This window comes from Spongorhabdus nitratireducens (genome assembly GCA_947387575.1).
GTDB lineage: Bacteria > Pseudomonadota > Gammaproteobacteria > Pseudomonadales > Endozoicomonadaceae > CANDOC01.
The window spans coordinates 115,344-173,014 of the sequence record CANDOC010000011.1 but is presented as its reverse complement, the minus strand read 5'-3'; the positions used below and the strand labels follow the sequence as shown (position 1 = coordinate 173,014).

At 49.6% G+C, this 57,671-nt stretch carries 53 protein-coding genes (2 of these 53 cut by a window edge); 28 read left to right on the top strand and 25 right to left on the bottom strand.

The features are described 5' to 3' along the window. The 6 genes from ACYZZ0_RS19185 to ykgO all read left to right on the top strand — a co-directional run. Positions 1-768, top strand: the 3' portion of a protein-coding gene (locus ACYZZ0_RS19185) for a sterol desaturase family protein (RefSeq protein WP_461538271.1). The gene continues 96 nt to the left of window position 1, outside the view; the window shows 768 of its 864 coding nt (coding positions 97-864); its start codon lies off the left edge, out of view; it ends in the stop codon at positions 766-768. A gap of 89 nt (positions 769-857) precedes the next feature. Continuing rightward, positions 858-1,286 carry a DUF2141 domain-containing protein gene (locus ACYZZ0_RS19180; RefSeq protein ID WP_461538270.1) on the top strand — a complete coding sequence of 143 codons (429 nt, stop codon included), beginning with the start codon at positions 858-860 and terminating at the stop codon, positions 1,284-1,286. Between the two features lie 50 nt (positions 1,287-1,336). After that, complete coding sequence (locus tag ACYZZ0_RS19175) at positions 1,337-2,581, top strand: B12-binding domain-containing radical SAM protein (protein ID WP_461538269.1); 1,245 nt, start codon at positions 1,337-1,339, stop codon at positions 2,579-2,581. 64 nt (positions 2,582-2,645) lie between these two features. Beyond that, the gene (locus ACYZZ0_RS19170; protein WP_461538268.1) at positions 2,646-2,879 is read left to right on the top strand and encodes a hypothetical protein; all 234 of its coding nucleotides are present in this window, start codon (positions 2,646-2,648) and stop codon (positions 2,877-2,879) included. Between the two features lie 285 nt (positions 2,880-3,164). Beyond that, the gene (locus tag ACYZZ0_RS19165; protein WP_461538267.1) at positions 3,165-3,416 is read left to right on the top strand and encodes a type B 50S ribosomal protein L31; all 252 of its coding nucleotides are present in this window, start codon (positions 3,165-3,167) and stop codon (positions 3,414-3,416) included. Beyond that, positions 3,416-3,559 (top strand): type B 50S ribosomal protein L36, encoded by a 144-nt coding sequence (gene ykgO, locus ACYZZ0_RS19160; RefSeq protein ID WP_461538266.1) that lies wholly within the window; start codon positions 3,416-3,418, stop codon positions 3,557-3,559. Before ACYZZ0_RS19165 ends, ykgO begins: the two co-directional genes overlap by 1 nt. A 198-nt stretch (positions 3,560-3,757) precedes the next feature. Here ykgO and ACYZZ0_RS19155 read toward each other — a convergent pair whose 3' ends face one another. From ACYZZ0_RS19155 to ACYZZ0_RS19145, 3 genes are all read right to left on the bottom strand, one after another. After that, complete coding sequence (locus tag ACYZZ0_RS19155) at positions 3,758-4,204, bottom strand: DUF411 domain-containing protein (RefSeq protein WP_461538265.1); 447 nt, start codon at positions 4,202-4,204, stop codon at positions 3,758-3,760. Between the two features lie 92 nt (positions 4,205-4,296). Next, positions 4,297-4,761: a hypothetical protein gene (locus ACYZZ0_RS19150; RefSeq protein ID WP_461538264.1), complete on the bottom strand. Its 465-nt coding sequence runs from the start codon at positions 4,759-4,761 to the stop codon at positions 4,297-4,299. 637 nt (positions 4,762-5,398) lie between these two features. After that, positions 5,399-7,132, bottom strand: a complete 1,734-nt coding sequence (locus ACYZZ0_RS19145) for an amidohydrolase (RefSeq protein ID WP_461538263.1) — start codon at positions 7,130-7,132, stop codon at positions 5,399-5,401. Positions 7,133-7,475: 343 nt separating this feature from the next. On the opposite strand from ACYZZ0_RS19145, the gene ACYZZ0_RS19140 reads away from it, so the two are divergent. From ACYZZ0_RS19140 to ACYZZ0_RS19115, 6 genes are read left to right on the top strand one after another with little or no spacing between them, the layout of a single operon-like run. After that, positions 7,476-8,915, top strand: a complete 1,440-nt coding sequence (locus ACYZZ0_RS19140) for a UbiD family decarboxylase (protein WP_461538262.1) — start codon at positions 7,476-7,478, stop codon at positions 8,913-8,915. Between the two features lie 10 nt (positions 8,916-8,925). Beyond that, a complete protein-coding gene (locus tag ACYZZ0_RS19135) occupies positions 8,926-9,156 on the top strand; it encodes a non-oxidative hydroxyarylic acid decarboxylases subunit D (RefSeq protein WP_461538261.1) in 231 nt (76 codons plus the stop codon). 26 nt (positions 9,157-9,182) lie between these two features. After that, positions 9,183-9,833: a UbiX family flavin prenyltransferase gene (locus ACYZZ0_RS19130; protein WP_461538260.1), complete on the top strand. Its 651-nt coding sequence runs from the start codon at positions 9,183-9,185 to the stop codon at positions 9,831-9,833. A gap of 12 nt (positions 9,834-9,845) precedes the next feature. Further along, a complete protein-coding gene (locus tag ACYZZ0_RS19125; protein ID WP_461538259.1) occupies positions 9,846-10,745 on the top strand; it encodes a SphA family protein in 900 nt (299 codons plus the stop codon). A gap of 33 nt (positions 10,746-10,778) precedes the next feature. Continuing rightward, complete coding sequence (gene lpdD / locus ACYZZ0_RS19120; protein WP_461538258.1) at positions 10,779-11,171, top strand: prenylated flavin chaperone LpdD; 393 nt, start codon at positions 10,779-10,781, stop codon at positions 11,169-11,171. Beyond that, positions 11,171-12,091, top strand: coding sequence for a LysR substrate-binding domain-containing protein (locus tag ACYZZ0_RS19115; protein WP_461538257.1), 921 nt, complete (start codon positions 11,171-11,173; stop codon positions 12,089-12,091). Before lpdD ends, ACYZZ0_RS19115 begins: the two co-directional genes overlap by 1 nt. Before the next feature lie 9 nt (positions 12,092-12,100). On the opposite strand, the gene ACYZZ0_RS19110 is transcribed toward ACYZZ0_RS19115, so the two are convergent. Beyond that, entirely contained in the window at positions 12,101-13,039 is a 939-nt protein-coding gene (locus ACYZZ0_RS19110) for a LysR family transcriptional regulator (RefSeq protein WP_461538256.1), read from the bottom strand. Positions 13,040-13,141: 102 nt separating this feature from the next. Here ACYZZ0_RS19110 and ACYZZ0_RS19105 point away from each other — a divergent pair, with 102 nt between their 5' ends. Genes ACYZZ0_RS19105 through ACYZZ0_RS19095 form a run of 3 tightly spaced genes read left to right on the top strand, consistent with a single transcriptional unit; the run spans position 13,142 to position 15,321 of the window. After that, on the top strand, positions 13,142-14,167 hold the full coding sequence (locus ACYZZ0_RS19105) for a zinc-binding alcohol dehydrogenase family protein (protein WP_461538255.1): 1,026 nt from the start codon (positions 13,142-13,144) through the stop codon (positions 14,165-14,167). Between the two features lie 32 nt (positions 14,168-14,199). Next, positions 14,200-14,490: a putative quinol monooxygenase gene (locus ACYZZ0_RS19100; protein ID WP_461538254.1), complete on the top strand. Its 291-nt coding sequence runs from the start codon at positions 14,200-14,202 to the stop codon at positions 14,488-14,490. A 3-nt stretch (positions 14,491-14,493) separates the two neighbouring features. Beyond that, positions 14,494-15,321, top strand: coding sequence for an SDR family NAD(P)-dependent oxidoreductase (locus tag ACYZZ0_RS19095; RefSeq protein WP_461538253.1), 828 nt, complete (start codon positions 14,494-14,496; stop codon positions 15,319-15,321). A gap of 86 nt (positions 15,322-15,407) precedes the next feature. Here the strand turns inward: ACYZZ0_RS19095 and ACYZZ0_RS19090 are convergent, their stop codons facing one another. From ACYZZ0_RS19090 to ACYZZ0_RS19070, 5 genes are all read right to left on the bottom strand, one after another. Beyond that, positions 15,408-16,064, bottom strand: a complete 657-nt coding sequence (locus ACYZZ0_RS19090) for a hypothetical protein (RefSeq protein ID WP_461538252.1) — start codon at positions 16,062-16,064, stop codon at positions 15,408-15,410. A 102-nt stretch (positions 16,065-16,166) separates the two neighbouring features. After that, a complete protein-coding gene (locus ACYZZ0_RS19085) occupies positions 16,167-17,366 on the bottom strand; it encodes a quaternary amine ABC transporter ATP-binding protein (RefSeq protein WP_461538251.1) in 1,200 nt (399 codons plus the stop codon). Continuing rightward, a complete protein-coding gene (locus ACYZZ0_RS19080; RefSeq protein WP_461538250.1) occupies positions 17,359-18,258 on the bottom strand; it encodes an ABC transporter permease in 900 nt (299 codons plus the stop codon). Before ACYZZ0_RS19080 ends, ACYZZ0_RS19085 begins: the two co-directional genes overlap by 8 nt. A gap of 67 nt (positions 18,259-18,325) precedes the next feature. Further along, positions 18,326-19,339 (bottom strand): ABC transporter substrate-binding protein, encoded by a 1,014-nt coding sequence (locus ACYZZ0_RS19075; protein WP_461538322.1) that lies wholly within the window; start codon positions 19,337-19,339, stop codon positions 18,326-18,328. A gap of 298 nt (positions 19,340-19,637) precedes the next feature. Then, positions 19,638-20,117, bottom strand: coding sequence for a MarR family winged helix-turn-helix transcriptional regulator (locus tag ACYZZ0_RS19070; RefSeq protein ID WP_461538249.1), 480 nt, complete (start codon positions 20,115-20,117; stop codon positions 19,638-19,640). 171 nt (positions 20,118-20,288) lie between these two features. Here ACYZZ0_RS19070 and ACYZZ0_RS19065 point away from each other — a divergent pair, with 171 nt between their 5' ends. Then, positions 20,289-22,262 (top strand): BCCT family transporter, encoded by a 1,974-nt coding sequence (locus tag ACYZZ0_RS19065; RefSeq protein ID WP_461538248.1) that lies wholly within the window; start codon positions 20,289-20,291, stop codon positions 22,260-22,262. 85 nt (positions 22,263-22,347) lie between these two features. Here the strand turns inward: ACYZZ0_RS19065 and ACYZZ0_RS19060 are convergent, their stop codons facing one another. Continuing rightward, the gene (locus tag ACYZZ0_RS19060; RefSeq protein WP_461538247.1) at positions 22,348-23,949 is read right to left on the bottom strand and encodes a BCCT family transporter; all 1,602 of its coding nucleotides are present in this window, start codon (positions 23,947-23,949) and stop codon (positions 22,348-22,350) included. A gap of 455 nt (positions 23,950-24,404) precedes the next feature. On the opposite strand from ACYZZ0_RS19060, the gene ACYZZ0_RS19055 reads away from it, so the two are divergent. From ACYZZ0_RS19055 to ACYZZ0_RS19030, 6 genes are all read left to right on the top strand, one after another. Next, the gene (locus ACYZZ0_RS19055; protein WP_461538246.1) at positions 24,405-25,574 is read left to right on the top strand and encodes an aromatic ring-hydroxylating oxygenase subunit alpha; all 1,170 of its coding nucleotides are present in this window, start codon (positions 24,405-24,407) and stop codon (positions 25,572-25,574) included. 80 nt (positions 25,575-25,654) lie between these two features. Then, the gene (gene gloA, locus ACYZZ0_RS19050) at positions 25,655-26,089 is read left to right on the top strand and encodes a lactoylglutathione lyase (protein WP_461538245.1); all 435 of its coding nucleotides are present in this window, start codon (positions 25,655-25,657) and stop codon (positions 26,087-26,089) included. Between the two features lie 44 nt (positions 26,090-26,133). Next, positions 26,134-26,520: a cupin domain-containing protein gene (locus ACYZZ0_RS19045; protein WP_461538244.1), complete on the top strand. Its 387-nt coding sequence runs from the start codon at positions 26,134-26,136 to the stop codon at positions 26,518-26,520. A 131-nt stretch (positions 26,521-26,651) separates the two neighbouring features. Continuing rightward, positions 26,652-27,611, top strand: coding sequence for a PDR/VanB family oxidoreductase (locus ACYZZ0_RS19040; protein ID WP_461538243.1), 960 nt, complete (start codon positions 26,652-26,654; stop codon positions 27,609-27,611). 51 nt (positions 27,612-27,662) lie between these two features. After that, positions 27,663-28,466 carry a hydroxyacylglutathione hydrolase gene (gloB, locus tag ACYZZ0_RS19035; protein WP_461538242.1) on the top strand — a complete coding sequence of 268 codons (804 nt, stop codon included), beginning with the start codon at positions 27,663-27,665 and terminating at the stop codon, positions 28,464-28,466. A 110-nt stretch (positions 28,467-28,576) separates the two neighbouring features. Further along, entirely contained in the window at positions 28,577-29,470 is an 894-nt protein-coding gene (locus ACYZZ0_RS19030) for a LysR family transcriptional regulator (protein WP_461538241.1), read from the top strand. Positions 29,471-29,501: 31 nt separating this feature from the next. Here ACYZZ0_RS19030 and ACYZZ0_RS19025 read toward each other — a convergent pair whose 3' ends face one another. Together ACYZZ0_RS19025 and sigZ are read right to left on the bottom strand one after the other, a co-directional pair. Then, entirely contained in the window at positions 29,502-30,215 is a 714-nt protein-coding gene (locus ACYZZ0_RS19025; RefSeq protein WP_461538240.1) for a glutathione S-transferase family protein, read from the bottom strand. Between the two features lie 101 nt (positions 30,216-30,316). Then, positions 30,317-30,853, bottom strand: coding sequence for an RNA polymerase sigma factor SigZ (gene sigZ, locus ACYZZ0_RS19020; protein ID WP_461538239.1), 537 nt, complete (start codon positions 30,851-30,853; stop codon positions 30,317-30,319). 438 nt (positions 30,854-31,291) lie between these two features. Between sigZ and ACYZZ0_RS19015 the strand changes: the two genes are divergently transcribed. Then, positions 31,292-31,498, top strand: a complete 207-nt coding sequence (locus ACYZZ0_RS19015; protein WP_461538321.1) for a cold-shock protein — start codon at positions 31,292-31,294, stop codon at positions 31,496-31,498. Positions 31,499-31,882: 384 nt separating this feature from the next. On the opposite strand, the gene mmsA is transcribed toward ACYZZ0_RS19015, so the two are convergent. The 5 genes from mmsA to pdxR form a co-directional block, all read right to left on the bottom strand. Further along, a complete protein-coding gene (gene mmsA, locus ACYZZ0_RS19010; RefSeq protein WP_461538238.1) occupies positions 31,883-33,415 on the bottom strand; it encodes a CoA-acylating methylmalonate-semialdehyde dehydrogenase in 1,533 nt (510 codons plus the stop codon). A 235-nt stretch (positions 33,416-33,650) separates the two neighbouring features. After that, a complete protein-coding gene (locus tag ACYZZ0_RS19005) occupies positions 33,651-34,961 on the bottom strand; it encodes a TRAP transporter large permease (RefSeq protein ID WP_461538237.1) in 1,311 nt (436 codons plus the stop codon). A gap of 3 nt (positions 34,962-34,964) precedes the next feature. After that, the gene (locus ACYZZ0_RS19000; RefSeq protein ID WP_461538236.1) at positions 34,965-35,675 is read right to left on the bottom strand and encodes a TRAP transporter small permease; all 711 of its coding nucleotides are present in this window, start codon (positions 35,673-35,675) and stop codon (positions 34,965-34,967) included. 128 nt (positions 35,676-35,803) lie between these two features. After that, complete coding sequence (dctP, locus tag ACYZZ0_RS18995; RefSeq protein WP_461538235.1) at positions 35,804-36,823, bottom strand: TRAP transporter substrate-binding protein DctP; 1,020 nt, start codon at positions 36,821-36,823, stop codon at positions 35,804-35,806. Positions 36,824-37,055: 232 nt separating this feature from the next. Next, positions 37,056-38,519 (bottom strand): MocR-like pyridoxine biosynthesis transcription factor PdxR, encoded by a 1,464-nt coding sequence (gene pdxR, locus ACYZZ0_RS18990; protein ID WP_461538234.1) that lies wholly within the window; start codon positions 38,517-38,519, stop codon positions 37,056-37,058. Between the two features lie 393 nt (positions 38,520-38,912). On the opposite strand from pdxR, the gene ACYZZ0_RS18985 reads away from it, so the two are divergent. After that, positions 38,913-39,941 carry a YeiH family protein gene (locus tag ACYZZ0_RS18985; RefSeq protein WP_461538233.1) on the top strand — a complete coding sequence of 343 codons (1,029 nt, stop codon included), beginning with the start codon at positions 38,913-38,915 and terminating at the stop codon, positions 39,939-39,941. A gap of 243 nt (positions 39,942-40,184) precedes the next feature. After that, entirely contained in the window at positions 40,185-41,567 is a 1,383-nt protein-coding gene (locus ACYZZ0_RS18980; protein WP_461538232.1) for an aminotransferase family protein, read from the top strand. 70 nt (positions 41,568-41,637) lie between these two features. On the opposite strand, the gene ACYZZ0_RS18975 is transcribed toward ACYZZ0_RS18980, so the two are convergent. The 8 genes from ACYZZ0_RS18975 to ACYZZ0_RS18940 form a co-directional block, all read right to left on the bottom strand. Next, positions 41,638-42,084 carry a DUF411 domain-containing protein gene (locus ACYZZ0_RS18975; protein WP_461538231.1) on the bottom strand — a complete coding sequence of 149 codons (447 nt, stop codon included), beginning with the start codon at positions 42,082-42,084 and terminating at the stop codon, positions 41,638-41,640. 36 nt (positions 42,085-42,120) lie between these two features. Further along, positions 42,121-45,243, bottom strand: coding sequence for an efflux RND transporter permease subunit (locus ACYZZ0_RS18970; RefSeq protein ID WP_461538230.1), 3,123 nt, complete (start codon positions 45,241-45,243; stop codon positions 42,121-42,123). A gap of 12 nt (positions 45,244-45,255) precedes the next feature. Further along, complete coding sequence (locus ACYZZ0_RS18965; RefSeq protein WP_461538229.1) at positions 45,256-46,890, bottom strand: efflux RND transporter periplasmic adaptor subunit; 1,635 nt, start codon at positions 46,888-46,890, stop codon at positions 45,256-45,258. Next, positions 46,890-48,206 (bottom strand): TolC family protein, encoded by a 1,317-nt coding sequence (locus tag ACYZZ0_RS18960; protein WP_461538228.1) that lies wholly within the window; start codon positions 48,204-48,206, stop codon positions 46,890-46,892. The genes ACYZZ0_RS18965 and ACYZZ0_RS18960 overlap by 1 nt, the downstream gene beginning before the upstream one ends. A gap of 120 nt (positions 48,207-48,326) precedes the next feature. After that, the gene (locus ACYZZ0_RS18955) at positions 48,327-48,695 is read right to left on the bottom strand and encodes a hypothetical protein (protein ID WP_461538227.1); all 369 of its coding nucleotides are present in this window, start codon (positions 48,693-48,695) and stop codon (positions 48,327-48,329) included. 275 nt (positions 48,696-48,970) lie between these two features. Beyond that, entirely contained in the window at positions 48,971-50,803 is a 1,833-nt protein-coding gene (gene glmS, locus ACYZZ0_RS18950) for a glutamine--fructose-6-phosphate transaminase (isomerizing) (RefSeq protein ID WP_461538226.1), read from the bottom strand. A gap of 140 nt (positions 50,804-50,943) precedes the next feature. Beyond that, a complete protein-coding gene (gene glmU / locus ACYZZ0_RS18945; protein WP_461538225.1) occupies positions 50,944-52,320 on the bottom strand; it encodes a bifunctional UDP-N-acetylglucosamine diphosphorylase/glucosamine-1-phosphate N-acetyltransferase GlmU in 1,377 nt (458 codons plus the stop codon). A gap of 202 nt (positions 52,321-52,522) precedes the next feature. Next, positions 52,523-53,434, bottom strand: a complete 912-nt coding sequence (locus ACYZZ0_RS18940; RefSeq protein ID WP_461538224.1) for a nucleoside-specific channel-forming Tsx family protein — start codon at positions 53,432-53,434, stop codon at positions 52,523-52,525. 429 nt (positions 53,435-53,863) lie between these two features. Between ACYZZ0_RS18940 and cfa the strand changes: the two genes are divergently transcribed. From cfa to ACYZZ0_RS18925, 3 genes are all read left to right on the top strand, one after another. Further along, positions 53,864-55,027, top strand: coding sequence for a cyclopropane fatty acyl phospholipid synthase (cfa, locus tag ACYZZ0_RS18935; protein ID WP_461538223.1), 1,164 nt, complete (start codon positions 53,864-53,866; stop codon positions 55,025-55,027). A gap of 113 nt (positions 55,028-55,140) precedes the next feature. Beyond that, positions 55,141-56,217, top strand: a complete 1,077-nt coding sequence (locus ACYZZ0_RS18930) for a phospholipase A (protein WP_461538222.1) — start codon at positions 55,141-55,143, stop codon at positions 56,215-56,217. Positions 56,218-56,352: 135 nt separating this feature from the next. Next, a protein-coding gene (locus ACYZZ0_RS18925; RefSeq protein WP_461538221.1) for a rhodanese-like domain-containing protein crosses the window boundary here: on the top strand, positions 56,353-57,671 show its 5' portion. 70 nt of this gene lie beyond the right edge of the window; only the first 1,319 of its 1,389 coding nucleotides appear in the window; it begins with the start codon at positions 56,353-56,355; the stop codon falls past the right edge of the window.

Sequence of the window (57,671 nt, the reverse complement as noted above, 5' to 3'; positions counted from 1 at the left end):
GTGCTGGACGAGATGGTTACCCGGCGTCTGAACAAAGAGCGTTTTCTGGAAACCCTTTCCAGCCTGTTTACCCAGGTGCCGTTCTATCTGGCAGAAACTGCCGTATTTGCCGGCGCAGTTTACCTGTATTTCTCCATCTACGAGTACATTCCCTGGAAGCAACCGGTCAATGGCTATACTGCTGTTCTGGTGCTGTTCCTTGCCGACTTTACCTACTATGTAGAGCACTATGCGCTGCACAAGGTGAGACTGTTGTGGATGGCTCATGCGGTGCATCACAGCTCCACCGTTATGAATACGGCAACAGCCTTCCGCTTCAGCCTGTTCGATCCGGTCGCTTCTGTCATTTTCCATCTGCCGCTGGTGCTGATGGGCTTTAACCCGATTCTGATTTTTGCTGCCGAAGTGCTGGTTCAGGCTTATCAGTTCTGGCTTCACAACGAAATGGTCGGAAAGCTGGGGCCGCTGGAATGGATATTCAATACGCCTTCACACCACCGGGTACACCACGGCTCTGATCGTAAGTACCTGGATAAAAACTTCGGCGGCATCCTGATTGTCTGGGATCGTTTGTTTGGAACCTTCAAGAAAGAAGAGGAGATTCCCAGCTATGGCCTGACTATTCCCATGACCAGTAAAAATCCGCTGGTTGTCCAATTCTCCGAGTTTCCGGCTCTTTTCAAAGATCTTCGCCGGGCACGAAATATCTCTGAATTCACCGGCTATCTGTTCCGGGGACCCGGCTGGAAGCCGCGCACAGATCCGTAACTGTTAGCTTGAGAAAAATGACTTTAGATGAGTCGTTTCAGGTAGATCGTTTTAGGTAAGTCGTTTTAGGTAAGAAGTCCGAGGCAATTATGCTGCGTTATTTGTTTATTACTCTGCTGGCCAGTCTGCCCTTTGGTTTGCAGGCTGCAGAGCTGGATGTTGAGCTGACCGGTATTCGCAACAGCCAGGGGAATATTCTGATCTCCGTGTTTAACAATGCTGCTGCGTTTAATGCCCAGGCTCAGAATAATGCCGAAATTTCGCTTTCCCAGAAAGCGCAGCAGGGAACGATGAAATTTCGGTTCACCAATCTGAATCCCGGGGACTATGCCCTGATGGTTCATCATGATGAAAACGGCGATGGTGTGGTGAATATGAGCGGCAGAATACCGACTGAGGGCTATGCGTTCAGTGGCGGTAAGGGGCGATCTTCTGTTCCAACATTTGACCAGGCGCGCCTGCATGTTGGTAATGGTGAAAACAGGGAAGTGATCAGCGTTATTTATCTGAAAAAGTAATCAGTGGGTGGTCACAGATGTTTCTGTGACCACCATAAGGGGGAAGTGAGATGAAGGTTTACATTATCAAGGCCTCCCGCAATAACAGCCTGTTCAAGGAATACAAAGGCTTTATGGCGGCTCCACCACAGAGCATTTATGCCCTGTCTGCGGTGACCCCGGACTGGGTGGATGTTGATATGGTTGATGAAACCTCGCAGGGCCCGGCTGATCCCGATATCAATGTTGATTTAGTAGCGATCTTCATGTCGACACCGGATGCCTTACGGGGTTATGAGCTGGGCGACCATTATCGCCGCCGGGGCATTAAGGTGGTTTTCGGTGGACTGCATGCGACGTTTGTTTCGGAAGAAACCCTGCAACATGCCGATGCCGTTATGCGCGGTGAAGCCGAACAGCTCTGGCCGCAGTTACTAAACGACTTTTATCAGGGAAAAATGGCCCAGCGTTATGAAAGTGCAGAGCCACCTTCCATGGTTAAGATGGCACCTTATCCGCACGATTACATCGATCTGAAACCCTACGATGAAATGGGCTCTGTCATGGTTTCCAGAGGGTGCCGGTTCAAGTGTGATTACTGCACTGTACATAAGTTTTTCCCGACGTTCCGCACCCGCCCGGTGGCAGAAGTTGTGGATGAAATCAAAGCATCAGGTCTCGAATATCTGGAACTGCATGCGGATAACCTGATTGCTGACCGTAACTATGCTCTGGAATTATTTGAAGCGCTTAAACCGTTGAATATCAAATGGATGGCAGAAGCGACCCTGAATATTGCCCAGCATGATGACATCCTGCAGGCAGCCGCAGAGAGCGGACTGTTCTATTTGCTGGTAGGCGTTGAAACCCCAAGTCAGGAAGCTCTGAAAGCCAGTGGCAAAGGCTTTATCAAGATTGACCGGGTGAAAGAAAATATTGCCAAACTGCACGAATATCAGATTGCTGTCGATTCAGCCATGATTTTTGGTTTTGACGCTCACAAACCGGATATCTTCGAGCAGTCGCTGGAATTTGCCGATGAGGTGGAATTCGATACCTGTTCAGCTGCAATCCTGACACCGTTCCCGGGAACTGAACTGTATCAGCGACTGGACCAGGAAGGGCGGCTGCTCACCAAAGACTGGTCACGCTATGACTGCAGTCATGCGGTATTTGAACCAAAACATATGACACCGGATGAATTGGAAGAAGGTGCTGACTGGTTCCACCGTAAATACAACAGTTTTGGTCGTTCAACCAAACGAAAAATGACTCGGGTAAAGAATTTAGGCGTCGCCAACGCCATGTACTTTTAACGGATATTCCTTTATATCCGGTGGTTTTGTCCGGTTAGACATATCCGGCTGCAGGAGACCATCGTTGAACAATATTAAATGGCGGGCGCTGTCAGGCACGGCAGCAGTACTGGTTGCCTGCTGGTTTCAGATTATGTGGCTGTGGGGGCTGATTATCCTGTTACTGGTTATACCGGATATTCGCAGTGGTCATACCCATTTTTTTGAGCCTGTCAGCCGCAGGGACAACCCGAAAACTTTCTGGTTTATCAATATCACTTGGCTGGTGTTGGCTGTCGGTCTGTTACTTCTCTGGTAACAGGCCGACAGCATCTTTTTGAACATTATTTAAACACTGGCAGCCGATCGTCAAAGGGGATAAACAAGCCTCTTTGACGACCCAGTGCCTATCAGTAAAAAGCAAATACCCTCTTGGCCCTGCCCCGAATAGCAACCAAAAGCTGCTGACTATCCATTTTGCCAGACTCTTTCCCCTGTCCTTATCTCACAAATGAGAAACGTTATCATCCATATTGAAATGTTATATTATAACAATTACACTAAGCGTCCTTTTCCAGAAAGGCATCTTTAGGGGAGCAGCTCAATGAAGCCAGGTATTCATCCGGAATATCGTGAAGTAGTGTTTCACGACACCTCATCAGACACATACTTTGTCATTGGCTCCACAGCCCAGACTGCACGCACGATTGAGTACAAAGGCCAGACGTATCCGTATATGACCATTGATGTATCCAGTGCATCACATCCGTTTTATACCGGTAAACAGCGCACTACCCAAAATGATGGGCGTATAGCGAGGTTTAACAAGCGCTATAAGACAGGTGGTACCAAGTAATGCAAGTGCTGAGTTCTTTGAAAAGTGCAAAATCCCGCCATCCGGACTGTCAGGTCGTAAAGCGCCGGGGGAGAATTTACGTCATTTGCAAATCCAACCCGCGCTTCAAGGCGGTGCAAGGTAAGTCGAGGAAAAAGTTCTAGTTGTTGCTGGCTGCTTAAGCGGCCGCTGCAGGGACGACCCGAAGACCTTCTGGTTTATTTCTGTCACTTGGCTAGTGTTGGCTGTCTGCTTGTTATTGATCTTGTATCAGGTCGGCAGCTTCTTTTTGTGACACAAAAAGCTCTTCGTCAAAGAGGTTTATCTGACCTCTTTGACGACCAGATAGCAATCAGCTCAAATCAGTGAGAAGCGAATACCTGTGTTTGCCCGTCTTCAGTGTAACTGTAGGTTTTATAGGCATCCTTCTGCGGGCCGAAATCCATACCGGGAGAACCCATCGGCATACCCGGTACAGTCAAACCCCGGATCGCCGGCTTTTCGCTTAGCATCCGCTTGATATCAGCGGCCGGAACATGACCTTCAACAGCATAATCACCGACAAAAGCGGTATGGCATGAACCCATACCGTAAGGCAGATCTGCTTCCTTCTTGTAGACGGTAACATCATCAACATTGAAGCTTTTTACCTTAAAGCGGTTTTCTTCAAGATGTTTGACCCAGCCGGTGCAGCAGCCACAGGTTGGTGACTTGAACACGGTAATGGTTGGCAGCGACTGTGCAGCAAAGCCCTGCAGGGAAACCAGCATCAGGGTCGTAGCAGCAAAAAAGGCTTTCAGCGTTTTCATAACAATATGCTCTCTTTCTTTTCGGGCTGTTCAGATAAAAGTCAGCCCGGCAGTTAAACCGTAAAAATCAACAAAACAGGATTTGTTGTGGCCTACTCAAGAAAGGAGACATTGGCCAGATAGATATCTGGTCTGGAAGCAAGAATTATTGGCTCACTGTCAGTCTGCCAGTGACGAATGGTGTGAACAGGATCTAACGTCTGCTGCGCAGTTATATACAGCAGGGCAAATAAAGGTTCCGGGTGATCGGGTAGAAAGGTCTGGGGCAATCCATCTGCACTTTCACATTCCGGGCAGAGTGTTTCAGCTTCTGCGGTAACCTGTGCCAGCTTGTCGGGCAGACAGCAGTCGTGAGCTGATACAGATTCTTCAGAGGTTACGGAGACAGGAAGCTCTGGCTGAAGGTCAGACGGTTGAGCATTGACGATCGGCACCAGACAGAACTGCAACACAGACAACAGCATCAACACCAGCAGAGTGGTGCCGAGAGGGCGACTGTAATGTTGTTGCAGATGGGTAAACATCGTACCGGGCTTTTCGCTTGCTTTGGATAGCACTGCCTGACTATAAACCTTACTGTGGCTGGAAGGTCAATGATCGGTATGGTTTCAGTATTTGCTCGCAGCATTCTATCTGTGATGGTGTTGATGTGATGAAGAATGCTGATAATAAGTAGGTAGAAAGAGTCGCTTCACAGAACCTGAACCGTAAATCAAACGAAGTTTATGCAGGCCATTTGATACTAAAATGGATACCTCGTTTTTGTGGTCGAAGCTAAGATTGTCTTTTAATACAGTACAGAAATATTCAGTGCTACTCACATCTCTTAGTGCTGTTAGATGCTCTAGAGCTTGAGGACCAACACGAAAGGAGATAGAAGTCGATTCTCTGTTTAACCATTGGCAAATTTTAGAGGCTTCACTGGAAGCGTATCTCTGTGGACTCAGCTTGAACGTATAGAAAGCTATTAACGCTAAGGCAAAACCCCAAAAAATAAACTTTGATTTCATGCTCTAGTGGACTTCTTTAAAAGTATACATGGAATCCGCTCTGACTTTTTCTGTCTGTATAAGGTTAATAAGAATGCAGCAGATTGAATAACAGGCTGCTGCGAGGTGGGGTTGTTAATTACCGGCCCCAAGAATGGGAGTTGCTCCCCAAAACCGTTATTCAAGCTGTCCTGTTGATTTTTAACTATTTGAGCAGTTCTTCATACACCGTTTCACCGCCGACGACAGTTTCAATAACAGTTGTCGTATGAATCATGCGAGCCGGCGTTTCAAACAGGTTCTGGCTTAACACGATGTAGTCTGCCTGCTTGCCAACTTCGAGTGATCCGATCTGGTCATCAAGCCCCAACTGATAGGCGCTGTTGATTGTATAGCCCTGAATCAGCTCTTCTAGTGACAGCCTTTCGTCCTTGCCCGGCAATACCATACTTGTTTCAACACCTGGACGCTGACGAGTCATGCCAACTTCAATGCCATAGAGCGGAGAGCTTTCCAGAAAACCTACCCCTGATGCCGGAAAATCACTGCCCATACTGACCATCAAACCACGCTCAAACATGGTATCGAATCGCATCTGTTGCTGCGCCCGGTCCTCTCCCAGCATGGTTTCCCAGCTGCTGAAAGACTGGTTAACGTTCTGGGCCCATGGCGGTGAAACCTGAGCAACCAGCCGGGCATCGGCCAGGCGTTGAATATCCTCATCGTTAATAAACTGCAAATGAGTGACTACATGACGTGCGGCACCATAACGGTTTTCCTTGCGCAGGTTCTCAAGCGCATTGATGGTTTCGTGCGCAGTACGGTTACCAATGGCATGAACCATAACCTGAATATTCTTTTTGTCGATCGGACGAATCAGTGCTTCCAACTCTTTTTCACTGAACAGGGTACTGCCACTGTGCCCGAGTCCGGAGTAGGGTCGGTAAACAGCTGCGGTGCCAGCCTCAAGCGTTCCGTCATTACTAATCTTGATTGCCTGCATCTGGAACCGGGGACTGAAATAACGAGACTTCAGTCGTTCAAATTCTGATAAGGCGTTTTCTGCACTTTGCTTGTCGAGAATAAAATGACTGGCCTGATAGTGGAGTGGAAGTTCTCCTTCAGCATCCATTTCTACCAGTGCCTGAAATGCACCTTCTCCGACCACAGGAATACCGGCGTCAAACAGAGCGGTAATACCGACCTGTGACAGCATCGGCAGCATGGTTTCATAGGCTTCAATAAAGTTGTCTTTATCCCCCAATCCCAGTTTTTTAAGGGCTGGCCAAAATGCTCCTGCTTCAACCAGCCAGCCGGTTGGGTTGCCATCCTTGTCCCGCTGGTAGTAATGCACACCGGGTACCGGGTCTGGTGTAGAGCTTGTGATTTCAAGTAGCTCCAGCCCTTTAGTGTTGACCCAGGCACTGTGAGCATCGCCGGCAATCAGAATAACAGGGCGGTCACTGACCGCTTTATCCAGTTGCTTTGCTGTTGGGCCATCAGGGCCGAAAATAGCAGGAAACCAGCCGAAGCCGAGAATGGCTTTTCGCTGCGGGTTGGCTGCAGCAAATTCTTTAACCTCCAGAACAACAGCATCGGGAGATTTAGCATCGATCAGTTGCGCTCCGGTGTTCATCAGTGCTGCAACGCCGGGGTGGATATGGGATGACACAAATCCGGGCATGATGAATTTGTTGTCACCATTGATGACTGTCGTATTTCCCCCTTTCAGACTTTTTACGTCTTCGCTCGAACCGATAGCGACAATTCGACCGTTACTGTACGCCATGGCAGATGCCCATGGCTGATCAGGGTTAGAGGTATAAATCCGGGCATTTTCAACAATGGTTTCCGCGGGTTCGCTGGCAGTCGAAAGTGTGCAGCCAAGGCTTAGCATCAAACTGGTAGCCAATAACAGGGCGGGCCTCAGACAAATCATGGAAGCTCCTTCGGAGATAGCTCAGGCAAGAGGGTTATCGAGGGATGGATATAAATTAGCGCAAAAGCTAACAGTGTTATAAATTGATATCAACAATCCTGAATCGAGGCTGTTCAGTTTTAACTGTGTCCTTGTTATCTACCTGAAGAATCTTCGGACTATCAGCTTATATCGTGCTGTTTTTTAGAATGATCCATGCTTTTTAAAGCGATTTTTTAACTGTGACGTATTTCCTAAAGTAGCGGCTGACAACCTTCTGACCCTGTGCGGCAGGCCTCCCGTTATTCAGCTACAGACATTTAACCGAGATGCCCGCTGCTTCTGAAGAACATTCGAGGCTCTCATGTCTGAATCTCCGAAAAGTCTGCGTGAACTGCTTGAACTGTTGCAGCAAGAAAAACAACTTTTGTCTTTTAATCGGGAACATGCGCTGGAACCGGACCTGAGCGCCGCCGCTCAGGCCGGACAGAATATAGGGGAAACCTCCCCGGCGCTGATGTTCAATAACCTGCAGGGCTATCCGGGCAAACGTATTGTCCTGAATACGGTGTCTTCCTGGCCTAACTATGCCCTGTCCATGGGGCTGCCGAAAGAATCCTCCCAACAGCAGATCTATCAGGAAGTGCTGCGACGCTGGTCAGACAGTCCGTGGGAACTGCAAGAAAAAACAGAACAACCGCCTTTTATGGACAACATTATTGAAGGCGATGACATCAACCTGTTTGAACTGATTCCCCTGTTCCGCGGCAATGAACGTGATGGTGCGCCGTATATTACCAAGGGAGCCTTTATCAGCCGGGATATTAGTGAACCGAATAATGACGACAAGGAAAATGTTTCCATCTACCGGGTACAGGCCAAGGGCAAGAATCTGCTGTCTGCCCAGTTTGTGCCGGGGCATGACTGCGCCAGACATCTGAGTATCGCTGAAGAGCGCGGAGAAAATCTCAAGGTCGCCATAGCTATCGGGGTACCACCGGCCTTGTCCGTAGCAGCCTGCTCTCCGCTGCCTTATGAAGAAAGTGAGTTCAAGCTGGCTGCAGCGCTGCAGGATTCCCCCTTTGAAGTTTACAAGTCAGAACATACCGGTCTGAACCTGCCCTGGTCTGCTGAATACATCATTGAAGGCGAAATTATTGCCGGCGAACGAGAGCATGAAGGACCGTTTGGTGAGTTTACCGGTTTCTATTGCGGTAACCGCAAGATGCCACTGTTCAAGGTGACCCGGGTTATGCACCGTGATCAGCCGGTATTTGAAAATCTGCATCTGGCCCGCCCCATGAGTGAAAGCGATTACATCATGGCATTTAACAATGGCGTGGCCATGCACCAGGAGCTGAAAACCAACTTCCCGGGTATTAAGGCAGTGAACGCACTCAATTGCTATGGGCTGGTAACCATTATCTCTATTGACCAAAACATGGGTGGCATTGCCAAGTCGGCGGCCCTGCGTGCAATGACTACTGCACCGGGTCTGATCTCTGCCAAAACCGTAATTATGGTGGATGACGATGTTGATCCGTTCGACATGTATCAGGTGATGTGGGCTATGTCCTGCAATATGAATCCCCAGTTTGATGTTTCCCTGATTAATGGTTTGCCATCAGTCGGACTGGATCCGGCTTCTGTCCCGACAGGAATCACTGCCAAGATGGTAATTGATGCCTGCCGTCCCACAGCGCCTGACCTGCGCGGCAACAGCAAGCCCAAAGAGGACATTGTTCATCCAACCGGAACTGGTGAGTGGGAACAGAAACTGACTGCCATGATTAAGGCGCTTTAAGGAGGTTGTCATGACTCAATGTGTTCGTTGCGGCAAACAGAATGCTGAAGTAATGACCGAGGCCAGTGACAAGTCCTGGATCCTGTACAGCTGCCCTGATTGCCGTTATGCCTGGCGTACGACGGAAGTGGTTGAGAATCGTACCCGGGAACAGTTCCCAAAGGCTTTTCAGTGGACTGATGAAACGATGAAGTCGTTTACTGACTTTCCCCGCATCACAACCCGAAAGAACAAGCAATAACTCTTCGATAGCAGCGGTCTTCTGTGATGCCTGAAGGCCGCTTTCACTTGTTCGGGCGACTGAGTAACAAGGCGGTGTCCATGCAGAAAAAACGACTGACGATTGGTATGAGTGGTGCCAGTGGCGCCGAACTCTGTGTCTATCTGTTAAAAGCGCTGCAACAACAGGAAGGCTGGGAAAGCCATCTGGTTATTACCGACAGCGCATTACTGACACTGGAGCACGAAGTTGGCATGAATGAGCAGCAGCTGTATGAGCTGGCTGATCATGTATATGGCCGTAATGAAGTGGGCGCCAGTATTGCCAGCGGTACCTTCAAGACCGAAGGAATGGTGATTATCCCCTGCAGTATGAAAACCCTCGCCGGTGTTCGTACCGGCTATTCCGACAGCCTCCTGCTGCGTGCTGCAGACGTCACTTTGAAGGAACGGAAGAAGCTGGTGTTGGTGGCACGGGAAACGCCGTTGAACAGCATTCATCTGGACAACATGCTGACCCTTTCCAATATGGGCGTGGTGATGATGCCGGCCATGATGACGTTCTATAACCAGCCCGAAACAGTAAGGGATATGAGTCTGCATCTGGTTGGCAAGGTGTTGAACGAGTTTGGCCTTGAAATGCCGGGTTTTCGCCGCTGGGGCAGTGAGCTTTGCAAGCCTTTACCTGAAAGCAAATAACAGGGCACAGGGATGATCAGAATCTTATTACGCCTGACTGCTGTTGCCAGTTTGGCCACCTTATCTGCTACGGCTTTTGCCAGTGCCAATAATCATTACATCAGTGGTATTGAAGGCGTTAATGCTGCCAGTATTGCTCCTCCGGGTTTTTACTACCGTATGTACAATGTCTTTTATCATGCGGGCAAGTCGATGGATCGTCATAGTAAAAGACAGCAAGTTGGTTTCGACAGCAAAGTGCTGGCAATCGCTAACCGGTTTCTGTGGGTAACAGATCAAAAACTGCTGGGCGCCGATGTTTTCATGGATGCCACCCTTCCGCTGGTTAACACCAATCTGGCGATCAAGGCAGCCGGTGTTGATGATGACAGAAGTGGTTTGGGAGATATCAATATCGAGCCGTTTGGTCTGACATGGCGCGGAGACGGCTATCAGGCTGCATTTGGCTTGTCGGTTTATTTGCCGACGGGATCATATGATCGCAATAAACCCGCTTCTCCCGGTAAAGGCTACTCAACCTTTATGACGACGCTGGGCGGAACGCTGATGCTGGATGAGGATAAAACCTGGTCTGCATCGATCCTGACCCGTTATGAAGTCCACTCCCGCAAGAAGCACAGTCACTTTACTCCGGGAGATGACTTCCATTTTGAGTGGGGTGTTGGCAAGACTTTCCAGAATGGCTGGAATGCCGGTATTGCCGGATACAGCCAGTGGCAGGTTACGGATGACAAGGGCCGGGATGCTGTAAACCGGCACGTCCATGACCGGGTTCATGCTGCCGGGCCGGAACTCACGATAGCTCTGCCAGCCAGCAGAAGTTCTGTTAACCTCCGGGCTCTGAAAGAGTTTGGTGCCAGAGACCGTGCTGAAGGCACGGTGGCTACCCTGACTTTTACCCATATGTTTTGAGCCGAAAACAGGTTGTTAGCAGGAGGCTGATTGATGATAGCGCTTGAACGACACTATAAATCCCAGCCCCTGCGTCTGGATGCCTGCCGTATGGGAAATGATCTTAACGTCAGTGTTTATGGCGGCAAGGTACCTCATATTGGTGGTGTTGTTATGGGATTTATGAGCCCGGCGTTGCATGAAGCGGATCGCCTGACCTATACCGAACAGGTCGTCTCTCTTCAGGGACACAAAGATGTTGAACTGGCGCGCCCAGTGGCTAAAAAGCTGGCTAAAGCGTTGGAATGTACCGTCGTTGCAGCCTGTGGTGTTCATTATCCGAATATTCTGATGGAGGATATTCTGGAGATTGAGCAACGGGTAATGGATATGGTGGCAGAGTTGATAACAAAGCTGTCTACCTCAAGCACAGAGCCCTGCGAGTAATGAAAGGTCTGGTTGAAAGTGGTCGGGTGAGCCTGAAAATGCTGCGGTATTTTTATGTGCTTTCTCAAACCGAGCATTTTGGGAAAGCTGCCAGGCTGCTGAATATCACCGCCTCCCCCCTGAGCTTCAAAATCCGTCAGCTGGAAGAGCTACTGGGTGTTGAGCTGGTGTACCGCAATTCGCGCCATGTTGAACTGACGGAGGCTGGCGCGCAGCTGGCCTGTGAATGCAGGCTGATTTTTGACCATATGGATAATGCCCTGAACAAGGTCATTCGAATCGGCCGGGAACAGAATAATATCGTCAATATTGGCCTTAACAGCTCGGTTTTCCAGGCCGGCTTTGACCAGGTTATGACCCGGTTCAGGAAGCTCTGTCCTGACAGTAAGGTAACTTTTCACGAGATCAGTCCTATCGAGCAAAAACGACGACTGATTGATAACTCCATAGACCTGGGATTGGTCCGTTACTCTGATACCGAAAATATCGAACCACTGTCACGCATGAAATGTTACGAAGAAAACATGTTTGTTGTGGTTTCACACCGGCATTCATTCAGCAGTCTGAAGCAGGTTTCATTATGGGATATCAGACAGGAAGAGATCATCCTGCTGAACCGGAACCTCTCGGCAACGGCCCAAATGGTAGTTAACAGCTGTCTGGCTTTGGGCTTTAACCCCTCAATCCGGCAGGAAGTTAATGAGGTTCAGACCCTGATGGAGGTTATTCGGGTCTGTGATGATGTTGTTGCTGTCGTACCTGAAAGTACTGCCAGAGCCAGCAATCAGTTCCATATCCTTGAACTCAGGGAAAAGCTGCCGGCAGATCTTTACGCTATTTATCTTGATGATCAGCTGACCCGGGTGGGCCAACAGTTTTTAAAGGCACTGCAGTCGGCTTCAAACCCTGAAGAGGTGTGACTTTTCCTTTCAGCAGTTGTTAGCCGGATTCTTGATAATGCCTTGTTGTGTGAGCTGCTGCAGAATATCACTGCACTTCGCCTTGAAATGTTCTCTCAGTAGTCTGACTGCCGGTGTAATCGACTGTCTGCCGGGGCAAATAAGCCAGAGTTCTGTCTGAGGGGGCTGAAAGTCAGGCATGACATTAACGACCCTGCCTGCCAGTAAATCTGCGGCCATATCCAGGCTGGATTTGATCGCCAGTCCCTTGCCGGATACACACCAGCGTCTTACAAGGTCACCGTCATTGGAAGCACGATTGCCGGTCATCTTGACCTTATACTCGGTGCTGCCATCCGAAAACTTCCATACATCATGCAGAATATCGTGCAGCTGATAAAAGAGCCCGTTGTGTGATGCCAGATCATGCGGATGTTGTGGGGTACCGTTCTGGGCCAGATAGTCCTCTGTCGCACACAGTACGATAGGCACGTTACATATCTTGAAGCCGTAAAGACTGGCATCACCGGGTGAACCGTAGCGCAGAGCCATATCAACCGAGTCCCGGTAGAAATCGATATTACTGTCACTGATATGCGAGCGCAGGCTAACGGATGGATATGTTTCCATAAATTCATCAAGCCAGGGCATCGCCAGATTGCGCCCAAGGTCTGACGATAAGGCAATGCGCAGCTCTCCGTCTACGTTATCCAGATCATCCCGGACATTCTGGCGCGCCCTTTCGAGCATCATCAACGCCTGTTCGCAGCTTGGAAGATATTTTTCACCGGCACCGGAAAGTTTCAGGTGTCGTGTGGTTCGAATAAACAGATCAACGCCCAGAGCCTTTTCCACCCGTTTGATGGCTGCACTGGCTGTTGCTGTGCGCATATCAAGGCTGGCTGCAGCAGCAGTAATACTTCGAAACTCTGCGACTCTGAGCACTACCTGAAGATCTTCCAGTAACATATTTTCAAAAATATTTTGATAATGATTCGGTTGTTGTGCTGTTTAATGGCTGCTAATCAAGCTCTACTCTTGTATCCAGTGACTACTTAACTGGAGGCTGCAATGAAAGCAGTAGGTTATCTCAAATCCTTACCCATCGATGATGTTGATTCACTGGTCGATATTGAACTGCCACAGCCAATTGCCAGCGGGCGTGATCTGCTTGTCAGGGTGAAGGCCATCGCCGTAAATCCTGTGGATTATAAAATCCGTCAGAATGTGGCACCTGAAGATGGTAATTATAAAGTGCTGGGCTGGGATGCCGTTGGCGAAGTTGTTGCGGCAGGTGAAAATGTCTCTCAGTTCAAACCCGGGGATACCGTTTTCTATGCCGGTGACCTGACCCGTCAGGGCAGTAATGCCGAGTATCAGCTGGTCGATGAACGCATCGTTGGTCGCAAGCCTAAAAGCCTGTCTGATGCTGAAGCCGCAGCGCTCCCTCTAACAGCTATTACGGCATGGGAACTGCTGTTTGAACGTCTGGAAATTCAGCAGCAGGAAGCAGGACATCAGCAGAAATCAAACGAAGTTATTCTGGTCGTTGGTGCTGCGGGTGGAGTCGGTTCTATTTTAATCCAGCTGGCCAAAGTCCTGAGCGGCGCCACCATTATTGCGACAGCGTCGCGAAGCAGTTCCAGAGAGTGGGTTCAAAAGCTGGGAGCTGACTTTGTTGTTGATCACACCAAATCCCTGCAACCCCAGATTGAAGCGCTGGGTATTGGGCCAGTGACTCATGTTGCCAGTCTCAATAGTACTGATTCCTATATCGACAGTTATGTAGAGCTGTTGGCTCCTTTCGGAAAAATTGCGCTGATTGATGACCCTGAAACCCTGGATATCAAGAAGCTGAAGCCCAAGAGTTTGTCGCTGCACTGGGAGTTTATGTACACACGCTCGATGTATCAGACAGCCGACATGAATGAGCAGAATCGTTTGCTTGACCGGGTATCCGAACTGGTTGATGAAGGTTATATCCAGACAACGGTGGGTAAGAATCTGGGCATTATCAGTGCAGATAATCTGAAGGCCGCACATCAGGAACTGGAATCTGGTCGTTCAATCGGAAAGATTGTGCTGCAGGGATTTTAATCAAACCTCATTTGCATCATCGGGAGTTAAAAATGTCTCAACTTACAATCGTTGCAAATATCACAGCCAAAGCAGACAAGATTGAGCTGGTAAAAGCAGAGTTAAACAAGCTGATTGCTCCAACACTTGCTGAAGAAGGCTGCATCAATTACGACCTGCATCAGGATAATGAAAACCCGGCCCATTTTATGTTTTATGAAAACTGGGCATCCCGTGAACTCTGGCAGGCGCATATGGGTGCTCAGCATTTGAAAGATTATCTGGCTGCCACAGAGGGCGCAGTTGAAGCTTTCACCGTCAATGAAATGACCAGGGTTGGCTGATTAATGCAAAAAATTATACTGATCACCGGTGCCACGGATGGTATCGGGTTTGAAACCGCCAGAATGCTGGTATCACAGGGGCATCATGTGCTGCTGCACGGGCGTAATCCGGACAAGCTGAAAAATGTTCAGCAAAAATTATCCGGTTTGTCAGACAGTGGACGTATTGAAAGCTTTGTTGCTGACCTGTCCCGCTTGTCTGAAGTTAAAACACTGGCTGAAACGATTGCTCAGCAGCATGCAAAGCTGGATGTGATTATCAATAATGCAGGTGTCTATCGTACCGAGAATACACGCACTCAGGATGGTTTGGATGTACGTTTTGCCGTCAACACTGTTGCGCCATACCTGCTGACAAAACGGTTACTGCCCTTGCTGGATGAGGCAGGCAGAGTCATTAATCTGTCTTCTGCAGCACAGGCCCGGGTTTCCCCTGAAGCACTGGCTGGCAAAGGCCTGTTATCCGATAGTGAAGCCTACGCCCAGAGCAAGCTAGCACTGACGATGTGGTCCCGGCATATGGGATTATCTCTCAAGGACAGTGGACCTGTGATTGTTGCCGTAAACCCGAAATCATTGCTTGGCAGCAAGATGGTAAAGGACGCCTACGGCATCGCAGGCGGTGACTTGAGTATCGGTGCAGATATTCTTTGTCGTGCGGCGCTGTCTGATGAATTTGCTACGGCTCATGGGCAGTATTTTGATAATGACTCAGAACAGTTCAGTGCTCCTCACCCTGATGCGCTGGACACCAGAAAAGTCGAACAAGTGCTGACTGCTATCGAAGATGTTCTGATGCAGGTTTCTGGTGTGGCCTGGTTCTTTGGTTGAGAGCGGCCGGTTGCTGTTTGGTGTTTGAGCACCTATCCGGCCCCGGTATTTTGTTCTCCCATTAACACTGGCTTTTCAGGTGTACTCTACAGGTCATCAGAAAACTGCTCACGCCACTCTTCGCGTTCTTCAGGGCTGGCATTGATATAGTCCAGCCACTCCTCAAGGTCATAACGTGGATGGGGTACATAAATATCTCCATCGCAGCTGCATGGAGAAAATACGGCGGAACTGGATAGAAGTGAGTCGTAATTTAAAGGAAGGGGTTTTTGAGCAATATCACAATTGAGCAGATCATGCGCCTCCGCGGCACCACCGCTATAAAGGGTTGATCCCATATCTGTCAGCTGTTCACCGACGAGTCCTACGGATAGTAATTCGTTGTCATCAACATTGCCTCCACTCCGGTCTGTAAACCAGAAAAACGGCATCTGACTTTCAGTTTCACGGCAAATAGCCTCCAGCTGCAAGTAGTAGCCCGTCAGTACCAACTGCTGGTCTTTGTACTTGAGCGTAAACTTGACCTCATCACTATAAAGGCCATCTTCTATCAAGGTCAGATGCTTCCCGTCAGCTGTTGTCAGCTCATACTGGCGGTGTTTGTATTGGTATTCCGGATTGCTGAATAGCTGGTGTTTAACTTGGTAGTAACCCGCAGGTATCTTTTCCGACGGAGTGCAGCCGGAGATTAGAATCAGAGTGCTGAAGCAAAGAAGAAAGGGACGACAGGTAAATAAGGACATGGAGTGGTTGCATGTATTCAGGAATTAACTTCAGCATTCCATTTTAATAAATACGACGCAACCACCGGCACTTTTGATCAGAGTAATGCGTTGCCTCAGGAATCATGCAGCCTGACGGGAAGAATCGCCTAGTACCTCTGCCAGATTGCTTCGGGATAACTCACCTTGCAGGCTGCCCTCTTCATCAACGACTGGCAGGTGATATTCTGTATCCAGCGTTTCCGGGATCACGGATTCGAGTATGGCGTCCGGAGATACAGCCTCGAGCTCTTCTATCAGCGTTTCATTCAGAGCTGCTTCAGCATTATCTTCTGCGGCCTGTTCCAGTGTCTCCTGCAGCAATATACCTTGATAGCCATCTTCATTGACGTAATAGCCGTAATCCTCGGGCAGCTTTTTCATTTGCTCCAGTGCTTCGCCAATAGTGTTGGCGGTAATCCGGCTGATTGGCGGGTTCATAACCGTTTCGACAGTCAGGGCTCTGGCGCGGTTCACGTCCTTAACAAACGCTTCCACATATTCTGTCGCAGGGTTTAGCAGGATCTCTTCCGGTTTGCCTTGCTGTACCAGCTCGCCGTCTTTCAGAATGGCAATCTTGTCACCCAGACGAAGAGCCTCATCTAGGTCATGAGTAATAAAGACAATAGTCTTGTGCAGTTTGTCCTGTAGTTCGATCAACTGATCCTGCATTTCACTGCGAATCAGAGGATCAAGAGCTGAAAATGCTTCGTCCATCAGCAGGATTTCAGCATCTGTGCAGAGGGCTCTGGCCAGACCAACACGTTGCTGCTGACCACCGGAGAGCTGGGATGGGTATTGTTGCTCGTAACCTTTAAGACCGACTGTTTCCAGCCATTCAGTTGCTTTCTGGTGGCGAACCGGTTTCTTGACGCCCTGAACGGCCAGACCGTAGCTGACATTTTCCAGTACGGTTTTATGAGGCAGCAGGCCGAAGCGCTGAAATACCATAGACATCTTGTGACGTCTGAACTGTTCCAGCTCCTTTTTGTTCAGTTCCATCACATCAACACCGTCGACTAATATTTTGCCTTCGGTAGGGTCAATCAGGCGGTTAAAGTGACGAATCAGGGTTGATTTTCCGGAACCGGACAAGCCCATGATCACGAAGATCTCACCCCGGTTAATCTTCAAGTTGATATCTCTGAGGCCGAGGGTGTGTCCGGTTTCAGCCAGCAGTTCATCCTTGCCGGCTCCCTCATGCACCTGTGACATCACCGATGCCGGGTATTTACCAAATACCTTGTAGAGCTCACAGATTTCGATCAGCGCCTGTTCAGCCATGACTGAGTTCTCCAAGGTGTTTTTGACTGCGTTTGGCCCAGGCCTGAGACACCCGGTCAAAGATAATTGCCAGCACCACTATCGCCAGACCGTTCAGCAGGCCAAGGGTGAAATACTGGTTAGTGATGGACTTCAGCACCGGCTGCCCCAGCCCTTTAACGCCGATCATGGAAGCAATAACGACCATTGCCAGAGCCATCATGATGGTCTGGTTAATACCCGCCATAATAGTCGGCATCGCCAGTGGCAACTGGACTCCGAACAGTCGCTGGAAGGGGTTGGCACCGTAGGCGGTAGCCGCTTCCAGTACCTCCCGATCGACCAGTCTTATCCCGAGGTTAGTAAGCCGGATAACCGGGGGAATAGCGTAAATAATGACTGCGATCAGACCCGGGATTTTGCCAATGCCCAGCAGCATTACAACCGGAATCAGGTAGACAAAGGCGGGCATAGTCTGCATCACATCGAGCATCGGCGTGACAATATTCTGAACCCGGTCAGAGCGCGCCATTGCAATACCGATAGGAACCCCGAGCGCAATGGCCAGCAGGGTACAGACCGTGATCATGCTAAGGGTCCGCATGGTATTGTCCCACATGCCGAAGTAACCGATGGCGAGCAGGGCAACTACGACACTGCCGGACAACTTCCAACTGCGGCTGGCGAGATAAACCAGTCCGGTAATAGCACCCAGTACCAGCCACCAGGGTGATTGCAGCAACAGCCGCTCAAACCAGATCAGAAAATTCAGCAGGGGGTCAAAAACGGCTTCAATAACATCGCCGTATTCCCTCGAGAAGTCCCGATATGCGCCATCCAATGTTTTACGAATAGCTATCAGGTCGCCCCGTTCCATCTGGGGAAAGTCTGTTAACCAGGATTTTTCTGCCATAAGCTGAGCCTGCCTTTGCCTTACTGCCCGGAAAGTTGATTGGCTAAGTTTTAACCAGAGTCGTTAATCAGAGTTCAGCCAGTGCCTTGTTGACTTTTTCTGCAGCTTCCTGAGGCAACCACTTTTTCCACTGGTCAGGGTTATTTTTCATGAAATGCTCCATGGCGATTTCACCGTCGGCCTGCTCATCTTCCATCCAGGCCAGTAAACGGTTCATATCCGCATTAGTGAAGGAGCGTTGCTGTAAGTACTGATAGGCAGAAGGTGCTTTGGCAGCAAAAGATTCGGTTGTGACTGTATGCACCGGTGAAGGGGGATACATGGTTGCTTTTGGTTTCAGACAGTCGCTTTGGGAGATGCAGGTGATGTACTCGTTTTTATCGACACCGGTACCGAAATCAACCTTTACCATCTCATATTTGCCCAATACGGCTGTTGGAGCCCAGTAATAACCAAACCAGGGTTCTTTGCGTTCGTAGGCTTTGGCCAGTGATCCGGCCAGTCCGGCACCGGAACCCGGATCGAGCAGCTCAAAGCCGGATTCTTCCAGCTTCAGGGCATTAAATAAATTACCTGCTGTTGTCTGGCAGTTCCAGCCGGCGGGGCATCCATAAAAGGCACCTAGTTCAGGATCTTCCGGGTGCTCAAATATCGTCGCATGCTTCTTGATACCTTCAATCGTAGCCAGTGAAGGATTGTCGTCTACAAGGTACTTGGGTACCCAGAAACCCTCTTCACCACCATCTATCAGGGCCTGACCGGCATAGCGCAATCGTTTTTCTTCAACCCCCTTGTCCAGCGCAGCTTTCATTGCGTTGCTCCAAAGCTCCGGTGCAATATCCGGTTCGCCTTTTTCAACCATGGAAGTTCCGGTAGGCATAGTGTCGCCTGGTACCAGCTCGGCTTCACACCCAAAGCCATGCTCCAGAACAAACCGGTCGATATTTGCAATCAGGGTGGCGGAGTTCCAGTTCATGTCAGCAATAGTGACTTTGCCGCAGGAGTCGCCGGCAAAAGCCGGGGTGGCAAACAGGGCGCTGATAGCGAGGACTGCAGAACCTGCAGTCTTAATACGTTGCATCATAGTTCCGCTCTTATGTGCTGCTTTTATTATTCTATCGGGTAAGGTGCGCTTGGCATTTTTATTGACCATAAAAATCTTTTATCCCGTATGAGTGACAAAAAGATCCTGCTTTCGCTCATGGCTTTTTATTTCGCTCATGGCTGTTTTATGGCATACCCACTTTCTGCCGTATAGGTTACAGAACTAATAATTAGACATCAAATCAATAAGTGGAATAAAAACCGGAGGAAGGTGGGTATCGGGCTTTATTCAGCCCGATTTCCAGAGAAATTATCAGAAATGTGTGAAGGGGTTTTTAGGGTGCGATCGCTTCGATGGCAAGTACTGGAGCAGCATCAATTGTCTCGGCATCCATCATGGTGGCAACGCGCTGCAGGGCTGATAGCAGCTGGGTTTTCTCCCAGTCCTGCAGTGATTCAAAGCGGTTGATAAACTTCTCATGCAACAGTGGTGGAGCTTCTGCCAATACTTTACGGCCTTCGTCGGTCAGACGGGCATTGACTATCCTTTTATCACCGGAGCAACGAACCCGGGCAATTAACTGGCGATCTTCCAGTCGGTTCAGAATCGTTGTAACAGTGGCCTGGCTCAATGAAACATGTTGCGCCACCCTGCGTACGGTCACATCGCCCAGTGACTCGATAGCTCTTAACACCATTACCTGCGGAATAGACAGACCACAGACTTTGAGCATGCGTTTTGAGTGAAGATCAGTCGCACGGATGATTTGTCTCAGGGACACCAGTACATCGTTCCAGTAACAGGGTTCTGTCATTTCATTTTCACTGCTAGAGGGGTTATTGAATCGTGGTTCTTATTTGCCATAAAGACAGCATAAACTCAAATTTGTTTTGATCTCAAATGTTTATAGATATAACCTTTCGCCCTCAAATTTAGCTGGAGATGATCATGAATTGTTTTCTGATCACAGGAGTTCTAGTTCCTAATGTCTGATCAGACACCCCAAAGGCTGCCCCGCTACAGCCTGAATCCCCCGGTTTTCTGGGGCGCCTCACTGCTTATTCTGTGTCTTGTTGGCTACACAATCGCTTTCCCGAAAAGTGCCGGCACCCAGTTTGGCCTGTTGCAGGCCAGTATCATGACCAATGCCAGCTGGTTCTATGTCGCCGCTGTTGCCCTGATCCTGCTCTGCGTAGCCTATCTGGGCTTATCTCGTTACGGTGATATCAAGCTGGGCCCTGACCACTCGGAGCCGGATTACAGCTTTGGTTCCTGGTTTGCCATGCTGTTTTCTGCCGGTATGGGTATTGGCCTGATGTTTTTCGGTGTGGGTGAGCCGGTTATGCACTTCCTGTCACCACCGGTTGGAGAAGCCGGAACTATTGGTGCTGCGAAAGAAGCCCTGAACATCACCTTCTTTCACTGGGGACTGCATGCATGGGCCATTTACGCCATTGTGGCGCTGATTCTGGCCTTCTTTGGCTATCGTCATGGACTGCCGCTGACACTGCGTTCTGCTCTTTACCCGCTTATAGGTGACCGGATTCACGGCTGGGCAGGCCATGCAATCGATATCTTTGCGATTCTGGGTACTGTATTCGGTGTTGCTACTGCGCTTGGCTATGGTGTTTTGCAGGTCAATTCCGGTCTGAACTACCTGTTTGATGTTGAAGTCTCCACCCAGGTTCAGGTTGTGCTGATTATTGTGATCACCGCCCTGGCCACTCTCTCGGTTGCTTCCGGACTGGATAAAGGTATCCGGATTCTCTCCGAAGCCAATCTTGGGTTGGGACTGCTGCTGATGGCGCTGATTATTATTCTGGGACCGACAGTGCTGTTGCTGCAGATGTTTATCCAGAATACCGGTAGCTACCTGTCCGATATCGTTAATAAAACATTTAATCTCTATGCTTATGAGCCTAACGACTGGCTGGGCGGCTGGACTTTGTTCTACTGGGCATGGTGGCTGTCCTGGTCACCGTTTGTGGGTATGTTTATCGCCCGTATTTCCCGTGGCCGGACTATTCGGGAGTTTGTGCTGGGTGTGCTGTTTGTGCCGACTGCGCTGACGTTCCTCTGGATGACTGTGTTTGGTAACACTTCCATCGATATGATCATGCATGGTGGCGCAACCGAGCTGGCAGAAGTGGTTCAGAGTGATGTGTCGCTCGCTCTGTTCAAGTTCCTGGAACACTTCCCTCTTTCTTCTGTCCTGTCATTCCTCGCGATCATTATGGTGGTGATCTTTTTTGTAACTTCATCCGACTCCAGCGCTATGGTCATTGATATGCTGGCTTCCGGCGGGGACAGCAAGACGCCGGTTTGGCAGCGGGTATTCTGGTCCAGCATGATTGGTGTGGTCGCCATGGTATTGATGCTGGCTGGCGGCCTGAAAGCATTGCAGACGGCGACTATCGCAACAGCACTGCCTTTCTCCATGATTCTACTGGTTTCAGCTTACGGGTTGATGCGGGCGCTGGCTGTAGATGCTGCCAAGAAGGAAAGTCTGGCGCAGACTACACTGACTCCGAAGGTTGGCCACAAGCCAATCCCATGGCAGGCCCGACTCAACAATCTGGTGCATTTCCCCCGTCGTAAGGATGTAAAGAAATTCCTGGAGGAGATTGTTATTCCGGCGATGGAGTCTGTTGCAGGTGAACTGGAAAAACAGGGTGTTGAAAGCACTATCAGTGTTGATGAAAAAAGAGGTGTTCCGACGCTTAATGTCCTGCATGGTGACGAACATGACTTCCGCTACAAGGTATCACTACGTTCGTTTATTCAACCCAGCTTTATGGTTGAAGAAGACGAGGATGAGCGTAAATACTTCCGTGCTGAAGTATTCCTGCAGGAGGGTGGTCAGGATTACGACATCATGGGTTACACCCGTGAGCAGGTAATCGGCGATATTATCGACCAGTATGAGAAGCATATGCACTTCCTGCATATGGTGCGCTAGCGCCTCATAAGTCCGTGTATGTTTAATGACATACCAGAATGCCCGGCATCTGCCGGGCATTTTTTTATATCTTCAGAAGAAACATTCAGGGCCGTGAGGGCTGTGGTTTTAACTCCATTCGTGCCATTTTTTCCGGTTTTTTCTGGAATCCGGAGTCGGCTACCAGAGAGTGGATCAATCCGACCAGCATCAGCACCATAACAACCGAGAAGGGCAGTGCTGCTGCAATTGATGCAGCCTGCAATGCTTTCAAGCCGCCGGCCAGCAGCAGTACCGCAGCTACAGCACCTACACCAAGTCCCCAGATAATACGGAATTTAACCGGTGGGTTTTCATCACCCAGTGACAGCAGGGTACAAATCACCAAAGTGCCGGAGTCGGCAGAGGTGACAAACCAGCTCAGGATCATCAGAGTTGCCAGAGCCGAGATCGCCCAAGTCGCCCAGTCGATATTCAGGGCTTCAATAGTCACATAGAGTGAAGTCGTCAGGTCACTGTTAACGGCCTCAACAATTCCACCGGCTCCATAGAGCTCCATATGTAACGCAGTGCCGCCAAACAGTGCAATCCACAGGAAACTCAGCAGGCAGGGAATCAGAATCACACCCAGCAGGAACTCCTTGATTGTACGACCCCGGGAGATACGGGCGATAAACATGCCGACAAACGGAGTCCAGGAGATATACCAGCCCCAGTAGAAGACAGTCCACCAACCCTGCCACTGACTTTCAGGATTCGGATCGGTCCAGAACCCCATCGGAATCATATTCCAGAAGTAATCCCCCAGACTGGTGACATAAAAGCCCAGCAGGAAAACCGTTGGCCCGGCAAATAGGAAAAACGCAAACAGGATAACAATGAACTTGAGGTTCAGTTCACTGAGGATACGAATTCCTTTGGCAACACCGGATACAACTGAAAATGTCGCAATAACGGAGATAACGCCGATCAGAATCACCTGATTGGTGATGGATATTTCCATCCCGAACAGTGAATTCAGCCCCGCATTCATCTGGGAAACACCAAGTCCCAGTGAAGTGGCAACCCCAAAAATGGTGGCAAACACACCCAGCAAATCAACTGCATGGCCTGTCGGGCCGTAGATTTTCTCACCCAGTATCGGGTACAGAGCTGAACGAATAGTCAGGGGCAGGCCTTTGCGGAAGGCAAAGTAGGCCATCGCCAGACCGGCTACGGCATAGATCGCCCAGCCATGAAAGCCCCAGTGAAAGAAAGTGATACGGGTCGCAATCTGGGCAGCTTCCATGGTGCCGGCCTGAGCTCCGGCCATTTCCATAAACGGGTTGCCCTGAAAGTGCTTGAGCGGTTCGGCAATGCTCCAGAAGAACATGGCAATGCCCATGCCTGCACCAAACAACATGGCAAACCAGGAAAAGAAACTGAATTCAGGCTTTTCGTCATCGGCACCCAGGCGGATATTGCCCACTTTGCTACTAACCAGCCAGATACAAAGGAAGAAAAAGGCACAAACCAGACTGATGTAATACCAGTTCAATGTGGTCTGGATCCAGTTCTTGATGTTGTTGTAGATATCGCTGGCAAAGTCGACATTCAGGATCGTAAAGACCAGAAATACCATGACCATCGATTTGGCGAGGATTCCCATCGAGGGATTAATACCGGTGAACCAGCCGCTGTCGGCTATCTGGTTCTCTCTGTTACTCATACTGCCTCCTGTGGAAGCACAAACTTTCTGAAACTCTAGTTGTTGCTGACGGGTTTAGCCGTGGCAAGAGATCGCCGTAGCAAGAAACAGTACAGAAAGCCGGAACCACCATCATTTTTTATTATTATTGTCAGTGGTAAACACTGATCGGGGTGAAAGTGATGCACTTTCAGGAGCCAGACACCCCCGATAGCCATAAAGGCTAACAAACCCCCTGCTACTCCCCATAATTAGTATTTCACATGAGGCATGAATATTTTTCATAGCACCAGCCTGAGCCTGTCCGGCCGGGAGGTATGAAAAAAACTCATGACCGGCCAAAAAAACGAATTAGACCTGAAAATCACAAGGTTGTTAGGGTGTTTCCACAAGCCAGACATACCTGATGATGTGCAGCTGAGCTATTTCCAGCTGTCAAAAAATAATAATAAAAATCAAAAAGATGGAGATGTAAGGTGACCATCATACCAACCACTCAGGTGGATCAGGATTCATTTTCCCGATTTCATCAATCCGGCCCGGTCAAGCGTGGACTTCCGCCTGAAGCTTATACTGATTCTGCTTTCTGGCAGTCAGAGAAAGAAAATCTGTTTCCCAATAACTGGATGCTGGTCGGCTTTGCCCATGAAATGTCCCGACCCGGTGATGCCTTGCCGGTGACTGTTGGTGATACACCTGTGGTACTGGTGCGTAACAAGGACAATTCCATCAAGGCATTTCACAACGTCTGTCGTCATCGTTGCCTGAAGCTGGTGGATAAACCGATAAATGTCGGTCGGATTCTGAAGTGCCCCTATCATGCCTGGGCCTATGGTCTGGATGGCCAGCTGAGAACAACCCCCTACTTTGCCGGCAAGGATCCAAAAGCTGCACCTGCAGGCTTTAACCCGGAAGAGCATGGTCTGAAAGAAGTGAGTTGTGAGGTCTATCACGACTGGATCTTCGTCAATGTGAATGACAACGCCCAGCCTTTTGCAGAGTTTATGGCCCCGCTAGTAAAGCATATTCAGGGTATGGACTTTGACAAGGTAAAGCTGGTGGGTGTCGTTGATTTGGGGATTGTGAACTGCAACTGGAAGTTCCTGATGGAGAACTTTATCGAGCCTTACCATGTGCAGTTTGTTCACTCCAGCACTACGGACCAGCCTCTGACAGATCATTACACCATTGTGGACGGCCATTGTCAGGGCAGTGCCATTGATCTAGATGAAAGTGCAGAAGGTGGTGATGGCAGTGGCGATACCCTGGCTGTCAGTTCACGCTACCTGACACTTTTCCCCACCTTTGTTTTTGGACGTTACATCCCTGACCAGATGGGCGTGCATCTGAATATACCTCTGGGGCCGGATAAAACCCTGCAGCGTCGTGCAATTTATATGACCGATGGTACCGAACTGGATAGCGAATCCGCTGAAAAGCTGAAACAGCTATGGATTGATGTTCACAAGGAAGACCATGAAATGTGTGAACGACTGCAGGAAGGGAGGAAGTCTTCCGTCGCGTCTGACGGCGGCCTGTTATCTCCCCACTGGGAAAACAGTGTACGCAACTTCCAGGAGCTGGTCGTGAGTTCTCTGACTGAATTTTCCGGTAGCAAAGAAAAACAAGAAGCCTCGGTAGCCTGAGTCAGCGGAGTGCGGATGGGTTGAGGAAATTCAGCATCCGACCGGGCTACTTACCTGAGTCAATATCTGAGTAAAAGAGCATGACAGATAAAACTCCAATCCAGTTCCGTCTGGATCACACCATGATCCGGGTACGTAATCTGGATAAATCGCTGGATTTTTATACCCGGATTCTGGGTATGCAGATACTCCGGAATACAGATTACCCCGGTGGCCGGTTCACCAATGTGTTTGTCGGGTTTGGTCCCGAGAATATCACCACAACGCTGGAGCTGACCTACAATTGGGATCAGGAAGAGCCTTATGAAACCGGCCGGGCTTACGGTCATATCGCCTTTAATGTGGATAACGTGGTGGAAGCCATGGCTTATCTGGAAAGTGAAGGTGTCACCATTCGCAGTCCGGCTAAAAAAATGAACCACGGCACCCGAATGCTGGGTTTTATTGAAGACCCGGATGGCTATGTCATTGAACTAAATGAACCCATTAATCAGCAGGCTTTAGCTGCTGTCTGAATTGCGATCTACAAAACCAAGAATAAAAACAAAAGAGAAATAAAATGCCGAAGCCAACACTGTTTAAATTTTCCGATATTGAACACCGTTACCATGAACTGCAGCCGGGCGGCACCTATATCAAACCGTGGGTAAACGTCAAAGTCAGTGAAACCATGGCGGGTGGTGTGAACTTCCTTAACAACCATTCTGTTCCCTGGAATCTGGAAGTTGATGAAATTGTTTTCGTCAAAGAAGGCAACTTCCGTCTGATTGCCGACGGTGAAACTTACCAGTGTGCAGAGGGTGATGTGCTCTACATGCCCAAAGGCATGGATGTGAAGTACGAGTGCGATGAGAAGTGCATTATTTTCTACGCCGTATATCCGGTGGACTGGAAACAGAAACTGGGTATTACCGAAGTGCCCGGTATTGATCCTGAAGATATGTAACTGATGGATGTCCTGTTTTAATCGCTTCCATTGGAACAGGACACTTTACTCAGGCTGTCCGTCAGACTTGGCTGCCAGCCTGAGCATATGGATTTAAATGAATAAAAAGTGCTCAATCCATGGAGGTTCTGATGACAAGTAACGTTATTCAGGTATCAGTATCTGATGTTGAGCAACTGACCGACAGTATCAAAAGCTATATCCTCACACCTGTTGCCGAGGAAAAATTACCCGCTTTCACTGCCGGAGCACATATCGATCTGTTGTTGGAAAACGGGCTCAGCAGACAGTATTCACTCTGCAGTGATCCGGCTGATACCGGTTCTTATCAAATTGCGGTACTGCGGGAAAAAAATAGCCGGGGTGGCTCGGAATATATTCATCAGCATCTGAAACCTGGTAGCCAGCTCACAATCCATCCTCCACGCAACCATTTTCAGCTGGAAGAATCAGCGCCTCACTATTTGTTGATTGCCGGCGGTATTGGCATAACACCCATTATGTTGATGGCCCGCCGCCTGAAAGCGCTTGGAAAAAGCTTCAAACTTCATTATCTGGCCAGAACAGAACAACAGGCTGCGTTTGCGGATCTGCTGAAACAAGAGCTGGGAGATCAGTGCCAGTGCCACTTTACGCTGGGTCAGCCGGAAAACCGGATAAACCTTGAGCTGCTGGTTGCTGATCAGCCTCCGGAAACCCATTTATACACCTGCGGTTCAGAGCCATTACTTCAAAGCATTCTGGCTGCGGCATCACTACGACAGGATATCCGGGTTCACTTTGAGCGTTTTGCCGCGGCAGAAACCACGGAAGTCGTTGAAAATAAAGCGTTTGAAGTGGAGCTGGCCAGTAGTGGAGAAGTACTCGAGGTCACTCCGGAACAAAGTATTCTGGAAGTGCTCAGAAGCCGGGGGCATGAAGTAGAAACCATGTGTGAAGAGGGGCTCTGTGGCTCCTGTGAAGTCGGGCTGCTGGCGGGTGAAGCCGATCATCGTGACTCGGTACTGACAGAAGATGAACAGCAGGAACAGAGTGTCCTGATGGTCTGCTGCTCAAGGGCTAAAAGCTCAAGGCTCAAGCTGGATATTTGAGTGGCTGTGCTGCTTTGTTCTGAAAATAAAAATAATAAAAGAAGTTAATTTATGCCTTCAGTTAACCCTGAAAATAGCGGTACTGAGTCCGGTATCGAAATAGTTCAGCTGCCCTGTCTTTCCGATAATTATTGCAGTCTTGTTCATCATCATGACAGTGATACGACACTGGTTATTGATACGCCGGATGCGGAAGAAATTACCAGGCAACTGGAGTATAGAGGCTGGTCACTGGACTATGTTCTGACCACCCACCATCACTGGGACCACATTGACGGTCATGAGCAGCTTAAAGAAAAGTTTGGCTGCAAGATTATCGGCTCACTGGCTGATCATGAGCGGATTCCCGGGATTGATCTCACCGTAAACGATGATCAGCAACTCCAGCTGGGTGATATCAATATTCAGGTTATTGCCACTCCGGGGCATACGCTGGGTCATGTGTGTTACTGGCTGCCGGAAGCTGAAGCTGTATTTACCGGCGACACCCTGTTTTCGCTTGGTTGTGGTCGCCTGTTTGAAGGAACTGCAGAGCAGATGTGGCATAGCATCCAGAAGATACGGTCACTGCCTCAGCAAACCATGATCTATTGTGGTCATGAATATACGGCTTCCAATGCAAAGTTTGCGGCGCATATCGACCCTGAAAATACTCGCTTGCAGCAACGACAAATGGAAATAACAGAACTCAGGGAAGCCGGACTGCCAACTGTACCAGTCAGTCTGAAGCTGGAGCAGGAGACGAATCCTTTTATGAGAGTAGACCTTCAGGCATTGCAACAAAGTCTGTCTTTATCAGGCTATTCTGCCGAACAGGTTTTTGCTCATATCCGTAAACTCAAGGATCAATTCTGACTCAAGTCTAACGACTATGGATGTATATATTCTGGCTTGAGTAAGGTATCGTGACCTCAAAAATAACAATAATAAAAACGCAGCTCGCCCGGCGACTGCAAGGTCATCTTATGCTGTTACCATTTAAGTCTCTGCTGGTGTTCGAGGCAGTTACCCGCAATGCCAGCTTTACCAAGGCTGCAGATGAACTGAATGTTACCCAGTCGGCGATCAGTCATCAGATAAGAAATCTCGAAAATTACTTTAGTATCAAGCTGTTAGATCGTTCCGGCAGCACTCTGGTGTTAACTGACGAAGGGAAGATCCTGTTCCGGGACTTGTCTTCAGCGCTGGCTATCATCCGCAACAATATTGGCAAACTGAAGGCCTCAGCGGAGGCAACATCGGTTGGAATTTCGGTTCGGTCACATTTTGCCATGAAATGGTTGGCGCCCCGGTTGCAGAATGCGCCATTCGATTTTGATTTTCATTTTTTTCATACCAATGAGTCTGCTGACTTCAGTGACCCGCTGATTCATCTTTCGATTGAATGGCTGCGTGAGGATCAGGTACCTGACGGTGCCCGACTGTTATTCCCGGGAAAGCTCACACCCGCCTGCCATCCTGATCTTCTGAAGCATTTGAAAGCACCATATAATCCGGAGATGTTAAGCCAGAACATACTGTTGCATGAAAATGACAGCGTCAGCTGGCAGGAGTGGCTGCAGCTGGCAGGTCTGGAACAGTTACAGCCGGTACGAAATGAATATTACAGTGACACCAATGTGCGGCAGCAGGCTGCTGCGGAAAAGCTGGGTTTTGCCCTGGTTCATCCTGACCTGATCAAGGGCGAGATAGCAGAAGGGCGGTTATGCTGTCCCTTTTCAGAAGTGCTGACAACTTACTCCTACTATCTCAAGGTGCCGGACGACAGACTGAATATTTCCAACGTTCGTACATTTGTTAACTGGCTTGATCGTGAGAGCAGGGATAACCGGGAGTCTGTGATCAGACTGGCGTCATAACCGGTATCCTGCTCCCGGAATTATCCTGTTATTAACAACAGCTGATATCTGTGCAGCTGTTGTTTAATTTATCGGCGTTGTTCCTGCAAGGACTTAGTCCTGCGCCCAGAGCTGTTGCTTCTGACAGGTAGAATTGGCTGAACTTCGCCATAAAATCTTCCGATACTGTCTTTTCAGCCAGACCCGTAGCTATCAGGGCTGACTGCCAGCTCTGAACTTTTGGAAATCCTGCCAGAAAATCAAACCCTGTTTTTTCTTTGACGATATAAGCCCGGTGCAGCACCGGAAGCCATGCCAGATCGACCATGCCAGGAATGTCACCGCTAAAGAAACGAGTGTCTCCCAGCACTTTCTCTACCTTGGCAAAAGCCGTTGCCAGCTTTTCTGCCCGTTCATTCAGGGTGGCGATATCCTGACTTCTCTGTGCAGAACACTGAACCAGATATTGTTTGCTTCCCAGATAGCTCCATGCACGATTTAAAGCCTTTTGTTCAAATGAAAGACCAGGCTGCAGTGCGGGATATACCTCATCCAGATATTCGGCGATGGCATCGGATTCAAACAGGGCCGTGCCATTTTCAGTTACCAGTACCGGTACCTGACCATTGGGAGAGATATCCAGAAACCACTGTGGTTTGTCACTGAGGCTGATGTACTCAACCTCGTAAGGAATCTGCTTGGCTTCCAGAATGGCAGTAATACGCTGGACAAAAGGGCAGATTTTAAAACTGATGACTTTCAGCATCCTTTACACCTCTATATGGTATACGACGTCGTTCTTTTGGTCGCTATGGTTTGTGGTTGCTAATAGAGACGCAGAAGCTGAAAAAAAGACGCAAAAAAATATCAGCAGGTTTTGCAATTGTCTGTTTTGGGGGTGTAATCCAGTACACCACCCCGACCTGTTTCAATATCGCAGCAGGCTGTAAAAAGCGCCCTTAATTGACTACGCCCTCTTTGAATACGGCTTTTGGCACCCGATAAAGACAGTCCAAGCTGTGCGGCAACTTCTTTTTGACTTAAACCTTCCAGTTCAGCCAGTTGCAGAGGCACCTGATATTTGTCGGGGAGTTCTTTCATTAGGGGCTCCAGGCAGCGCGCCAAATCCTGATGAGCTTGTTCAGCCTCATCTTTGACGGGTACTTCAATGTTTTCGGGTAGCTCGTCCAGAGGCTTTTGCTGACGAAAATGATCCATAATGATGTTGTGGGCGATACGAAATAGCCAGGCACTGATCCTGCTTTCTGACCTTAATTGATGAGCTTGAGTCTGTGCTTTAATAAAAATATCTTGTAGTAAATCGTCGGTTATTGAAGGGTCATTAACTTGTTTGGAAATATACTGTTTCAATCGGTGTTTGTGGTTATTCCAGTGAGGGTTCATGTGAGTATCCAATAGGTAGGCAGCTAACGGCATTTTGAGGTTAATAATAAAGTGCTATCGATTAAATACAGTATTTTTACTTCAGACTTTATGTGCTTTCTTCAGGCTACACGCATTACTATCCAGTGTTTGCCTGATTAGCTTATTGTAAAATAATCAATCATTAAATTTGCTCGCACATTTTTATGAATGCTATTTGTTAATCACGTCATACTTACACTCTATACATATTCAAAAAATATAATTAAATCCTTTGTAGCTATTTGGAAGAAAGAGATATACACTTCGCAGCAAGTTAAAGGTTAGTTTTTATTTTTATGCATAGATTGAGTGTTCTGAGTGTAGTAGCTCGTCATATTCTCCATAAGTAATAACAATACTTCTAGCTCCATCGCCTTATTTCAAGGCAAGTTTAATTCTTAGATAATGGATATGATTATGTCTACTACTACCGGCACCGTTAAGTGGTTCAACGAAGAAAAAGGTTTTGGTTTCATTGCTCAGAGCAATGGCCCAGATGTTTTTGCACATTTCCGACAGATTGTCGGTGATGGTTTTAAGACCCTGAGCGAAGGCCAGCAGGTCGAGTTTAAAGTAACTCAAGGACAGAAAGGCCCTCAGGCTGAAGATATCCGTCCTTTGTAAGTAGAGTAACTACATTTAAAAAAATGTAGTCTGCTACTTCGCAAAAAAAGCAGCGTCTTTCAAAGATGCTGCTTTTTTTTTGGAAATTTTTTAGTGAGTATTACCTGTTTTTGAAAATCATTGTGTGTGAGTTCTATCGAATGGCTTGCTCCCCATGATTCAGCTATTCGTACCTGAAGAAACAATTTGTTTCTCTTGTCTGTTGCTTGAAACTATTTTTTTATTGCTTTTTATGTCAAATATAAAAGAGCTTTTAGCTAAAACGCTAGTTCGAACTCTGAATCAGTTACCTATGGGAGCATGATCCAGAATTCGAACTGACGTTATGTTATTTGTTCTCAGATTAGATTGTGTAAATGACCTGGTTAAAATATGTGCCCGGTATTAGCTGGCGACACAGCTGCGTACACCAGAGTCCGCACTGCTAGCCGGTGCAGCGTTGCCTGCTTTCGGGTCAACGGTTCGAACGGTGGCTACCTTGTTCTGGGTGAAAAAGTCGACCGCATCCTTACCCTGAACCTTGTTGTTGCCAACCAGAGAACCTTTGATACCACCAAATGGCAGGTAGGGATGAGGGGCACAGATGCCCACGTTTACACCCACCATGCCGACATCCGCTTCGTTGATAAACTTCTCGGTGTAGTAACTGTTCTGGGTGAAAATTACTGCGCCGTTACCCATCTCGTGATTTCTGATCATTCTCAGTGCGCCATCAATACAGCCCACCTTCATAACACTCAGAACCGGGCCAAAGATCTCTTCACGGGCGATCTGCATGCAGGGGGTCACATCGGTAAAAACGGTTGGACCGATGAAGTAACCATCTTTGTTTTTATCTGCAACATTGGGATTGCGGCCGTCCAGCGCTAGTGTGGCGCCTTCTTGCTGACCGATGTTGATGTAGTTCTCGATCCGGGCTTTGGCCTTGGAAGAGATCACCGGCCCCATAAACACTTCCGGGTTCATGGCATCGCCGATGGTCACGTCTTTGGAGGCTTCCAGAAGCCGTTCAACAAATTCATCATAGATTTCAGGTACGACGGCGATATTGGAAACCGCCAGACAACGCTGACCTGCAGAGCCATAGCCTGACATCAGAATGTTCTCGATCAGCAGGTCCATCGGTGCATCTTCCATCGCAACCAGGAAGTTTTTGGCGCCGCCCAGCAGCATGGTCTTCTTGCCGGTGCGGCCACAGCCTTCGGCAATCGCTTTAGCCGTTGGGGTTGAACCGACCAGACAAACACCGGCGACATTTTCATCATCGTACCAGGCTTCAACGGTCTCACGGTTACCGTGAACAATATTGACGACACCTTCAGGCAAACCAATGTCCATCAGCAGCTGCATCATCTTCTGCATAAACAGGGGGGATTCAGTGGACGGCTTGTAGACAAAGGTGTTGCCGGTGCCAATGGCAAACGGAATAAACCAGCCGAATACCAGAGCCGGGAAGTTGAACGGTGCAACACCGCAGAATACACCCAGTGGAGCCTTGATCAGTCGGCCATTGATGTTATTGGCAATACCCTGCACGGTTTCACCCTGAACCAGAGCAGGGATGGTGCAGGCCATTTGCAGGATTTCAATAACACGGCCCACTTCGCCCCGGGCTTCAGCAATATGCTTGGCTTGGTCGAGAGCGATGGATTCTGCCAGCATTTCCAGATTATCTTTCATCGCCTGCTGCATTCTGAAAATGTAATCCATCCGCTTCGGTAACGGAGTAGCGCTCCAGGCGGGGAAAGCTTCGGCTGCTGCAGCAACGGCTGCACGGGAAGTTTCTACTGATGACAGTGGAACCTCACCGATGACGGCTCCGGTGGACGGGTTTTTCAGGGGTTCATACTGCCCGTTGGTTTCATCAAGCCACTGCCCATTGATATGGTTTTTTATTTTGATATATGAAGTGGTCATTTATTGATTCCCGTCTGTCGGACTGTTCAACTTTGTCGTTTATGGTGCTCATCTTAATTCGCTGCAGACCGTATCCGTAGAACCACCGTTATGCTGTTTGTAGCTCCAGGTTGTAGTTCCAGGTGGTTCTTTCAGGCAGGAACAAAAAAGCCCCTGTTTACAGGGGCAAAAGATCACGGTTAACAAGAGGGATTACCGTGCAGGGAGAGCTGAGTATGTCTGTCTGTTTTTTATCTCAGGTGCCGGCGTAGCCCATAAGCAACTTGGGTAAAAACAGGGATATTTCAGGGACGAAAGTGACCAGGAACACCATGGGTAAGTGCCCAAGACAGAGGAATTTCAGTGTCGGACCGATATAGCGATCCAGTGACAACTTTCCTATCCCGCCAGCCATATAGAGCATGGGGGCGCATGGCGGCGAGACATTGCCGAGGCCCAGATTTACTCCTACAACCGCAGCAAAATGAATGGGGTCAATGCCCAGTTCAGTAATCACCGGCAGGAAAATGATAGCCGCCAGCACGCTGCCGGAAATATCATCGACGATCATGCCTATCAACAGTAATAACAGGTTGATCAACAACAGCAGAACGTATTTGTTCTCGGAGATCTGCAGCATTGCATTAGCCAGATCGCGTGGCACCTGTTCCAGAATCATGGCGCGGCTCATGATAAACAGGAAAAACAGGACTGCCATAATGGAGCCGGTCATTGTGACTGCTCGTACGGTTACAGCCCCCAGGCTTTTCAGGGTCAGACCCTTGTAGATAAACATTCCCACCGGAATTGCATAGACCACAGCAATTGCAGCCGCTTCGGTCGGTGTTGCAATACCGCTGTAAATTGCGCCCAGAATGATCAACGGCATTAACAGGGCAAAAGCGGCGTTATAGCCACTGTGAACCACATTCTTTGCCGCCTGTTTAAAAGGCAGCGGTGGTGCAACCTTGATCTGGGTATCATTGCGCAGAAACCAGATATTCAGCAGGCAATAGATAATGGTCAGCATGATGCCCGGAATAATTGTGGACAGAAATGCTGCGCCCACAGAGATACCGGCCGTGATTGAAAATACAATCATCGGAATACTGGGAGGAATAAGCAGTGCCAGTACCGAGGAGCAGGCCACAAGAGCCGTTGCATGCCCTTCCGGGTAACCTTCACGCACCATGCGTGGAATCATGATCTGACCGACTGCAGCAATAGCCGCAGAAGAACTGCCGGAAATGGCACCAAACAGCGCACAGGTCAGCACGGTTACGGCTCCCAGCCCCCCTTTAATTCTGCCGACAATGGAATTCACAAAGTTCAGCAACCGTTCAGATATGCCGCCTTGTGCCATCAAAAGTCCGGCAAAAATAAACAGGGGAAGAGCCAGCAAAGCAAAACCACTGGCGGTTTTAAAACCGTGAGGAATCAGGAACGAGATATTATTCCCGGTGGTAAAAGCAAATGTGAGCGCGCCAATACCAAAGGCAAAGGCCACCGGGATTTCAATCAGAATCAGCACGACAACAATCAGCATCGAGAGTAAAAACAACGTCATAACTCAAGCCTCCTGCTTTTGATATTGATGAACGGACTGATCCTGCTCTGGCTGTTGCGGGTCCAGTGATGATTCCGGATTTTTTCGGTGAGCTGTTTTGCGCAGGCCCCGGTATTCATTAATGGTTTCCAGCAGAAAGTAGCCAACCATCATTCCAAAGCCGACGATCATGCTGGCGCTCCAGAGACCACGGGGCCAGCGCATGTTAATACTGACACGACCCCGGTCTATTTCTTTAAGAGCGTATTTACAGGCGAAATAGCCAAAAATACAGGCGGCTATCATGCAGATGATGGATCCGCCAAAACGGATAAACGCCACTTTCCGTTCATCCTTGACAACCAAACTGACAATACCGCCATGGATATGCTCACGTTCCCGTGTGGCATAACCCATGCCCAGAAAGTACACCCAAACGGCCAGTAAAATAGACACCTCTTCAATGCCGGTAAAAGGTGATTCCAGCACATATCGCATAACCACCTGAGAGAACATCAGGGCAGCCAGACCGAGGCAGGTCAGTAACATCAGGTGGCGAAAGAGTTTGTTGAGTAGTTGTTCAAAACGAATCAGATAACCATCAAGTTTGTTTTCAGGCTGATCCGGAATGGCATGAAGATGAGGTGGAATGGGATGCGAGCTGAGATCAGGATCGTAATCATAGATCCTGGTTTCGCCCACCGGTTTTACAGGAGAGTGCTGATCAATGTGCATGACGCTGATTCTAATTATAAATATCCGGAAGGTATCACTCTCAGCCAATGTACGGCCTTGAGTGATACCGAAGCACCGAAACCCTGTCGGGTAGTTGTAAGCCCGACGGGATCACGGCGTTGGTTCAATCAGTTGATGTCAGCAATTTCGCGCATCCGGGCCATGATTTCCGGCCCTACTGATTTCTCCATAAATGGCCATTCTTCGGCATAAAGGGTTGCTTTTGCCTTGGCCATATCAGCACTGCTCAACTCAACCACATTGATACCTGAATCCCGGATCTTTTTCAGGAAACCTTCATCAATGGCCTGGGCTTCATCCCAGATTTTGGCCATGGTTGCGTTGGATGCTGTCAGCAGCTTGCTGCGCTCTTCTTCGGACAGTTCGTCCAGCCAGGATTTGTTAACAACCCAGAAAGCATGCTCGAAGTAATCCTTGGTGAGGATGTAGGATTCGATCACGTCACGCATCTGCCAGATTTCAACAGAGGGTGCTGTCGCTCTGGCGTCAATGGTGCCCAGCTGCAGAGCGGTATAGAGCTCGGAGAAAGGCATTGGAACCGGGGTAAATCCGAAGTTTTTGAAGCGCTCGATACCAATCGGAATGGGGGGGACTCGAATCTTGATGCCCTTGGCGTCGCCCGGGAAGCTGGTGGGTACAGTTTCCTGCCCCTTACGCATGGCGATGGAACCAAAGCCGGTTGGAATAACCCCCAGTACCACCAGATCCAGATCATTCAGGATCTTGTTATAGATATCGGTCATTTTGCCGTTCGGGCCGTAAACTTCCCGGGCTTCCTTCCAGTCATCGACCACATAACTCAACCAGGACAGGTCCAGTCGGGGGTCATATTCAGAAGCGCCGAAGCTCATGGTCATGGGAACGACACCTTCCATGCTTTGTTCAAATATGGAAGCCCAGTCCCCCAGAGAGCCGCCGGGATGATAGTCGACCTCGATATCAGCCCCGTTCTTTTCCAGCTCTTCCATAAAGGTGGTGGATGTCAGGTGGAAGATATGATCCGAAGGGTAAGCATGGCCCAGCATCAGCTCTTCAGCAGCTGAAGCTGACTGGATGGTGGGAATCGTTAATGATGCAGCCAGCACGCAAGTTGAGAGCAAGGACTTTACGCTGGTTTTTATTGTCATAGTGACCTCTATTATTATTTTTATTGTTTTGGCGCAGGCTTTGGTGCGTATGCCGAACCTGTGTGTGTGCCTGGTGGAGTCTCTGACTTTGGTCAGAAAAAACAGATCATTTTTTGATGTCTGTATTTTTTTGTTTTTTATACTAGTTTTCGGCTACACGACGGAGTAGACCCAACCCCGACCATAAATATGGTTCCAGACTATCTCCTTAGGTGAATCGCTAGGTGGATCATCAGGTTAATTGCTTGATGATATTGCTCAGGCGGTTAATACCCGGGAGAATCCGTGTCGTTTCAATCGATGAGTAGCCAAGGCGAAAGAAATTGAGCGGAGGCGCTGACTTCTGAAAGTAAATGTCCCCGGATTCAATCACCACACCTTGTTCCAGCGCGAGGCGTTTCAGTTCTCTGGCATCAAGATTCTCCGGACCTTTGACCCAATAAGCAGAACCCCCAAAAACAGGAGGGGTAGCAGATTCGGGCAGGCAGACCTGCAGCGCCTCATGTACAGCTTTCCAGCGCTCTTCGTAGACCTTTACCAGGTTGCGAACAAGTGAGTCGTGGTAACCCCGGGCGAGAAACCGCCCCACTGCTCGCTGGTTGTTCATGGGCGGGTGGCGCAGCATCATTCGGCGATATTCGCGTATCTCCCGGATCAGTTCTTTCGGGCCTACCATGTAACCGATACGCAGTCCGGGAGAAAGGATTTTGGAGAGGCTGCCGATATAGATGACCCTGTCACTCTTATCCAGACTTTTCAGTGCCGGAGTCGGATTTTTGGCAAAAGTGGTTTCACACTCGTAGTCGTCTTCGATAATCAGAAAGTCATCGCGGGATGCTTGTTCCAGCAGGGCCTGACGACGGTCTATTGGCATAGTTACTGTGGTTGGAAACTGATGACTTGGCGTTGTGAATATCAGGTCGCAGTCGCTTAACTGATCACCTGTGACCAGACCATCGCTATCGATCTCCAGACTTTTTACCCGGCTGCCTGTGCAGTCCGCCATATGCAGCAGATCGGGATATCCCGGTTCTTCCAGACCAAAGCAAGTATCGCGGTTGAGTAGAAGCCGCAGGATCATATAGAGCGAATGTTGTGCGCCAACGGTAATCAGAATCTCTTCCGGATCAGCCCAGACGCCACGTCGGGGCAATAAGCGGGAACGTATTTGCTCTACCAGCAGAGCATCATCATCATCGTAGCGATCGTCCGACCACTCACGGATTGCCTGAACAGATACCGACTCTTTACAGCATTCACGCCAGTTATTGGCCGGAAACATTTTGGGATCCAGCTGACCATAGATGAAGGGGTAGGGATAGTCCTGCCAGCGGTTCACCTTGTTCAATTTACGTTTACTGGGTCGCATTTTAAGGCGGTTATCCCAGTCAGGGTGAATGCCTTCGACGGCTCTGGTCTGATCCTCATCCTTAACCCGGCTTTTCAGTATCTCGTTATTGACGAAAAAACCTGCCCGCTCGCGGGATACCAGATAACCGTCATTGGCCAGATGTTCATAGGCAAGAATGACCGTGTTGCGCGATACCCCCAGCACATCTGCCATTTTACGGGTAGAAGGAAGCGGCAGATTTGGCGGGATATGGCCATCGATAATGGCTTTACTGATTTGTCCCCTGATCTGCTGCTGCAGACTGGAACTGCTTTCCGGAGAAAGGTGGAACAGGTGATTTAGCATGATATGAGACCATTCTTCGTTTCCATCCTTATGTGTTGGGTTCTGTTTACAAAACCGGGAGGGAGCGAAATATTATTTTTATTGTTTGGCAGCAGACTTACGCCTATAGAAACTAAAGGCGACAGAAAAAAAGCGTTAGTACCACAGCTTGGTGCCAGATAGTACCAGATTGTTCTGGTGCCAATCGCCTGTATATGACCTTCCGGAATTACCGAAATTGTTGTTTGTCTGTCGTGTTTCTTGTGCTGAGGAACCCTGACAGTCTTTCACTTAGTCCATCTGGCTCTAAACTTATATCCTTTTTGTATCCAACGGGCTGCTCTGTCTGCACGGTATATTGCTGCAGAGTAAGAGGCAGATATCCCGGCTTCCGGGATGATTATGGATACAGGTATGGCCAATAGTGCAAAAGAGCTGACATTCTTTCCCGCCAATATCAGAAGTTCACTGTCTGAAATTGTGCCCGGCTTTCTGCTCTGTCTGGTGGTGGGGATGGCAGCCAAATTTGTCTCTGACCACTACGGCGGCCCGACCATTCTTTATGCCTTGCTGATGGGGATGTCTCTCAACTATCTGTCACAGGAAGGCCGCTGTATGGCCGGTATTCAGTTTTCAGCCAAAACAGTGCTTCGTGCAGGCATTGCCCTGCTGGGAGCCCGGATTACTTTTGAGCAGTTACTCGGGCTGGGTATCACACCCATAGCGATTGTTCTGGTTTCAGTACCCTCGGTGATTCTCTTCGGTGTGTTCTGCGGTCAACGGCTGGGGTTAAGTCGTTCCCAGAGCGTACTATCGGGCGCTTCCGTAGGAATATGCGGCGCATCGGCAGCGTTAGCTGTTTCTGCTGTATTGCCAGAAGATAAAGACTCTGAGCGCAACCTGATTTTTACTGTGATTGGTGTAACTGCGCTGAGCACTGTGGCGATGATCATCTATCCACTGGTGGTCACAGGACTTGGTCTGAATGAAATCGAGAGTGGTATTTTCCTGGGAGCAACGATTCATGATGTCGCCCAGGTTGTAGGTGCCGGCTATATGATTTCCGATGGCACGGGTGATGTGGCGACGTTCACCAAACTCTTGCGTGTCGCTTCTCTGGTACCGGTTGTTATCGTCATCACGCTGATTTTTTCCCGTAAGCAGCAAGTCCAGTCCGGGAGCCCGGGCCTGCCGCTTCCCCTGTTTCTGGTTGCCTTTATCCTGGTAGTCGGTATCAACAGCTCCGGCTTCATTCCTGAAGATATGCTTGAGGGGATGGTCAGCCTGTCACGCTGGTGCCTGATTGTCGCTATGGTGGGACTGGGGATGAAAGCATCCTTTAAAGAACTGTCCTGCATGGGCTGGAAGCCGGTTCTGTTATTGGTATCAGAAACCCTGTTCCTGGCGGTTCTGGTTGTCGTCTGGCTTTTTATTGCCCGATGATCTGTTGATTCAGGCGATGACCGCGGCCGATAGATAGTTCTATCGGCTTTTTTTGTACTGAAATTCTTGTGGATAACTCTGAAAAGCATTGGGTTTACTAGGCCGAACGCATGGTATCAAAAGATGGCTCGGTCTGGGTCTAAGAGAAAGATCGCTCCGGTGATTAACTGTCGGTCATAAGGGAAATATTGAGCCATCAGGGGCTGGTGTTTCTTGAATATTGAATGACTGAATCGGGTTTTTATGAGCAACACAACTAATAAAAACAATAGTGCTGCAGTAGGTGAAATGGACCGTAACCATGTGTGGCATCACCTGGTTAACCATAAGCCCTTTGAAGAAAATGATCCCATGATGATCGTTAAAGGTGAGGGCGTGCGAGTCTGGGATGCCAAGGGTAACGAATATCTGGATGCTGTATCCGGGGCTGTATGGACTGTAAACGTTGGTTATGGTCGTACCGAAATTGCTGATGCTGTGCGGGATCAGCTGGTTACCATGAATTACTTCGCTCAAAGTGCAGGCAATATACCCGCGGCAAAGTTTGCTCAAAAGCTGATTGAAAAGATGCCGGGTATGAGTCGTGTTTATTATTCCAACTCCGGATCGGAAGCGAATGAGAAAGCGTTCAAGATTGTACGGCAGATCGCTCATAAGAAATTCGGCGGCAAGAAAACCAAGATTCTGTATCGTGAGCGTGATTACCACGGGACGACCATTGCAACCTTAAGTGCCTCCGGTCAGGAAGAGCGGCGAACACAGTACGGTCCATTTGTGCCTGATTTCGTGGCAGTGCCTCATTGCTGTGAGTATCGTGCCCAGGAAGGTGCTGATCTGGAAAACTATGGTGTCTGGGCTGCAAACCAGATTGAAAAAGTCATTCTGGAAGAAGGGCCGGATACTGTCGGCGCGCTGTGTCTGGAGCCAATAACCGCGGGTGGCGGCATTATTGAAGCTCCTGAAGGTTACTGGCCTCGAGTACAGGAAATCTGCAAGCAATACGATGTTCTGCTGCACATCGATGAGGTGGTTTGCGGACTGGGTCGAACCGGAAAATGGTTTGGTTATCAGCACTACGGTATTCAGCCGGATATTGTCACCATGGCGAAAGGCGTGGCATCCGGGTATGCGGCGATCTCTTGCACGGTTACCACCGAAGAGGTCTTTGAAGCCTTCAAGGATGATTCGGATCCAAGGCTTGGCTATTTCCGTGATATTTCCACTTTTGGTGGCTGCACTGCCGGACCGACCGCAGCGCTGGTAAACATGCAGATTATTGAAGATGAAGCACTGCTGGAAAATGTCACCCATCAGGGTGAGTATCTGCGTGGCTGCCTGAATCAGTTGATGGAAAAGTATGATGTCATTGGTGATGTTCGGGGTAAGGGATTATTTGCAGGCTTTGAGCTGGTAAAAGATCGCAATACCAAGGAGCCTGTGGATGAAACACTGCCGGCAGCGATAGCTGCTCACTGTATGGCGAATGGCGTGATTGTTGGTCGTACCAATCGTTCTTTTGCAACGCTGAATAACAACATTTGTCTCAGCCCGCCACTGATTGCGACCCGTAATGATATCGATGCTATTGTTCAGGCTCTGGATAATGCACTGAGTGATCTGACCTGATTTGTTGTCCGGGAATTTGTAAATGCCAAGGCTCCTGACATCAAGATGGCAGGAGCCGGCATAAACTCAATCAGTGTCTGGCATAAACTCTCGTTTGGCCATTCTGACCAAAACTGACGACATTGTAGTCATCCTTTCGATTACCATATTCCATGCCCGGTGAACCCACCGGCATACCTGGTACCGCCAGTCCTTTCACACCTTCAGGCTGTTCCTGCAATAAGCGGATAATATCGGCTGCAGGCACATGGCCTTCGATAGCGTAATCACCAATCATGGCGGTATGACAGGATTGCAGTTCGGCAGGAACACCGGCCTTTTGCTTGTAACGGCTGACATTCTGAACGTCATGGTTCATGACTTTGAAGCCATTGTCTTCCATATGTTTCGCCCATTCGGCACAGCAACCGCAGGTGGGCGATTTAAACAACATGACCATGGGCAGCTTTTCAGCAAAGCTGTTCACTGACGTCAGAATCAGCGATGCCCCCAGCGCCAGTGCGCGCAGTTTTTTCATGGTTTCACTCCATTTTTTCGTTGGTTCAGTTTGTTATCAGTCAGCCAGCTTCTTGCTGTGCCACAGGTAATAAATGGCAGGCACCAGCACCAGTGTGACAATCAGGGAACTGGTAATCCCGCCGATCATGGGGCCGGCAATTCGTTGCATGACCTCAGCACCGGTGCCGTTATTCATCATCACCGGAATCAGGCCAAACAGAATGGTGCAAACGGTCATCATGATCGGGCGCAGTCTTAAAACTGCACCATTCATCACGGCTTCACGAATATCTGTCAGTGTGATTTTTCTTGCCTGTTCATCTGCAAGCAAACGGCGCTCGCCCAATGACTGGTTCAGATAGACAAGCATCATGATGGCATTGCCGACCGTTACCCCCGCCAGTGCAATAAAACCGACGCCTACGGCAACAGAGAAGTTGTATCCCTGCAGATACATCAGCCAGATACCACCAATCAGGGCAAAGGGCAGTGTGCCGAGGATAGTGACCACCTCAAAGGCACTGCGGAAAGTCAGGAACAGGACAACGGTGATAAAGAACAGGGTCACCGGAATAATGATGGAAAGCCGTTCGTTGGCACGTTCCATATATTCATACTGCCCGGTCCAGTCCAGCGCGTAACCGGCCGGAAGCTGAAGTTGCTCTGCAACAACGGCCTGGGCTTCCCGTACATAGGAACCCAGATCCCGCCCCTCGATATCCACCAGAACCCGGCCAGCAGGGCGGGCATTTTCAGAACGGATCGCACCTGGACCATCTTCAATATAGATAGTGGCAACATCACCCAGAGCGATGCTCTGCCCGGCAGGTGTCACAACCGGTAGGGTTTTCAGTGCATCCACCGAGTTGCGATAGCTTTGTGGATATCTCAGGTTAACCGGATAACGCTCGAGTCCTTCCACTGTGCTGGTAACATTCATACCGCCGATAGCTGAAGATGCTACCTGCTGAATATCATTGATATTCAGGCCAAAACGGGCCGCACGAACCCGGTCAATATCGACCTTGATATAGCGTCCGCCAACGACACGTTCTGCATATACGGAAAGTGTACCGGGTACCGGTTGCAGAATTTTTTCCAGCTTACGACCAACGTCTTCAATCACCTTGAGATCTGATCCGGTAACCTGAATACCTACCGGGGTTTTAATACCAGTAGACAGCATATCGATACGGGTACGGATTGGCATGACCCAGGCGTTGCTGACGCCCGGTAGTTTTACCAGCGTTTCCAGTTCAGCCTTCAGTGATTCCGGTGTCATACCTTCACGCCACTCATCGCGAGGTTTCAGCTGAACAACGGTTTCAATCATGGTCAGTGGCGACGGGTCAGTTGCTGTTTCCCCCCGTCCCACTTTGCCGAAGACAGATTCCACCTCGGGAACGGTTTTAATCAGCCGGTCGGTTTGTTGCAGTAGCTCTCTGGCCTTACCCACAGATATGCCGGCATAGGTTGTCGGCATATACATCAGGTCGCCCTCATCCAGCGGCGGCATAAATTCGCTGCCCAGCTTGGAGGCGGGCATAAAGCCGACAACCATCAGCACTATGGCTCCGGCCACCAGGGTTTTGGGCCAGTCCAGTGCCAGTTTTACAAAAGGTCGATAGGCCGCCATCAGCGCCTTGTTCACCGGATTACGTTCCTCCGGCATCACTTTTCCGCGTACCAGATAACCGATCAGCACGGGTACCAGCGTAATGGTCAAGCCGGCAGCAACCGCCATGGCATAGGATTTGGTGAATGCCAGTGGCGAGAACATCCGTCCTTCCTGAGCCTGCAGGCTGAATACCGGCATAAAACTGACAGCTTCAATCAGCAGGGAGAAGAACAGAGGTGGCCCGACTTCCAGCGATGACTGCTGGACAATCTGCCAGCGGTTAGCAGCCGTAATCTTTACCCGCTGCATATGTTTGTGGAAGTTCTCGATCATCACAATCGAACCGTCCACCATCGAGCCGATGGCTACTGCAATGCCACCCAGGGACATGATGTTTGCGTTCAGCCCCTGCAGGTACATGATCATAAAGGCACCGAGAATACCCAGCGGCAGGCTGATTACAATGACCAGCGAAGAACGGAAATGGAGCAGGAACAGGGCACAGATTGCGACGACGATGCCCAATTGAATCAGCAGGGTATCTGTCAGGGTGGCAATAGAGCTGTTTACCAGTTTTGAGCGGTCATAGGTGGTGACGAGTTCGACCCCTTCTGGCAGACCCGCCTCCAACTCACTCAGTTTGGCTTTAACAGCATCAATGACCTTCTGGGCATTTTCGCCAAACCGCATCACAATAATGCCGCCAACAACTTCGCCTTCGCCGTTCAATTCAGCGATCCCGCGGCGCATCTGTGGGCCTGCTCTTACAGTTGCCACATCACCAACCGTGAGTGGTGTACCCTCCGCTGTTACCATCAAAGGTACTTGTCGTATATCTTCCAGGCTTTCCAGGTAGCCGGTAACACGGACAATGTATTCTGCCTCAGCCATCTCAATCGCAGAGGCACCGGCCTCACGGTTGCCCTGCTGCAGAGCGTTTTTCAGCTTTTGCAGGGGAATCCCGTAAGCCCTGAGCTTGTCAGGATCGGCGACCACTTGATACTGGCGCACCATTCCGCCGACAGTTGCCACTTCACTGACACCCGGTACCGATTGCAGTTGGAACTTGAGATACCAGTCCTGCAGGCTGCGCAGCTGGGAAAGATCATGCTGGCCGGTTCTGTCGACCAGTGCATAGTTAAATACCCAACCGACACCTGTCGCATCAGGCCCCAGTGCTGTTTTCGCTTCTGCGGGCAGACTGGACTGCACTTGATTCAGATACTCCAGTACCCTTGAGCGGGCCCAGTACATATCTGTGCCGTCTTCAAACAGGATATAGACATAGGATGAGCCAAACATGGAGGCTCCCCTTACATCCACAGCGCCAGGTACTGCCATCATGGCTGTCGTCAGCGGATAGGTTACCTGGTCTTCAACCAGCTGGGGTGCCTGACCAGGGTATTCGGTTTTGATAATCACCTGAACATCAGACAAGTCAGGCAGTGCATCAACCGGCGTGTTACGGGTTATCCAGGCTCCGCCAAACAGCAGTGCCAGTGCAGCCAGAATCACCAGGAAACGATTTCCCAGTGATCCGCGAATAATCGCCTTGATCATGGTTTGTCTCCCTTAGTGACCCATCTTGCTGTGATCCATGTCTGGCATGGCGTCCTGATTCATACCGGAATGATTCATCTGACTGTGGTCCATGGCTGGCATGGCGTCCTGAGTCATACCGGAATGGTTCATCTGGCTGTGGTCCATAGCCGGCATGGCGTCCTGGCTCATACCGGAATGGTTCATCTGACTGTGATCCATGGCGGGCATAGACTGATCTGCCTTTTTGATCGCAACAATTTCAAAGCCACCGCCGTCTTTCTTTTCAACCTCAAAGTGAATAGCTGTACCTAAATTGACGGCTGAAGTATCCAGCCCCTCACCAAGATCAAAGAACATGGACATGGTTGGCCATTCCCAGTCAGGCACAGGCTCATGGGTGATATACAGACTGTCATCCATCACATCTTCTACGACACCGGTTATCCATATCTTGTTGCTGGCCGGCTCTTCATAACGGTTCAGATCGGCGCTGATGCTGGATTCGGAATCCAGCAGAAACTGGGCAGAAGTCACTACTTTGTCACCTTCTGCCAACCCTCTCAGAATCTCCACCCGGTCTGCGACTGTACGGCCTGTCTGTACCAGCGCGGAACGAAATTTGCCCTCACCCAGGTCCTTGACCACACGGGTCTGGGTACCGGTTTGAATCAGAGCCTCAGAGGGGATGCTCAGTGCCTCAAGTACTCCGGTTTGCACAGCAACCCGGGAATACATATTGGGTTTGAGCTCAGCATCGGGGTTATCGAAACGCAGTCTGACCCTGAGGCTGCGGGTTTTCGGGTTCAGTTCCGGATAGACATAATCCACTACGCCCTGCCAGTGGCGGCCCGGCAGATAATCCACAGTCATACTGGCCTGCTGGCCGGGTTTGACCAGCTGTGACTGGCTTTCAAAGACATCCGCGACGACCCACACAGAGTCCAGACTGGCCAGTTCAATCACCGCTTTGGAAGGGTTGATATAGCCCCCTTCCCGGGTATTCAGTCGGGAAACAAAGCCATCTTTGGGAGCATAAAATGTCAGGGTTCGCTCGACCTGTCCTCGCTTGATGATGCGGTTAATGACTTCCTCTGGCACATCCAGAGACTGCAGTCGTTTTCTTGAAGCCTTGATCAGTGATGTTCTGTTGGAGCGTAGTGCTGACAGCAGCTCTTCCTGCGCATTCACCAATGCCGGTGAATAGAGATCAAACAGTCGGGTACCGGCTTTGACAAACTCGCCACTGGACGACACTCCAAGGTTTTCTATCCAGCCTTCGACACGGCTGTTAACTTGAAATATGGTGTCTTCGTTGTAACCGATGACACCAACAGTCTTTATTTGCGGCTGCAACATGCCCTTGCTGACAGCTTCGGAACGTACACCAAGGTTATTTCGTACCGCCGGAGAAATTGTGATTGTGCCTGCCGGGTCACTGGCCGCTGTCGCTTCTTCGTAAACGGGTACCAGATCCATGCCCATAGGGGACTTGCCAGGTTTATCTCTGCGGTAGTTGGGATCCATGGGAGCGACCCAGTACAGGGGCTTATCACCGGCAGCATCACTGCCTGAAGCCATATCATGACTGCCCACAAAATTCTGGACGGTGAATCCGGCAGAAAAAGCCACAGCAGAAGCTATCAGGGTTAAGGTCAGTTTATTCATTACAGTGCTTCTCCCTGTTCGGCAGGCTGGAAATCATCGTTGGCAGGTAAATCGTTGGCAGGTAACAGGTATTGCAGGCGGGCTGCACTCTGGCAGCTGTCGGCCTGAAGGCGGATATACTCGATAGTCATATTCAGGCGGGCTTTGTAAGCCTGAATAACATCACTGAAACTGCTGGCATCAGATTGATAGGCGCTTAATGCTGCTTCAGCCTGGTTCTGTACCTGAGGTAGCAATTGACTGCGATAAAGCGCAACCCGCTCCATCAGACCCTGGTAGCGAGCCTGTTCGGTGTCGAGCTGTCCCTGTAATTGGCGGAGGGTATCCTCGCGCAGGGCAATACCGGCTTCCTTACGATAGTGACTGGCGGAAAGCTGCCGGTCCTGACGGTTATCGGTAAACAGGGGCAGATCCATCATCACCATGGCAGAGAATCTGTTGCGGCTGTCCATGCCGGTACTCATCTGCTCACGACCGTATTTCAGTTCAATACCAAACTGCGGTTTGTAGCTTTCCTTTGCCAGTGCGATATCCTGCTCTGCCTGCTGAATTTTCAATTCTGCAGAGATGACTTGTGGGTGGTTCTGTAGCAGAGAGATACTGTTGATAGTGCCCGGAGTAATATCCGGCAGTTTTGTCGTCAGGGCATCAACAATTCTGGCTCCAGTCCAGCGCTGCAACTGCGCGATGCTTTGCTGGCCCTGGGTAGTGAACGACACAATGCGATCATCAAGCCGGGTCAGTGCAACTTCTGCCTGATAGAGGTCCTGCTGGTTTTTGCGGCCCTGGCTGTACATCGATTCAGTTACATCAACCAGGCTTTCAAACAGGTAGCGATCCTGTTTCAGCTGTTGCAGTGCCTGCTGCCAATACCAGCTATCCAGCCAGGCCAGCCTGACATTCTGCAATACTTGCAGCTGACGATTGTCGGCGGCAGTTTCGCTGAGATCACTCTGTAATGCTGTCTTTCGTTGCTGCAGCTGGTTGCTGTTGCCTCTGGGCAGCATCTGCTCCACCTTCAGCTCGATCATGCCTTTGTTCAGCGGGTCCGGATTATTACCGGGCAGATTCATGGTGCCTATGGACAGTTTCGGATCCTGCCAGCTGGATACTGCGATAGCCTGCTCATTCAGAGCCTTCGCCTGATACTGGAATGACCGGACACCGGCATCCTGTTTCAGGGCGATTTGTTCGGCCTCTTTCAAGCCCAGGGCTGCTGTCAGACTGAGGGCTTCAGCCTGTGCCATAGACACAGCCCCTGCCAGCAGCAGGGAACTGCACACTTTGGCCGCACGATGGCGACTTGGGAAAAACATGGAATATCTCCGTTAAGGAGCTGCTGCCTGTGCAATATGTAGATATTTTTCTGCGCAATGCAGATACAGGTCAGCCACTCATTCGCAACAAGTGAGTTCTTTGTTCAGTTGCGCTAACGGCTATTCGAGGAAGGAGGCTTTCGCCAGATAGATTTCGGGCTTGGAGGCCAGTACATCGGGTTCGGTATGTTCTTCCCAACTACTGGCTTTCTGATCAAGATTCAGGGTTTGCTGAACAATGATGAACAGTAGCGAGAAAAGCGGTTTGAGCTGGTCAGGTACAGAGATTTGTGGTGCCGGGTCACTGTCTTCACAATCAGTGCAGGCTGAATCCATGGCTATATTTCCCAGATCGGAGCAACAGTCATGGAGCATCATTCCGCTCAAGGCCATCCCGTCATGGGACATACCTTGATGTTCAGTCATGGCCTGTTCAGCAGGACTGAAACTACCATGCATAGTCATATTGCCAAAGGCAACAGACATCATACAAAACTGCAGCACAGAGAGAACCATCACGGCCAGAAGGGCAGTGCTGATTGTACGACTGTGAGTTAAGCGCAGCTTCGCAAGCATGGATCAGGATTGATTGAAAATTTGCCGATATAAAAAACTTTAGGCGAATAAAAGTCAATGGTGACTTTTCGTACAGACAAGCCAGGTTGTTGAATCATTGTTAAAATATCTGGTCCATGGTTTATAAAAACCATGGACCAGATATTGTGCTTTTTGCCGTTTTTAGCGTCGCAATCGGTGCAAATGACTTATTCGACAGTAACAGACTTGGCCAGATTTCGAGGCTGATCCACATCGGTGCCTTTGATCACAGCAACGTGATAAGACAGTAACTGCAGTGGAACGGTGTAGAACAGCGGAGCGACAACGTCAGGAATAGAGCGAACCGGCAGAACTTCGACACCTTCACCACTTTCCATACCGGCATTCTTGTCGGCAAAGACATACAGCTGACCGCCACGAGCGCGGACTTCTTCCATATTGGACTTCAGCTTTTCCAGCAGGTCGTTGTTCGGTGCAACCACGATAACCGGCATATCGTTGTCGATCAGTGCCAGCGGGCCGTGCTTGAGTTCGCCAGCAGCGTAGGCTTCAGCGTGAATGTAGGAAATTTCCTTCAGTTTCAGCGCACCTTCCATCGCAATCGGGTACAGGTTGCCGCGGCCCAGGAACAGGCTGTGATGCTTCTCGGAGAAGGCCTCAGCCATGGTTTCGATATCGTCGCTCAGTGCCAGCACATCGTTAATGGCATGAGGCAGTTCACGCAGGGCTTTGACAACCTCTTTTTCCTGCTCAGTGGTCATGCTGTTGTGACGACCAATGGCGGTAACCAGCATCAGCAGGGCGGCCAGCTGAGTAGTAAATGCCTTGGTAGAAGCCACGCCGATTTCAGCACCGGCACGGGTCATCAGGGCCATATCGGATTCACGTACCATGGATGAGCCTGGTACGTTACAGATGCTGAGAGAGGCCATGTAGCCCTGTTCCTTGGCCAGACGCAGTGCTGCCAGAGTGTCAGCCGTTTCACCGGACTGGGACAGGGTGATAAACAGGCTGTTCTGCGGCACGAAGGATTTGCGGTAGCGGAACTCGGAGGCAATTTCGACCCGGCAAGGAATACCTGCCAGCTCTTCGAACCAGTAGCGTGCAACCATACCGGCATGGTAGCTGGTACCACAGGCAACAATCTGCACTGCACGAACATCTTTCAGCAGTTCCGCGCTTCCGGCGCCCATGGCATCCAGATTCACGTGATCACTGACCAGGCGGCCTTCCAGGGTGCTGGAAATGGCATCGGACTGCTCGTGGATTTCTTTCATCATGTAGTGGCGATACTGGCCCTTGTCGCCGGCATCATGCTCTACATTGCTGTCCTGTGCTTCACGTTCAACCGGCTCACCAGCTGAATTGAATACACGAACGTGGTCGCGGGTTACTTCAGCAAAGTCGCCTTCTTCCAGGAACATAAATCGACGGGTTACCGGGAAAAGTGCCAGCTGGTCGGAACCGATAAAGTTTTCACCAATACCCAGACCAATTACCAGCGGGCTGCCGGAGCGAGCAGTAACCAGACGGCTAGGGTCACGCTGATCCATAACAACAGTGCCGTAAGCGCCTTCCAGCTGACCAACAGCTTGTTGCAGGGCCTTCAGCAGATCGCCAGTCTTCTTCAGTTCGTGGTGAACCAGGTGCGCGATAACTTCAGTATCGGTGTCGGATTCGAAGGTGTAACCTTCCTGTTCCAGAAAAACGCGCAGGCTTTCGTGGTTTTCGATAATGCCATTGTGAACCACAGCAATATCATCACTGGATACATGAGGGTGAGCGTTGCGCTCGCTGGGTTCTCCGTGGGTTGCCCAGCGGGTATGGGCAATGCCGGTGCCGCCCGGCAGAAAATCCTGATCAAGTGCTTCAGCCAGCTCAGCAACCTTGCCAAGACGACGGGTACGCAGCATTTGACCATTGTCATCGATAACGGCCATACCGGCTGAATCATAGCCGCGGTATTCCAGACGACGCAGGCCTTCCAGCAGAATCGGGGCCACATCGCGCTGTGCTACTGCTCCAACAATGCCACACATAGTTATTCAGTTCCTGTCCTGAGGCTCAATCACTATTGCCTGTTATCGGCGACAGTCTGAACCTCTTATTATAAAAAAGCCGGTAACCTCTACGGGTTACCGGACATGAATCAAATCGTTCGCCTGCTACAGCTGTTTAATCAGGCGTCTTTGGTCGGGCGCTTCCAGGTATCAACATTACGCTGGCGGCCGCGGGCTACACCGAGTTCGTTATCGGCGACATCTTTGGTGATAACAGAGCCAGCACCGGTGGTTGCGTTCTTGCCAATGGAAACCGGTGCAACCAGTGAGGTATTGGTACCGATAAAGGCGCCATCATCAATTGAAGTCTTGTGTTTGTTGACCCCGTCATAGTTGCAGGTCACGACGCCTGCACCAATATTGGCTCCGGAACCGACTTCAGCATCACCGACGTAGCTTAGGTGGTTAACCTTGCTGCCTGCTCCGATAACAGACTTTTTAATTTCAACAAAGTTGCCAACACGGGCTTTCTCGGCCAGTTGAGCACCCGGGCGCAGGCGAGCAAACGGGCCAACTTCACAGTTGGCTGCAACGTCAGCATTCTCCAGAATGGAGTGAGCCTTGATGATTGCTCCTTCGCCGATTCTGGAGTTACGAATAACACAACCCGGCTCGATGATAACGTTATCTGCAATCTCGACATCACCTTCAAGAATCACGTTGATATCCAGCAGGATGTCTTTACCGGTTTTGATGTCACCCCGAATATCTACTCTGGCGGGGTCAATGATGGTAACGCCACTGGTCATCAGTGCTGTCGCCAGTTGTTGCTGGAAGGCTCGTTCCAGCTCTGTCAGCTGAACACGGCTGTTGACACCTTCTACTTCGGTTGCCTGCTGTGGCTGCACGTGAACGACAGGTGTTTCTTCAGTAACGGCTTTGGAAACAACATCGGTGAGGTAATACTCTTTTTGAGCATTGTCATTACTCAGGTGCATTACCCAGTCTTCGAGTTTTTTGCCCGGTATGGCCATAATGCCGGTATTTACTTCGTTAATGGCCAGTTGTTCCGGCGTTGAGTCTTTATCTTCGACAATGGCCTGCACATTTCCAAAACCATCACGGACAATCCGCCCATAACCAGAAGGGTTGGGCAGATTAATGGTCAGGAGACCGAGACGCTCACCGTTGCTGGCTGCCAGCAGTGACTGCAGAGTTGATGACTTGATCAATGGAACATCACCGTAGAGCACCAGCACAACATCAGCCCCCTTACAGCCCGGTACCGCCTGCTGAACCGCATGCCCGGTACCCAGTTGCTCGGTCTGTTCAACCCAGTTCAGGTCATAATGCCCCAGAGCATCTTTTACTTTCTGGGCGCCATGCCCGATGACAACATGAATTTCACCCTTGCCAATCATTTTCTGAGTTTGCTGGGCACTGAGAATAACGTGCTCCAGCATTGGCTTGCCGGCAATGGGATGCAGTACTTTGGGAAGGTTTGACTTCATACGGCTGCCCTGGCCGGCAGCAAGGATGACGATATCTGCTCGCATATTTTTGGTGTCTTCTTCCTGGATGACCCGGAAAGGCTTATGGGGATGCCGGGGTGTTGGTACGGTCAGTAGGGGTTAAGAGTGTAACAACAGTTTATCAACGTTTGGCGAAAGAGGGCAGGGGGTGATATCAAGATGAAGGGGAGATGGAGGGAAGTAGCAGCTGAGAGCCGTCATACTACTTCCCTGATACAGAAAATGCTCAGAATTTATAAATGATAGCGAAGTAGTGGCCAAACCCGGTTGTTTCCTGCTTCTTGGTCACTTTCTGGCCTTTCTCGGTGACAGTATACGGGCTGTCATCCTTGAAGTTGGCCATGCTGTTGTAGTACTTCAGGCCATAGCCCACAGACCATTGGTCACTATGCCAGTAAAAGCCGTGGAACCACTCAAGAGAGTGTGATGTACGGCCTGCTACTTTTCTCAGCTTGTCGTAACCGAACTTGTAATCGAGATAACCCTGGTAGGCGATAAAGGTTTGGTTTTCGAAGAACCAGAAGGGTTTGAACCAGTTGTTGGTCCAGATATAGCCACTCCACTTACCTTCGTCAGGTGCCTTGAAGTTTTCCCGTGAATAGCGGGCCATGATATTTGATCCCATGATGCCGAACCATGGGACTTCAACATCTACTCCCAGACCAATGAAGGTATCAAACAGGCCACCAAACTGGCCACTGTCACCAACATTGGCAAGACCCGAAATATATACCTCTTTAACCGGGCCGAAAGACAGGTCTTTTCCGGTCATACCATCCAGAGATAACCTGGGAGCAAACTTCATAAAGAAGTTATCCTTGTTATGCCGGTCATCGCTGCGGCGATCGAAAATATCAAAAACATCAATGTAGCCATAGAGGCTTAGAATGCCGCTGCGACCACCAAACTCCATTTCAAAGTAGGTATCGTGTCGGGCGCCAAACGGAAGTTTGTTGTTCAGGCTTTGCATCAGGTTGAACTGATACCACTTGTAATCATTCTTGTGGATATCGCCATCCGCGTAATCGGCAGCCCGGACGGGGATATTTCCCAACGACAGAAAAAACAGAACGATCAGTAAAGAGGTGCCGGAAAGCAAACCTTGCCGGCGGCAACTCCGGTGCGTTGTGTTGTGCATCTTTCTAACCACTTCTTTTATCAGACAAACTGAGGGCAAGTTTAGTAACTGCAGCGGAGGGTGCAGGTTTCAGGCTGTCATTTAATGACAAATTATATAAACGCCTTTTTATGTATCGTCTTGGATATAAGAGCCTGTTCACAATCTTATCGCGGGCTACAAATGCCGATAAAAGCCTCAGATACTTCGCTTTTCCTCGTTACATAGCACCACTATGCGCCTCGAAAACCCGAAGTATCTGAGGCTTTTCTCAGCACTTTCGCTATCCGCGAAAGATTATGAACAGGCTCTAAGGTGTTCTTCTGTGTTTGTCCGATAAAAACAGGGTTTGACATACACATGTCCGACCCTGTCATTAATAACTGCTATCTTTTCCAGATTGTTTGACCGACTGCTCCCCGGGTATCAGATACAGAGCCTGAATTGCTTATGGCCGGAATTGACTCAGGTGCATCAGCACAGCCAGCCCTTCGTCGTGCAACGACTGCTGCGAGAGATTTGTTACAGCAATTATTGATGCCGGCAGGTGTCTGTTTTAATGGCGATAAACCATGGGATCTGCAGGTTTTTGATGACCGGCTTTATCAGCGGGTAATACGTCACTCCACTCTAGGTCTGGGTGAAGCCTATATGGATGGTTGGTTTGAGTGTGAAAAGCTGGATTGCTTTTTTGAACGGGTACTGCGTATTCATGCAGATCAATTCATTTATAACAACCGCCGGCTGTTACTCAAGCTGCTGTTGTCACGTCATATGAATATGCAGACATTTGCCAGAGCCTGGCAGGTTGGCAAGAAGCATTACGATTTGGGTAATGACCTGTTTAAACAGATGCTGGACTCGACCATGAGCTACAGCTGTGGATACTGGCAGAACGCCCAAACGCTGGAGCAGGCTCAGATCAATAAACTTGACCTGATATGCCGCAAGCTGGAACTGAAACCGGGTATGAAACTGCTGGATATAGGTTGTGGTTGGGGAGGCCTGTCTGCATATGCCGCGGAACATTATCAGGTCTCTGTCGTCGGGGTCACGATTTCAGAGCAGCAGTGCCGGTATGCTCAGGACAGATATCAGCATCTTGATGTGTCTTTCAGGCTGGAAGATTACCGCTCACTGAATGAGACCTTTGACCGGGTTGCATCAGTAGGGATGTTCGAGCATGTCGGGCATAAAAACTATCGCACATTTATGGAGGTAGCCTCTCGTTGCCTGAAACCCGGCGGGCTAATGCTGCTTCATTCCATTTCCAGTAATTGCAGTCGATATAGCTGTGACCCCTGGATCAGCCGGTATATTTTTCCCAATGGCATGATTCCGTCTGTAGCGCAGATGACTTCAGCAGCAGATGGACTTCTGGTAGCAGAAGACCTGCATAATTTTGGTACGGATTACGATAAAACCCTGATGGCCTGGCATCACAACTTTGTCAGGAATTATGGTTTGCTTCGGGATCACTATGATGAACGTTTTTATCGTATGTGGACCTATTATCTGCTTTGTTGTGCCGGCGCTTTTCGGGCGAGAGATTTACATCTGACCCAGCTGGTTTTCAGCCGAGACAGACATACGCCTTATATTGCTGTGCGATAGATCTTGCATGAATATCTGCCTGGAATTGTATTTTTTGCGTCACCAGTATTTTTAAAATCAGCACAATAGGGTACAAACAGCCGGCTATTCGCTTTTCCCTGACAGGCTGCACCATGCTGGAACACTTCAAGCTTAAAAAAACGGTTTTATGTCTTTCCTTGCTGCCGGCTTTTGCTGTTGCCGGTACCCAAAGTGACAGTGCGTTCAATGCCTGTCTTATTCAGCAGATGCAGCAGGCTGCTGATGATGTCACTCTGGGTGAAATCAAGGCCAGATGCCGGACAGCTGATATCAGTCCTGAAGCGGGTACATTCACTCTAAAGTCGGATATGGCTGATCATGCAGAAACCGGCTCCCTGACGAAGGTTGAAGAACCACGACATAAGCCCGAACGTGACCCTGTTCCCGGCATATTACTGATCAGGGATGAACCGGCATTCACGCTCAATGCCCATAATCCAAACTATGCCCTGCCGGTTTCGTATAACAAAAATGTAAACGGCAAGCCCTTTGATGCCAAAGATGATGATCTGGACCACAAGGAGTTTGTGTTCCAGATCAGTATGCGATCAAAAGTCTGGGAAAACGTGTTTGATGACAATAGTAATCTCTACGTGGCCTATACCAACCGTTCATGGTGGCAGGCCTATAACGAGAAGTTTTCCAGCCCGTTCCGGGACACCAACCACGAGCCGGAAGTGTTCCTGACCTATGACACTGAATACGATGTATTCGGTCTGCCTATGAAGCAGGTTCACTTTGGTCTGGTGCATCAGTCCAATGGTCGGACTCTGCCGCTGTCTCGCAGCTGGAACCGGCTGTATATGAACTTCCTGTTTGAAAAAGATGATTTCTTTATGTCCGTCAAACCCTGGTGGCGGATTCCGGAAAATAAAAAGAAAAACCCGCAGGACACCAAGGGTGACGATAACCCGGATATTCATAAATACATGGGTTATGGCGAGCTGAGAATGGGCTACTGGCTCGGTGAGCACAGCCTCGGCATGATGCTGCGCAACAATCTGCGTGGCAGTGGTAATAATAAAGGCGCTGTTCAGCTCGACTGGACCTTCCCCATTGCCGGTGACGTCAAAGGTTATGTGCAGTACTTCAATGGTTATGGCGAGAACCTGATTGATTACAACGCCTCTGTTAACCGCTTGAGCTTCGGTTTTATGGTGACGCCCTGATGATTTTGGTTCCCGTATAATCCGCACCGGTTTGTGCGGGAACCTTGATCCAGGTAAATAAAAATTTTTTAAAAATAGCCAAGAATTCCCCCTCTTTATTACGACTATTGAACTCGTAAACCTCAGGAGTGAATTGTGTTTTCACCTGCACCCTTGCGGGCAGCTGGATTGCTGTCCCTGTCTGTCTTTGTGTCTGCCTGTTCCGGACAGGCCTCTGAATCTAATTCAGATCCCGTTACTGCCATCAGTCCTGATGAACTGACCCTTTTATTGCAGCAACCAGACGTCACGCTGATTGATGCCCGAAGTCCTGATGCTTTTAACGGCTGGGTCTTTGATGACGGCACGTTGCAGCTGCAACAGCAGGGTGGGCATATCCCTGAAGCTGAGCTGTTTTCTGCCCGCTGGATCGAGAGAAAACTGGATGATACTGATCGGGCCTGGATGCGAACCGGCGCTGATAAAGATGATCTGGTGATTATTTATGGCAATGGTCAGGGGCAAGCCAATACGGTAGCTGAATGGCTGATTTCAGAACAGAAGCTTGAGGCTGAAAACCTGCGTATTTTGGCGGGAGGTTTTCCTGCCTGGTCTGAAGATTCTGGTAAGGCTGACTTTTTACCGGGCTTTCGGACACTGGTTCCTCCCCAATATGTCGGTGCAGCACTGACAGCTGATCCGGATACGGTTGTGGTGCAGATTGGTTGGGATGGCGGCAAAGGTAAGGATTACCGCGAGGAGCATATACCCGGTGCCCTTTACTGGGATGATCTGGAATTTGAATATCCGCCAATCTATGAAGCCAGTCCAGTGGAAGATATTCGTGCCAGTCTGGCCAGGCTTGGTATTGATAAAGATGACTCAGTGGTTGTTTATAGTACTGAGTCCATCGGTGCAGCGCGTGGTGCAGCGATAATGAAGTACGCTGGCGTTGACGATGTAGTGATGCTTAATGGTGGTATTGATCGCTGGAAAGCTGCAGGACTGCCTCTTGAGTCAGGCTGGAATACTCCAGAGCCGGTCAAGACATTTGGTGTTACCGGTGCAGGTGATAACAGTGTCATTATCAATATTGATGAGGCCAAAATACTACGACAGCAGCCTGATAGTGCACTGGTCAGTATTCGGGCCTGGAATGAATTTACCGGTCAGGTCAGTGGCTATAACTATTTTGAAAAGCGTGGCCGTATTCCTGGTGCGCTATGGGGCCATGCAGGTGACTCGTCCTGGGATATGAATCACTACCATAATCCTGATCACACCATGCGCAACTATCATCAGATTGCGGAGTTCTGGAGCGAATGGAATATTCGGCCAGAGATGCAGCTGTCGTTTTATTGCGGTAACGGCTGGAGGGCATCTGAAGCCTGGTGGTACGCGCAGGCGATGGGTTATGAAAAATCTACCATCTACAGCAGTGGCTGGATGCGCTGGCGAGAAGATGAAAACCCTGT

Bases quoted from the DNA above. Each gene is read 5' to 3' on its own strand.
- ACYZZ0_RS19180 (WP_461538270.1), top strand. From the start codon at position 858: ATGCTGCGTTATTTGTTTATTACTCTGCTGGCCAGTCTGCCCTTTGGT.
- ACYZZ0_RS19175 (WP_461538269.1), top strand. From the start codon at position 1,337: ATGAAGGTTTACATTATCAAGGCCTCCCGCAATAACAGCCTGTTCAAG.
- ACYZZ0_RS19165 (WP_461538267.1), top strand. From the start codon at position 3,165: ATGAAGCCAGGTATTCATCCGGAATATCGTGAAGTAGTGTTTCACGAC.
- ykgO (WP_461538266.1), top strand. From the start codon at position 3,416: ATGCAAGTGCTGAGTTCTTTGAAAAGTGCAAAATCCCGCCATCCGGAC.
- ACYZZ0_RS19155 (WP_461538265.1), bottom strand. From the start codon at position 4,204: ATGAAAACGCTGAAAGCCTTTTTTGCTGCTACGACCCTGATGCTGGTT.
- ACYZZ0_RS19145 (WP_461538263.1), bottom strand. From the start codon at position 7,132: ATGATTTGTCTGAGGCCCGCCCTGTTATTGGCTACCAGTTTGATGCTA.
- ACYZZ0_RS19140 (WP_461538262.1), top strand. From the start codon at position 7,476: ATGTCTGAATCTCCGAAAAGTCTGCGTGAACTGCTTGAACTGTTGCAG.
- ACYZZ0_RS19135 (WP_461538261.1), top strand. From the start codon at position 8,926: ATGACTCAATGTGTTCGTTGCGGCAAACAGAATGCTGAAGTAATGACC.
- ACYZZ0_RS19130 (WP_461538260.1), top strand. From the start codon at position 9,183: ATGCCTGAAGGCCGCTTTCACTTGTTCGGGCGACTGAGTAACAAGGCG.
- ACYZZ0_RS19125 (WP_461538259.1), top strand. From the start codon at position 9,846: ATGATCAGAATCTTATTACGCCTGACTGCTGTTGCCAGTTTGGCCACC.
- lpdD (WP_461538258.1), top strand. From the start codon at position 10,779: ATGATAGCGCTTGAACGACACTATAAATCCCAGCCCCTGCGTCTGGAT.
- ACYZZ0_RS19115 (WP_461538257.1), top strand. From the start codon at position 11,171: ATGAAAGGTCTGGTTGAAAGTGGTCGGGTGAGCCTGAAAATGCTGCGG.
- ACYZZ0_RS19110 (WP_461538256.1), bottom strand. From the start codon at position 13,039: ATGTTACTGGAAGATCTTCAGGTAGTGCTCAGAGTCGCAGAGTTTCGA.
- ACYZZ0_RS19105 (WP_461538255.1), top strand. From the start codon at position 13,142: ATGAAAGCAGTAGGTTATCTCAAATCCTTACCCATCGATGATGTTGAT.
- ACYZZ0_RS19100 (WP_461538254.1), top strand. From the start codon at position 14,200: ATGTCTCAACTTACAATCGTTGCAAATATCACAGCCAAAGCAGACAAG.
- ACYZZ0_RS19095 (WP_461538253.1), top strand. From the start codon at position 14,494: ATGCAAAAAATTATACTGATCACCGGTGCCACGGATGGTATCGGGTTT.
- ACYZZ0_RS19090 (WP_461538252.1), bottom strand. From the start codon at position 16,064: ATGTCCTTATTTACCTGTCGTCCCTTTCTTCTTTGCTTCAGCACTCTG.
- ACYZZ0_RS19085 (WP_461538251.1), bottom strand. From the start codon at position 17,366: ATGGCTGAACAGGCGCTGATCGAAATCTGTGAGCTCTACAAGGTATTT.
- ACYZZ0_RS19080 (WP_461538250.1), bottom strand. From the start codon at position 18,258: ATGGCAGAAAAATCCTGGTTAACAGACTTTCCCCAGATGGAACGGGGC.
- ACYZZ0_RS19075 (WP_461538322.1), bottom strand. From the start codon at position 19,339: ATGCAACGTATTAAGACTGCAGGTTCTGCAGTCCTCGCTATCAGCGCC.
- ACYZZ0_RS19070 (WP_461538249.1), bottom strand. From the start codon at position 20,117: ATGACAGAACCCTGTTACTGGAACGATGTACTGGTGTCCCTGAGACAA.
- ACYZZ0_RS19065 (WP_461538248.1), top strand. From the start codon at position 20,289: ATGTCTGATCAGACACCCCAAAGGCTGCCCCGCTACAGCCTGAATCCC.
- ACYZZ0_RS19060 (WP_461538247.1), bottom strand. From the start codon at position 23,949: ATGAGTAACAGAGAGAACCAGATAGCCGACAGCGGCTGGTTCACCGGT.
- gloA (WP_461538245.1), top strand. From the start codon at position 25,655: ATGACAGATAAAACTCCAATCCAGTTCCGTCTGGATCACACCATGATC.
- ACYZZ0_RS19045 (WP_461538244.1), top strand. From the start codon at position 26,134: ATGCCGAAGCCAACACTGTTTAAATTTTCCGATATTGAACACCGTTAC.
- ACYZZ0_RS19040 (WP_461538243.1), top strand. From the start codon at position 26,652: ATGACAAGTAACGTTATTCAGGTATCAGTATCTGATGTTGAGCAACTG.
- gloB (WP_461538242.1), top strand. From the start codon at position 27,663: ATGCCTTCAGTTAACCCTGAAAATAGCGGTACTGAGTCCGGTATCGAA.
- ACYZZ0_RS19030 (WP_461538241.1), top strand. From the start codon at position 28,577: ATGCTGTTACCATTTAAGTCTCTGCTGGTGTTCGAGGCAGTTACCCGC.
- ACYZZ0_RS19025 (WP_461538240.1), bottom strand. From the start codon at position 30,215: ATGCTGAAAGTCATCAGTTTTAAAATCTGCCCTTTTGTCCAGCGTATT.
- sigZ (WP_461538239.1), bottom strand. From the start codon at position 30,853: ATGAACCCTCACTGGAATAACCACAAACACCGATTGAAACAGTATATT.
- ACYZZ0_RS19015 (WP_461538321.1), top strand. From the start codon at position 31,292: ATGTCTACTACTACCGGCACCGTTAAGTGGTTCAACGAAGAAAAAGGT.
- mmsA (WP_461538238.1), bottom strand. From the start codon at position 33,415: ATGACCACTTCATATATCAAAATAAAAAACCATATCAATGGGCAGTGG.
- ACYZZ0_RS19005 (WP_461538237.1), bottom strand. From the start codon at position 34,961: ATGACGTTGTTTTTACTCTCGATGCTGATTGTTGTCGTGCTGATTCTG.
- ACYZZ0_RS19000 (WP_461538236.1), bottom strand. From the start codon at position 35,675: ATGCACATTGATCAGCACTCTCCTGTAAAACCGGTGGGCGAAACCAGG.
- dctP (WP_461538235.1), bottom strand. From the start codon at position 36,823: ATGACAATAAAAACCAGCGTAAAGTCCTTGCTCTCAACTTGCGTGCTG.
- pdxR (WP_461538234.1), bottom strand. From the start codon at position 38,519: ATGCTAAATCACCTGTTCCACCTTTCTCCGGAAAGCAGTTCCAGTCTG.
- ACYZZ0_RS18985 (WP_461538233.1), top strand. From the start codon at position 38,913: ATGGCCAATAGTGCAAAAGAGCTGACATTCTTTCCCGCCAATATCAGA.
- ACYZZ0_RS18980 (WP_461538232.1), top strand. From the start codon at position 40,185: ATGAGCAACACAACTAATAAAAACAATAGTGCTGCAGTAGGTGAAATG.
- ACYZZ0_RS18975 (WP_461538231.1), bottom strand. From the start codon at position 42,084: ATGAAAAAACTGCGCGCACTGGCGCTGGGGGCATCGCTGATTCTGACG.
- ACYZZ0_RS18970 (WP_461538230.1), bottom strand. From the start codon at position 45,243: ATGATCAAGGCGATTATTCGCGGATCACTGGGAAATCGTTTCCTGGTG.
- ACYZZ0_RS18965 (WP_461538229.1), bottom strand. From the start codon at position 46,890: ATGAATAAACTGACCTTAACCCTGATAGCTTCTGCTGTGGCTTTTTCT.
- ACYZZ0_RS18960 (WP_461538228.1), bottom strand. From the start codon at position 48,206: ATGTTTTTCCCAAGTCGCCATCGTGCGGCCAAAGTGTGCAGTTCCCTG.
- ACYZZ0_RS18955 (WP_461538227.1), bottom strand. From the start codon at position 48,695: ATGATGTCTGTTGCCTTTGGCAATATGACTATGCATGGTAGTTTCAGT.
- glmS (WP_461538226.1), bottom strand. From the start codon at position 50,803: ATGTGTGGCATTGTTGGAGCAGTAGCACAGCGCGATGTGGCCCCGATT.
- glmU (WP_461538225.1), bottom strand. From the start codon at position 52,320: ATGCGAGCAGATATCGTCATCCTTGCTGCCGGCCAGGGCAGCCGTATG.
- ACYZZ0_RS18940 (WP_461538224.1), bottom strand. From the start codon at position 53,434: ATGCACAACACAACGCACCGGAGTTGCCGCCGGCAAGGTTTGCTTTCC.
- cfa (WP_461538223.1), top strand. From the start codon at position 53,864: ATGGCCGGAATTGACTCAGGTGCATCAGCACAGCCAGCCCTTCGTCGT.
- ACYZZ0_RS18930 (WP_461538222.1), top strand. From the start codon at position 55,141: ATGCTGGAACACTTCAAGCTTAAAAAAACGGTTTTATGTCTTTCCTTG.